Below are 56,010 nucleotides of genomic sequence, written 5' to 3'. Positions count from 1 at the left end.
GGGCACCGACCGGTCGATGATCCGGGCCAGCTCGGCCACCGGAAGTCGACGCGGCAGCAGCCGCACCTTCGGCGCCGGACGACCCGGCCAGTTCGTCGCCACGTGCCCGGCCAGGGCGATCGACGCCTCGGTCAGGTCCTCGATGTCGCGGCGGCCGTCGATCCGGGAGATGGCGGTGAGGAAGTGCAGCTTGTCCCGGGTCAGACCACGGCCGGGTGCCTTCTCCGGCACGTTCATCGCCGAGCGGCGGTCGATCTCCGACTCGGACGCGTCACCCAGCCGCAGCTCAAGCTTGGTGCCGAGCAGATCCCGCATGTTGATCCGGATCTCCGCCCAGCGCACCGCCGTGAGCACCACGTGCACGCCGAAACCGAGACCCCGGTTGGCGAGCGTCGTGATGGTCTGCTCCAGCTCCTCGTACTCCTGGCGCAGCGTGTTCCAGCCGTCCACCACCAGGAACACGTCACCGAACGGGTCGTCGGCGAACTCGCCGGCGGCCCGCCGACGGCGGTAGCTGGCCACCGAGTCGATGCCGTGCTGGGCGAAGCGCGCCTCCCGGTCGTCCAGCACCGCGACAACCTCGGCCACCGTGCGGCGCACCGCCTCGACGTCCCGCCGGCCGGCCACCCCGGCCATGTGCGGCAGCCGCTCCAGGCTGCGCAACGCGCCACCGCCGAAGTTCAGGCAGAAGAACTGCACCTCACGCGGCGTGTGGGTGAGCGCCAGCGACGCCAGCAGCGTACGGAGCATGGTGCTCTTGCCGCTCATCGAACGGCCCACGATGACCACGTTGCCGCCCGCGCCGGCCAGCTCGACCATCATCGGGTCACGGCGCTGCTCGTACGGGCGGTCGACCACGCCGACCGGCACGGTGAGGCGGCCCCGGCCCGGCCACGACGCGGTGCACAGGCCGTACGTCGGGTCCACGGCCAGCTGGCCGAGCAGTTCACCCAGGCCCGGCGGGTCGGCCAGCGGCGGCAACCAGACCTGGTGCGCCGGACGGCCACGGCCCTTGAGCTGGTCGATCAACACGTCGAGCATCGCCACGGCCTTGCCGTCCGCCGGCTGCTCCGGCTCCGGTGCGGTGTCCACCGGCATCTGCGGGGCCTGCGCCGGAATGAAGTCGAGCCCGTACGGCACGATGCGGCGTTGCACCAGCGCCTGCGACGCCGACGCCTGCTGCCCCGGCGCCCGGTACGCCCCCGACACGTACGCGGCCCGGAACCGCAGCATCGTGCTGGTGTCCGTCTTCAGGTAGCCGTGCCCGGGCGCGTTCGGCAGCTCGTACGCGTCCGGCACGCCGAGCACGATCCGGCTCTCCACCGCCGAGAAGGTCCGCAGACCGATCCGGTACGACAGGTGGGTGTCCAGGCCGCGCAGCTTGCCCTCTTCGAGGCGCTGGCTGGCCAGCAGCAGGTGCACGCCGAGCGAACGGCCCAGCCGGCCGATCATGACGAAGAGGTCGATGAAGTCGGGTTTGGCGGCGAGCAGCTCGCTGAACTCGTCACAGATGATCAGGAGGCTGGGCATCGGCGCCAGCGGTTCGCCGGCCGAGCGGGCCTTCTCGTACTCGAAGCGGGAGACGTAGTTGCCGGCGGCCCGCAGCAGCTCCTGCCGGCGCACCATCTCGCCGGCGAGCGCGTCCCGCATGCGGTCCACCAGCGGCAGCTCGTCGGCCAGGTTGGTGATCACCGCGCTGGTGTGCGGCAGCGCCTCCAACGAGGCGAACGTCGCGCCACCCTTGAAGTCCACCAGGACGAAGTTCAGTTCCTCCGACGAGTGGGTGACCGCCAGCGCGGCCACCACCGTACGGAGCAGCTCGCTCTTGCCGGAACCGGTCGCGCCGATCACCAGACCGTGCGGGCCCATGCCCTCGTGCGCGGACTCCTTGAAATCCAGCTCGACCACGTTGCCGTCCGGGCCGACGCCGAGCGGGATGCGCAGCCGGTCCCGGTGCCCGCGTGGCCGCCAGGTCTGCCGGACGTCGACCGTGGCGGCGTCACCCACGCCGAGCAGGTCGGGCAGCTCCATGCTGCGGGCCAGCGGCTCCTCGTTGCTGGTCTGCTGCTGGGAGAGCCGGTAAGGGGCGATCTGCCGGGCCAGCCCCTCGGCGGCCTCGGCGGTGAGCCGGTCCGGGCGGCCCAGCGGCGACGACGAGCTGCCCCGGACCAACTCCAGGGTGCTTCCGTCGCCCACGTCGAGGCACAGCAGCCAGCGGCCGGCGTCGCGCGGGACGGTGCCGGACAGGTCGATCATCGTGGCGCCCAGCAGACCCGGGCCCAGCAGCTGGCCGGTCGGCGACACCTCACCGCCGTCGATCACCACGACCAGGTGCGGCGCGGTGGTCAGCGGCTTGGTCTCGGGCGCGAAGCGGGGTCGCCCGGCCAGCTCACCGGCGAGGGACTCCTCCGCCTCGGCGAGGCTCGCGAACACCAGTCGACGCGCGCCCGCCGCGTCGGTACGTCCACTGTGGTGCGCGTGCGGCAGCCACTTCACCCAGTTCCAGGCCGACTGCCGGTCCGGTGCGGCCACCACCGCGATCACCAGGTCGTCCGGGGCGTGGAAGGTCGCCAGCTGACCCAGCGCGGCCCGGGCCAGGTCGAGCACCGGCTCCCGGTCGCCACGTAGCACCACCCGGCTGAACGCGCGCACCGACAGCGCGGTCGGCAGGTCGGGCACGCTCGAGTGGGCGCGGACGAACCGGCGCAGCGCGATCGCGCTCATCGGCTCCAGGTCCTCGACCGGCTTGGTCTCCGGCGGAACGATCTCCACCGCCAGTCGCTGCGGGCCGAGCGCGATCCGGGTTTCGCCGAAGTCGTCCTCGGTGATCCGCCGCTCCCACAGCCGCCGGGACGCGGCGATCGACCAGAGCGCGTCCGGCTCCGGATGCCGCCACGCCATCGCCGCACGCTGCTGCTCGGCCGCGCGCCGGGTGCGCTTGCGCATCTGGGCCAGGTAGCGCATGTAGTCGCGGCGGTCGGCGTTCAGCTCGGCCTTGTCCTTGCCGCCGTTGTTGGCCAGCGAACCGATCGCCATCCCGAGCATGGAGACGCCGAACAGACCACCGGCGACGTACGTCATCATGCCGCCGCCCTTGCCGGCGTAGAGGAATGCCATCGCGCCGACCCCGCAGAACATCGGCAGGATCATGAGCAGCTGCCCCATCCCGCGGGGCGTCGGCTCCGGCAGCTCCGGAGGGGACTCCAGCAGCACCTCACCGCGCGGCAAGGCTGGCCCCGGCTGACGCGGGAGCCGGCGGAACACCACCGTGCTCACGGCTGTCTCCTCCCCAGAAGCGGCCTTGACGACATGCCGTCGCGGACCGAAGTCTGCGGGCGGGCATCGTACGTGCACGCCATCGTAGGTAATCTCCCGTGGGCGCGGTGGACCCGCATCGCGGCACCGCGGCCAGCCGATCGTAGACGGACACCTGGAGGCCACTGTGGCGACGAAGACGGCGACCGGTGGTCTGAGCCGGATCACCATCGTGGCTCCGCGTACCCGAATGGATCTGGCCCTGCCGTCGGACGTGCCGTTGGCGGACCTGCTCCCCACCCTGCTGCGCTACGCCGGAGAGGATCTCGCCGACGAGGGGGTGCGGCACGGCGGTTGGGCACTGTCCCGGTTGGGCGGTGCGCCGCTGGACGGGGGGCGTACGGCGGTGCAGCTCGGCGTCCGCGACGGTGAGGTGCTCTACTTCAATCCCCGCTCGGCGGCGGCCCCGGAGATCGTCTTCGACGACGTGGTGGACGCGGTGGCCACCGCCACCAACCAGCGACCCGGTGCCTGGCAGGTCGGCGCGAGCCGGTCCTTCGCGGTGCTGTTCGCCGCGGCGGCGCTGGGTGCCGGCGCGCTGGCCGCGCTCTTCGCCGGCCCACCGCACCTGCCCGGCGCGGTGGCGGCTCTGCTGGTGGCGGTGGCGCTGCTGGTCGGCGCGGCGGTGCTGTCCCGGGCCGCCGGTGACAGCCGGACCGGCGCGGTGCTGGCCATGGTCGGCCTGGTGCACGCGGGCACCGGGGGTCTGCTGCTGCTGGCCGGCGACCGGCCGTTGACCGACCTGGCGAGCCCGCACGTCCTGCTCGCGGCGACCGCCGTGGTGGTCGGCGGGGCGGTGGCGGTGCTGGCGGTCGGTGACCGGTACCCGCTGTTCTTCGCCTCGATCGGCGTGGGCGCGGCCACCGGCCTGGGCGCACTCCTCTGCCTGGCCTTTGGCATCGACGCCGCGGCCGCGGCGGCGGTGGTCGCGGCGGTCGCGTTCGGCGCGGTGCCGGCGTTGCCGATGGTGGCCTACCGGCTGGCCCGACTGCCGGTGCCGTCGATCCCGACCGGCCCGGAGGACCTGAAGACCGACAACGAGTCGGTCGACGGCCGGCAGGTGCTCCAGCAGAGTGAGCGCGCCGACGAGTTCCTGACCGGTCTGCTGTGGACCGTGTCGATGCTGGTCCTCGGCGCGGAGCTGGTGCTCGCCCTGGACGGCCGGCTGCCGGCGGTACTGCTGTGCCTGGTGCTGGGGCTGCTCTCGCTGCTGCGTGCCCGTCCGCTGCTGGGCCGGGCGCAGCGCGTCCCGGTGCTGCTCGCCGGCACGGTGGGGCTGGGCCTCGCCGCCGCGGCGGCCTTCGCCGACGGGTCGCTGCCGGTCCGGCTCGGCCTGGTCCTCGGTGGGCTGCTGCTGGCCGCCGTGATCAGCCTGGTCTACGGGCTGACCGTCGCCGGCAAGCGCATCTCACCGGTCTGGGGCCGGCTGCTCGACATCGTCGAGATCCTGCTGATCATCTCGCTGGTGCCGCTCGCCGTCTGGGTCTGCGGGCTGTACGGCTGGATCGTCAACCTGCGGCCCTGACCGCCGAAGCACGGACCAGCCGGTCAGCGCGCCGGCGGGCGGGTGGAGACGCCCAGCATCGATCCGACCGGCGCGCTCGCGTACACACCGGGGCCGTGCTGCCCGTCCACCGGCCGGGCCGACGCACCGGCCCGGCCGGCCACCTCCCGGACCACCTTGACCAGCGCCTCCACGTGGTTGTCCATGGCCGCGACCCGCAGCAGCGGCGCCGCCATCCGCCCGTCCGCGGACACCGACACGGCCACCGTGTGCGACGGCGCAGAGGTGGCGGTGACCGCGTCCACGAGCGGACCGAGCGGTGCGTCCGGACGGCCGCGCAGGGCCATGCAGCGGTGCGTCCAGCCGCCGCCGCGCAGCCCCTGCCAGGTCTCCGTCGGTGGCTCCGGCACGAGGTCCAGCCCGGCGGCCGAGACCACCGCCGAGCGCAGCTCGTCGCGACCCAGCGGACGGTGGGACAGCCCGGCCGCGGTCAGCGCCTTGCCGAGCCGGCCGATGCCGGCGGCCAACGTCCGGTGTACGCCAGCCAGTCCGCCTCCCCGGCTCACCGCCTCCACACGGGCGTCGCGCACGGTGAGCCGCAGCGCCACCCAGACCGTCCGGTGCGCCGCCGGCGCCGCGCCGGGCGCCGGATACCAGACCAGGGTGTGTGCGACGACCTGGGTGCCGGACACCGGCGCGGCGAAGTCCGCGAGCACCGCCAGCGCTCGGTCCACGGTGGACGCCTCGACCGAGCCGACCGCCGTGCCGGTGCCGGACTGCAACGCGATCGCCGCGAACCAGCCGTTGTCGTCCTGCCCGATCCCGAGCCGGGTGCCCCGGTCGGTCAGCTCGATGACGCTCAACTCGGGGGCGAGCGCGGCGAGGCGTGGGTCCGCGGCGCTGCCGTCGGCCAGCGCCGCCGTCGCGCGTTCGCGGCGTCGCCGCAGTCGACGGCGCAGCAGCAGGTCCTCAAACCACCAGCGGCCGGCCCGGCGGGCGAACGCGGCCAGGACGACCAGTGCCGCCACGGTGCCCACCGCGGCGAGCAGCCAACTCGGACCGGTGGTCGAGGCCCAGACCGCGACCGCGCACAGCTCCAGCAGAACGAGCTGCCCCACGAGCACCGGGCCGACCCGGCCGCGACCGGGACGGTCGGCCGGTGGCGTCGCTCGTGCCGGGACGTCGGACGGGCTCGTGGCTGCTCGGGCGGGTCGCGCCTGAACCTGCGTCATGGCTGACTGTCCCTCCTGCACGGTACGGCTCTGCGCCGGGTCGGTCCGGTGCCGGCCACGGGCGGTGGTCCCGAAGACCCGCCGTCGGCCCCTTATCGTAGGGAAGCCCGCGACGGCACCCCGAGGAGATCGTCGCGGATCCATCCCGCCGGAGGTAAGTCATGCGGACCCGCCGCGATCAGGTGCAGGCGTACCGCTTCGTCACCCGCCGCATCGTCTCCGCACTGCTGTCGGGCGATCCGGAGACCACCAACCTGCCGATGAGACGGCTCGGCATGGCGGTCTTCGGCAGTGTCATCGCCGCCGCGATCGTGCTCGGCGGGGTGGGCGCCTACGGTCAGTTGACCGGTAACACCGCGCCGTTGGAAGACAAGACGCTGGTCATCGAACGGGAGACCGGCGCGACGTACGTGTTCGTGGGCGGGCAGCTGTATCCGGCCCTCAACTACACGTCGGCGCGGCTCATCCTGAACGTGCCGGACCCGACGGTGCGGACGATGTCCCAGGCGTCGCTGCGGGACCGCCCTCGCGGTCGTACGCTCGGCATCGTCGGCGCCCCGGACGCGTTGCCGGACCGCACGTCGCTGACCGGGCTGCCCTGGTCGGTCTGCGACGTGCCGGACCCGGCCGATCCGCAGCGCTCCACCACCCGGGTCGTGATCGACCGGGCGTTGCCCGGTGGGGCGCCGCTGGGCGACCGGGCGGTGCTGGTCACCGTGGACGGTGAGCGGTACCTGCTCACCGGTGACAACCGGCTCCAGGTGCTCGGTGGCGAGCAGACGATCGCGGCGCTGAAGATGCCCAACGCCACCCAGCTGCGGGTCGGGCAGCAACTGCTCAACGCGGTCCCGGCCGGGCCGGCACTGCGCAGGCCGACACTGTCCGGCGACGGTGAGCGGAGCGGGCTGATCGTGGGCGACCGGCCGGCCACCATCGGCCAGGTGTTCCAGGCGGCCGGCCGGTACTACGTGCTGGCTCGCGAAGGGCTCGTCTCGGTCACCGAGATCACCGCCCTGTTGATGATCAGCGGTGGCGGTCAGATTACCGACATCACCCCGAACCAGGCCGGGCAGCTGCTGGTCGACCAGCGGGTGGAGGAGGAGGGGCTGCCGGAGACGCTGCCGAGCCTGTACCCGGCCCGGTCCGGGCAGACCACGCTGTGCGCGACGTACCGGGCGGGCACCGGTGGCGGTCCGCCGACCACCACCCTGGAGGTCTTCGACCGGGCACCGGCGGAGCTGACCGCGACCGATCCGGGGCCGGTGCCGGTGCGCCAGACCGCCCGGGACGCGGTGCGTACCGCCGAGGCGGTGCTGCTGCCCGGTGGGAAGGGTGTGCTCGCGCAGGCCGCGCCCGGGGCCGGGACCAGCGGTTCCGGCGCCGCCGGGTCGACGATCTATCTGATCGGTCCGCAGGGCGTCCGGTACCCGCTCGCGTCGGTCGAGACGCTGGCCGTGCTCGGCTACGCCGGGGCCACACCCCTCGCGGTGCCCGGGACTCTGCTCGCGCTGATCCCGACCGGGCCCACTCTGGACCCGGAGGACGCGGCGGCCTTCTTCGCGCCGGAGGGTGCCGCGCCGACCGCGACCGCCCCGACCGCGACGACCGGTGCCACGCCCCCGGCCGGAGGAGCAGGCGGTGCGGTCCCGGCGGTATCGACAGGCACCGACGGCTGAACGGCTCACACGGGTCGCCCGCGATCGCGGTGGTGAACTAACCTGGATGCGCTGACGGTTGTCAACCAGATCGACGGGGAGGGTTGCCATGACCGGGCGCACGGAAGTCGACCTGCTATCCCTTGAGGACTTCCACAAGAACCTGTCGGCCCGGCTGAGCCAGGCCGAGTCGGTGTTGCGCAAGCTCAACACCGAGATGCAGTGCACCCCGCCGGCGTTGGGGTCGTTCACCGACGCCACCGACAACGCGCGCCGTTACAACACGGTCCACCAGTCCTACGTCGAGCAGGCCGAGCGGCTCCGACAGGCCGTGCTGGCGGCCCAGCAGGCCACCAACACGATCCTGGCCAACTACCGGACGGCGGAGGCGCGCAACAGGGCCAACGCCACCGACATCACCGCCGCGTTGACCGGGGTCCAGCAGGCGTTGGAGCCAAAGGGGGACGGGCGTGTCTGAGTACACCCAGCGCTACCAGGGCCACAGCCACCAGGAGTTGTACGACGCCGTGATGGCCGGCAAGCCGGAGCAGATCGAGGGCGTGGCCGCCCAGTGGGCTTCGCTCAAGGGCATCCTGGACGGCCTCGGCCGGGAGCTGAGCGGTGACCTGGACAAGCTCGGCAACACCTGGACGGGTTCGGCGGGCCGCGAGTTCCAGCGACGGCTGGGGCTGATCGTCGTGCACTCCGACGCGCTCGGCGAGGGGATGGCCGGCGTCAAGCAGGGGCTCACGATGATGGCCGGCCAGTTGCGCACCGCGCACAAGCAGGCGGAAAACCCGGAAGAGACCGACGACAACGACCAGATGATCAACGGCGCCCTCTCCGGCAGCGCCTTCGGCCTGCCCGGCGCCGTGATCGGCGGCATGCTCGGTCACCAGCAGGACAAGGAAGAGCAGCAGAAGGCCCACCAGCGGATGGTGACCCTGGTGGCCGAGCTGGCCGCCGGTTACGACCTGTCCGCGTACGACCGGGTGGTCGATCCGCCTCCGCCTCCGCCGGACACGCCGGAGACGACCACCAACGACCGGACGACGCCGCGCGGCGGCCCGCACACCGCACCGCCCACCGCCGCGCCCACCATCAGTGGCCACACCGCGCACACCGGTGACGCGACCATCGGAACGCCCGACCGGGCCGGTGAGCCGCCGGTGGTCGGCGTCGGTGACGACTCGGTGCCCGACCAGGACACCGGCGCCACGCCGGGCGTGCTCATCGTCTCGGACGACACCGTGGGCGGCGGCACCAGCCTCGCCGGCGCGGATCCGCTGGTCGGCGGTGCCCTGCTGGCCGGCGGTGCCGCCGGCTTGGCCGGTCTGTCCGGGCCCGCCACCATGCCCGCCAGTGCCGGCGGCCCGGGTCTGCTCTTCGGTGCGCAGGGCGGGGCTCCGGCCGGCGGGGTGCTGCGCACCTCGTCACTCGCCAGCTCGGGCAGCACGCCCACCACGTCGGCCCGGCCGGCCAGCGCGCCAGCCCCGGCCGACAACCGCTCCGGCAGCGGCATCGGGCGCAGCATGGACGGCCGGCGCGCGGAGGCCGGGAACGCCCGCCCGGGCTCCGGCCGCGCGGCGACCCGTCCCGGGCTGCTCGGCGGCCGTGGCCACTCCGACGATGACGAGTCCGACGAGCGGCTGACCTGGCTGACCGAGGACGAGATGGTGTGGCGGGAGGGTGAGTCCGGCCCACCCCCGGTGCTCGGCACCGACAGGTAAGGCACACACCCCGGCAGCACGTTCCGGTGGCCCCGTCCCCTGGACGGGGCCACCGCCGTTTTCGGGTGCCGGCGGCGATCGTCCACAGTGCCGCGGTGGTGGTGGTCACGCCGCAAAGCGCTCTCATCGAGCTGCGCCACGCCGGGGCGGGCGATAGGTTGGTCGGGTGTCGTCCGCAGCGTCCGTCCGCCCCGCCCGGTGGGCCGTGCTGCGGTCCCTGCGGGAGCTGACCCGGCTGGCGGTCACCGCGCTGGTGCTCGCGGTCGGCCTCGGCGGCGCCCTCGCCGCGACGGCACCCCCCGCCCCGGCGCAGCCGCGGCCGAGCGCCGTGACCAGCCAGGTGGACACCCTCCGACCGGACGTCGCTGGCACGGTCGAGCAGGCGAGCCGCCCGGTCACCTCCCCGCCGACCGGCACGGTCGACCGCCGTGCGGCGACCGCTCCGGTCACCGTGGGCCCCGAGCACGCACCGGCCGTCGATCCCGGCCGAGGTGTCCCGTCCCGACGCGGTCCGCCGACCCACTGACCTCGGCCGACCATCGGCCCGCGGCCGCTCCTGCGGCCCGGCCCAGGTCACCCGTCGGGGCCTCCCGGCCCCCCACACCCGCCGGACGGCACCGAACGGTGACCAACCCGCCGGGCTCCGGACAGCGGTGACCCGACCCCGAGGCGTGGCCGACCGGCCATCCGGCCCCGATCCGGCCCCTGTCGTCGAGATCGCCTCCCTGCCATCCGTGGATACCCGCCATTCGACCGCGAGGTGCTGATCATGCAGACCGTCCTCTCCGCTCTTCTGCCCGACGTTCCCCGGGCCGCCGCCATCTGGCTGAGCCTGCTCGGGGTCGTCGTGGTCGCGGTCGCCGCCCTGCTGCTGCGGCCCGGCCGACTCCGCATCGACCCGGGGGCCCGGATCCGCCGTGCGGCCATGCCCAGCCACCTCGAACAGGTTCACCAGGAGCGCGAGCAGAGCCGCTACGCGCAGGAGGTCACGGTGGCCGCCGAGCGGGCCACCACCACCGCCCAGCGCCGCCGGGCGGAGTGGGTGGCCGCGCAGGATGAGGTCGAGGCCGCCTGGCAGGCCTGCGAGGCCGCCGAGGCGGCCGTCCGGCGTCTCGGCACGGCGGCGGCGATGCCGCTGCCGCACACCGCCCGCACCCCCGCCGAGTACGCGGACCGCGAGCGCTACCTGCACCGGGCCGCGCTGGACGCGTACTGGCGGCGGGAGCTGTCGGTGGAACAGCTCAGTGACGTGTTCGCGCACCGTGCCGGCTGGGATCCGCGGCTGCACCCGGTGGAGCAGGAGCTGGTGTTGCAGCGGGCGATCCGTGACAACCTGGCCGCTCGACACGCCGCTGCCCGCGAGCGGGAACAGGCCGCGTGGCGGGCGGCGGAACTGGCGGTCGCGGCGGCTCGTAGCCTTCGCGAGGAGGCCCACGAGGCGAGCGGTCGACGGGTGGCGGAGTCGGCCTCGGTGCTGCCGCTGAGCGAGGTCGGCCGGTCGGTCGAGCAGACCCGGGAGAACCAGGTGGTCGCTCGGGGTCGCGCGGCGGTGCCGGCGTACTGATCCGCCGTCGACGGCCGTAGTGGGTTAGCGTGACGGCATGTCCCGAGAGGCGTGGGTCCTCGTGGTGATCGCCGGCATCCTGGCGATCGCCACACTGGTCGGTGCGGTGCTGCTCGCGGTACGGGTGGTACGGACCCGGCGGCTGCTGACCGGGCTCGGCGCGGGTGGCAAGGTCGCCTTCTACGGGGCACTGATCTACACGATCTTCCCGATCGACGTGCTGCCCGACCCGATCTATCTGGACGACATGGGCGTCCTGGCCGGCGCGCTGATCTATCTCACCCGACTGGTGCACCAGCGACGGGCGGCGGGGCGCCAACTGCCGGGGCAGCCGGACTCTCCGTCGGACCCGGATCGGGCGCGCCGCCGCGTGCCATGATCGAGGTCGGTTCGGTGGACGGGGGACGGGCATGGCGGGCGATCATCGGCTGGACGTACGCGACCCTCGCGTGGCGGCCTTCTGCGCGGAACGGCATCTCGCGACGCTGACCACCCTGCGCGCCGACGGCACTCCGCACGTGGTGCCGGTCGGGGTCACTCTCGACCCGGAGGCCGGGCTGGCTCGGGTGATCACCTCGGGCACCTCCCGCAAGGCCCGGCAGGTGGCCGCCGCCGGTGCGGCCGGCACCCCGGTGGCCGTCTGTCACGTCGATGGGCGCCGCTGGTTGACCATCGAGGGCCGGGCGGTGCTCCGCTCGGATCAGCCCGCCGTGGCGGAGGCGGAGCGCCGCTACGCGGAGCGGTACCGGACGCCGCGCCCCAACCCGGGGCGGGTGGTCATCGAGATCACCGTGACCGGGCTGCTCGGCAGTCTCTGACGCCGCCCTGGGCCGACCGCACCCCGCTGTCCGACAATCGGCCGCTTGTCCGTTTCCGTGCGCACTGACTCGCGTGCCGGTGGTCACGTTTCGGCGCTCGTCTCCTCCGGGCACCCGCGGTCCTGCGGAATCCCCCACCGCCAGCAGCCGTTACACCTGGTCGCGACGCCCGTAGCGGCAGCCCAGATCGGCTGCGGGCGTCACCGGCCGATGAGCCGAGCGCCATTCCCGGTGCGCTGCCTCCGCCAGTCGGAGGCGCCAACCCCCGAACGGAGACTCGACCATGAATCCGATCATGCAGAAGAGCGGTCTGTCCGTCGTCGGCCTGCTGGTCGCCGGCGGATGCGCCCTCGGCCCCGCCGTCGCCGCGCAGGCCGCCCCCGCGCAGGCCACCCCGGCCTCGTCGAGCCAGACCGCCAAGGGCGGCGAGCGGATCCTCGGCATCGACTACCAGGCCCAGCCGAACTTCTACTACTGCGGTCCGGCAGCCACTCGGATCGCGTTGTCCGCCCAGGGCAAGGCGGTCTCCCAGGACGAGGTGGCCAAGCTGCTCGGCACCACCGAGGCCGGCACCCCCTCAGCCCTGGACACCACGCGGGTGCTCAACGAGCTGACCGGCGGCAGGTACCGCACCACCGAGATCCGGGACGCGGTGGCCCGCCCCGACCAGGTCGAGAAGCTGCGCCAGGACGTCCTGGCCGCGGTCGACGCCGGCCGGCCGGTGGTGGCCAACATCAAGGGCACGACCGTCGACACCGACGGCAACCCGCACTCGTACGAGGGCGGCCACTATCTGACGCTCGTGGGCTACCGCGACGGCGGTGACACGATCCGGGTCGCCGACCCGGCCGACCCGGCGCTGGGCGAATACTGGATGAGCCTGCCGAAGGTCGCCAACTGGATCGCCGAGCGCGGCTACTCCTCCTGATCCTGACGGCTCACCGGGCCGGCCTCTCCCTGCGGGGGAGGCCGGCCCGGCCGTCGTCGCGCTGCCGGGCGGCGAGGTGCGCACGCCGGCGGGCGCGGGCGGCCCGGGTGGGCCGGGCACGGTGCAGGTGTCGCCGCAGCGGCGGATGGACGGCGGCCTCGCCGGCACCTGCCGCTTTTCGCACGATCCGGTTGGCATCGTCCGGTTCACAGCCGGCGGCCCGCAGCAGGTCGCTGGAGGCGGTACGCAAGCCGGTGACGAGCGCGTCGCCGAAGGACTTCACCCCGGTCGCGGCGGCCCGCCCGGCCAGGTCGGCGCATTCCTCGACCAACTTCCGGGTGCACAGCGGGTAGTCGCCCATCCGGCACTCCCTCCGCATCTCCGCCACCGCCTGACCCAACCGGGCGATCGCGTCTGGCAGCTCCGGCGGGATCGGCTCGTCGTACTGCAGGGCGGTCGTCGACCAGCGGGCCATGGTACGGCTGTCCAGCAGCAGCCGTTCCAGATTCGACGCACTGCGGGCGTACTCGTGGAACTGCTGGCGGCGGTGCCAGCGCGCTGGCGCGATCGTCACCACCTCCTCGGCCCCGCTCAGCGAGTCGTGCAGTCGCCCCAGGTCCTCCTCGGTGCCGCGCAGCCGTTCCAGGACCCGCATCGACCGGTCGCCGTCGCGCTGCCGCAGCGCCTGCGCCAGCTCCTCAAGTTGCTCGCTGAGGACCGCGAAGATCGGCGTCGCCGCCCGGTCCAGCACCCGCATGGGGTTGATCGGCAGCAGCAGCGCGACCACCAGGAGGCCGACCGCCCCACCGACGAGCGCGTCGAAGATCCGGGGCAACTCCAGACCCTGCCCCGTCGGGGCCAGCGTGGCGATCAGGACTGCGGTACCGCCGGCCTGACCGACCAGTGGGCCGCCCTTCCCGGCCACCAGCAGGGCGGTGGCGATGGCCAGGGCGACGACCACTCCGGTCTGCCACGGCCCCGAACCGAGGACGAAGCGCAGCGTGTCGCCGATGACGATGCCCAGTCCGACGCCGCCCAGCAGTTCGAAGGTGCGCCGGGCCCGTTGCCCGATGGCGGTGGCGATCGTGGCGACGGCGGCGGCGGGAGCGAAGACGTGCGATCCCGGGCCGAGCAGGTTCTTCGCGATCAGCGCGGCGATCGCGGCGGCCAACCCGGCCTGGAGCGAGATGACCAGGGTGACCTCCCACTGCCGGGCCCGGACCCGACGAGCCTGCCCGCTGCGGTGGCGCACCCGTTCGGCCACCTGACCGCTCCGCTCGGCGGCCTCGTCGAGGCGCGACCGCACAGGGCCGGCTGGTCGGCGGTCGTCGGTCATGGCGGCGGTTACCCCGGCGGCGGCCCGGCAATCGTGCCCGTACGCCCCGCCGACCCCATCGGCACCACCGGCAACCGGGCGTCGGCGTCAGCCGCCGTTGTCCCCGCTGACCTGGTCGATCAGGCCGGCGAGCAGGGCGGTGCGGGGTACGACGGAGTCCAGGTCCAGCCACTCCGACGGGCTGTGGTCCGCGCCGCCGACCGGACCGAGCCCGTCCAGCACCGCCGCACCCGCCTCGGCCAGCAGGTTCGCATCGGCACAACCACCCGTGGCGGTGTGGGACACCGGTACGCCCAGCCCCGCCCCCACCTTCGCCGCCAACTCGGTGAGCCGGCGGTCGGCCGGGCGCGGCTCCCAGGGCGGGGTGGGCGCGTGCACGGACACCTCGGCCCGGACCCCCGACACGGTCGGCAGAGCCACCAGCCGCCGGATCTCGGCCAGCGCGGCCTCGTACTCGCCGGTGCGCCAGGCGCGAAGGTCGACCAGCATCCGGGCGCGGTCGGCGACCACGTTCGGCCGATCCCCGGCGTGCAGGTGCCCGACGTTGACGGTCACTCCGGGCCAGCGGCCGTTGAGGGCGTCCAGTGCGACCGTCAGTCGGGCCGCGGCGAGCAGCGCGTTGGCGCCGCGACCAGCGGGACGCTCAGCGCCACCGCCGTGCACACGCCGAGCCCGAGTGCCAGCAGGCGGTTCAAGGGCATGACTGCTCCTCACTGGAAACCGTGAGGGCGGGCCGAGACGAAGCGTACGGCAGCCGTACCTGCGCGGACAACGCCCGGCGGCGGATCCATCGGCGACCGTAGGTTTGGGCGACCGGTGCCGGGTACCAGGGGCCACACACCCACCGATCCGCAACCGGTAAGGGGCCGAACATGAGCAGTCCAGAGACCACCGACGACGAGGACGTCGTCGACATCCTCGTCGCTGACCACCGTGCAGTCGAGGTCCTCTTCCTCGAACTGGAGACCCGGCAGGGCACCCCGGAGTACCGCCGCCAACTCGTCGACGTGGTGATCGCCGAACTGGTCCGTCACGCGGAGGCCGAGGAGGCGTACGTCTACCCGACCGCCCGCCAGGTACTGCCCGACGGGGACCAGATCGCCGAGCACGAGATCGTCGAGCACGCCGACGCCGAGAGGACCATGAAGGAGCTGGAGTCGATCGACCCGTCCGACCCCCGCTTCGACGAGTTGCTCGCCCACCTGACCAGCACCATCCGGCACCACGTGCGGGACGAGGAGAACGAGTTGTTCCCCCGGCTGCGTGCCGCCACGGCCGGGGAGGAACTGGTCGAGCTGGCCGCGAAGGTGACCGCGTTCAAGCAGATCGCACCGACCCGACCACACCCGGGCGCACCGGACCACCCGCCGGCGAACAAGCTGCTCGCCCCGGGCACCGGGATGATCGACCGGCTGCGCGACGCACTGAGCGACCGGCCGACCACGATGGGCGAGCTGCGCAAGCAGCAGCAGCAGCAGCAGCAGCAGCAGCGCTGACCATCGTCCGGTCCGGACCGCACTCCCGGGCCGCCGAACCCTCGGCGGCCCGGGACGTCGGTTACGTCAGCGGACCTGATCGCCCTCACCGGTGCGCGCCTGGACCTGGTCGACGCCCTTGTCGATCTGGTCGTCGTACTTGCCGCCGGTGCGCTTGTCGGCCATGTCGCCGGCCTTGTCCAGCCCCTGGTCGACCTGCTTGTCGTGCTTGTCCGCGACGTCCTTGGCCTTGTCCATGAAGTCACCCACGATGTGCCCCCTCCGGTCGATCGCTTCCCGGTCGCGTACTGGGCCGTCAGCGTTCCCTGGGCCTGGCGGCGTAAACACCGACGGTCCGGGCGTGGACCGTGAACACCCGACCGGAGCGCCCGCAGCGGCGTACGATCCGCGCGGGCGGCGCGAACCGGCCCATCCGGACTGTCCTGAATACACACGCCACGCCGCCGACCAGCCCCAGCGGGTGTCGGCGCACGGCCGGCCGGGTACCGACCTCGCCGAGATCGAGGAGGGCCGACATGGCGGCAGACGAACCCGGTGCGGACACCGCGCCGACCACCGGCAGCACACCGACACGAGGCAGCACGGTGACGACGGGCAGCACGACGACGACGGACGGCAGCCCGGTGACGGACGGCACCGGCCCGCGCCAGGCGTGGACGGCGCTGCCCTGGCTGGTCCGCACGGCGGTGCTGTGGAGCGCCTGCCTGGTGGTGATCGTCGCCGGGCTCTACCTGCTGGGCAAGATCGCCGTACTGCTGGCGCCACTGGCGATCGCGCTGGCCGCCACCATCTTCCTCACCGCGCTGCTCGACCCGGTGCTGCTCCTGTTGCGCCGACTGCGCCTGCCGGCGGCGCTGGCCGCGCTGCTGACCGTGCTGCTGCTGCTCGGCATCCTGGTCGGGCTCGGCGCGCTGGTGTGGAACCTGACCGCCAGCCAGTTCGACCAGCTCAGCCAGGAGCTGACCCAGGGGCTGGATCGCAGTCGGGACTTCGTCACGTCCACGCTGCCGGTCAGCGACGCCCAACTGGACAAGCTGGTCGAGCAGGCCCGCCAGGGGCTCAGTGGCAGCTCACCGGACCCGGTGGCAGGCGCCCGGACCGCCAGTGAGGTGGTCGGCTCCGCGCTGCTCGCCCTTGTGCTGCTGTTCTTCCTGCTCAAGGACGGCCGATCGATGTGGCACTGGATGCTGTCCCGGGTGGCCGATCCGACCCGGCCGGTGATGACCGAGGCCGGCCGGGCCGGCTGGCAGACGCTGGGCGCGTACAGCCGGGGAACGATGCTCATCGCGGCCATCGACGCGATCGGCATCGGTCTGGCCCTGGTGCTGCTCCGGGTGCCGCTCGCCCTGCCGCTGGCGCTGATCACCTTCCTCGGCGGCTTCGTGCCGATCATCGGGGCGACCGTGGCAGGTGCGGTGGCGGTGCTGGTGGCGCTGGCCGCCAACGGTCCGACCACCGCGCTGCTCACCCTCGCCGCGGTCATCGCCGTGCAGCAGATCGAGGGCAACCTGCTGGAGCCGTTGGTCATGAAGCGGCAGGTCCGGCTGCATCCTGCGGTGATCCTGGTGGCGGTCACCGCCGGCACGCTGATCGCGGGCATCGCCGGCGCGTTCGTCAGCGTCCCGATCACCGCCGTCGTCTGGCGCGTCATCGACACCGTCCAACGACGCCGGTCCGCCGCGAGCGGTCTGATCACCGGCTGAGGTGGGTGGTGAACCAGGCGCCGGCGAACTCGGCGACCCGGTCGAGGGTGCCGGGCTCCTCGAAGAGGTGGGTGGCACCGGGGACGACCCGCAGCTCACCGACGTCGCCCAGCTCGGCCGACGCTTGCTCGTTCAGCGCGAGCACCTCCTCGTCCAGGCCGCCGACCAGCAGCAGCGTCGGCGTACGCACCTGGGTCAGCGCGGCGCCGGCGAGGTCCGGCCGGCCGCCCCGGCTGACCACGGCACCCACCCGGTCGGCGCGGGACGACGCCGCGACCAGGGCGGCGGCGGCACCCGTGCTGGCACCGAACAGGCCGATGGGTACGTCACCAGCGGGCCGCTCGACCGCCAGCCAGTCGACGATGCCGGCGAGCCGGTTCGCCAACAGTCCGATGTCGAAGCGCAGCTCGGCGGTGCGCGCGTCCACCTCGTCCTCCGCCGGGCTCAGCAGATCCACCAGCACCGTGCCGAGCCCACGGTCGTTCAGCGTCCCGGCCACCTCCACGTTGCGCGGGCTGTGCCGGGAACTACCGCTGCCGTGCGCGAACAGCACCACGCCGACCGGTTGGGCGGGCATCGTCAGGTCGGCGGGGAGTTGAACGTCCCCCACCGGAATCGTCACCGTGCTGCGCCGCACGTCCATGCCCCCACCTCCGCGTGGTCGCCTGCGGTCCGGGTACCCGGCCCGCCGCACGGCACGCACGCGGCCGGCGGCACCGTACGGCCGCGTTTGTGCGCCGGGGCGTCGGGTACGCGACGAGCGACCGCAGACCGTGTCGGCGCAACCGCGCCCCGACGGATCGCGAGGATCGCCATGGCCAAGCAGCAGATATCCCGGCAGCAGCAGATGACCGAACGGGACCGGCGGGAACAGGACGCCGAGCGCAATCAAGACTTCGGGGACCAGGCCGCCTCGGCCCGCCTGCCCGACGACCCGAAGGCGATGGCGCCCCGGGACGCGATCGGGCGCCCGTCCACCGGCGAGCCCATCTGACCCAGCGGTGCGACGGCCGGGGCGGGATCCTTCCCGCCCCGGCCGTTACTGCTGGTGCTCGGGCAGCCGCAGCAGCGGCGACCGGCCCGGCGGTTGCTCCGGCCGCGGTCCGGACGGCTCGGCGGGCGGCACCGGCACGGTCACCGGCTCGTCGCAGGTGACCCGCAGATCCTGGTCGTGGTGACGCAGCTCGATCACGTCGTCCGGCCCACCGTGCCGCAGCGAGTACGTCGTCTGGTGTGGCCGGACGTCCACCCGCAGCGCCAGGCCACGCCACTGGAGCGAGAACTCCAGCCGACTCAGGCGACTGGACAGCCGGGGCGCGAACGACAGCCGGCCGTCGTGGTCGCGCAGGCCACCGAGGCCGCCGACCAGGGCGATCCATGCGCCGGCCAGCGAGGCCATGTGCACGCCGTCGCGGGTGTTCTCGTTGAGGTCGTGCAGGTCCATCAGCGCGGCCTCGCGCAGATAGATGTGCGCCAGTTCGGGATGGCCCACCTCGGCGGCGAGCACGGACTGAGTGCAGGCCGACAGCGACGAGTCCCGCACGGTGCGCCGCTCGTAGTAGAGGAAGTTGCGGACCTTCTCCTCGGGGGTGAACGCGTCCCCCCGCCAGTGCATGGCCAGCACCAGGTCGGCCTGCTTGACCACCTGCTTGCGGTACAGGTCGAAGTACGGGTAGTGCAGCAGCAGCGGGTACTTCTCCGCCGATGTGTGCGCGAAGTCCCACTCCTCGAGCCGGGTGAACCCCTCCACCTGCTGGTGGACGCCGATCTCGTCGTCGTAGGGGACGTGCATGGAGCTGGCCGCGTCCCGCCAGCTCGCCGCCTCCTCGTCGGTGACCCCGAGGTGGGCGGCGTCGTCCCGGTAGCGCATGACCACGTCGGCGGCGGAGAGCAGGTTCCGCTGCGCCATCAGGTTGGTGTAGACGTTGTCGTTCTTCACGGCGGTGTACTCGTCCGGGCCGGTCACCCCGTCGATGTGGAACTGCCCGTGCCGGTCGTGGTGCCCGAGCGAACGCCACAACCGGGCGGTCTCGACCAGCAGCTCCAGCCCGATCTCCCGCTCCAGTGCGGTGTCCCCGGTGACCAGGACGTACCGGCGCAGCGCGTCGGCGATGTCGGCGGCGATGTGGAAGGCCGCCGTGCCGGCCGGCCAGTAGCCGGAGGACTCCGGACCCCCGATGGTCCGCCAGGGGAAGGCGGCGCCTTTCAGGTTCAGCGTCTCGGCCCGCTCCCGGGCGCTGTCCAGCGTGCTGTGCCGCCAGTGCAACGCGTTGCGCACCGCGCTCGGCTGGGTGTACGTGAGCACCGGCAGGACGAACATCTCGGTGTCCCAGAAGGCGTGCCCGTCGTACCCGGGGCCGGTGAGCCCCTTCGCCGAGATGGGCCGCCGCTCGGCGCGGGAGCCGGCCTGGAGCACGTGGAAGAGACCGAACCGGACGGCCTGCTGCACCTCCGGATCACCCTCGACCCGTACGTCGGCCGCGTCCCAGAACTCGTCGAGGTAGCCGCGCTGCTCCCGGCAGAGCCCCTCCCAACCGTCCAGCTTGGCCGCGGCCAGCGCCGCGCCGACCTGGTCGCGCAGGGCGGGCAGCGACCGTCGGCTCGACCAGCCGTACGTCAGGTACTTGACCACCCGCAGCTTCTCGCCGGGTTTGAGGACGCAGCCGACCGTGGTGCGGACCCAGTCCTGGTACCCCTCGGACTCGATGGTGGTGTGCTCGGGGCCGTGCACCTCGTGTTCCATCGCGGCGGCGACCCGCAGCCCGGACACCTTGGTGCGGTGGATCAGCTGCCCGCCGTCCGGGGTGGTCAGCTCCTCCTCGGCCTGCAACGGGGATTCCAGGACGGCCGCGACCCGGGGGTCCTTGCTCTGCGCCGGCAGCGACTCGTTGGCCACCAACTCGGATTGCACGATCAGCCGCAGCGGGCCGTCGACCGCCTCCACCTCGTAACTGATGGCGGCGACCGAGCGCTGCGTGAACGACACCAGCCGGGTGCTGCGGACCTTGACCTCCCGGCCGGCCGGTGACCGCCAGTGCAGCTCGCGGTGCAGGGTGCCGGCCCGCATGTCGAGGATCCGCTCGTGGGCGATCAGCTCGCCGTAGCGCACGTCGAGGGGTTCGTCGTCGACGAGCAGCCTGATCAGCTTGCCGTTGGTGACGTTGACGATGGTCTGCCCGGACTCGGGGAAGCCGTAGCCGGCCTCCGCGTACGGCAGGGGGCGCAGCTCGTAGAACGAGTTGAGGTAGGTGCCGGGCAGGCCGTGCGGCTCGCCCTCGTCGAGGTTGCCGCGCAGCCCCACGTGCCCGTTGGAGAGCGCGAAGACCGACTCGGACTGGGCCAGCACGTCCATGTCTAGCCGGGTCTCCCGGACGTGCCACGGTTCGACGGGGTAGGCCCGTTCCCGGATCACGCGGTGCCCCGCTGTCCGGCCGGGCGTGGCGCCGGTGGGTCGGCGGCGTCGAGCAGGTCGGCGAGGTCCGTGACCACGATGTCGGCACCGTGGGCGAGCAGTTCGTCGGCCTGGCCGACCCGGTCGACGCCCACCACGTAACCGAAGCCGCCGGCCCGGCCGGCGGCCACGCCGGACAGCGCGTCCTCGAAGACGGCGGCCCGCGTCGGGTCGACACCGAGCAGCCTGGCCCCGGCCAGGAAGCTGTCGGGTTGCGGTTTGCCGCGCAGCCCCTGGGCCCGGGCCACCAGCCCGTCGACCCGCGCTTCGAGCAGTGGCTCCAGCCCGGCGGCGGCGACCACCTCACGCCCGTTGGCGCTCGCGGTCACCACGGCTCGGCGCAGCCCGGCGGCGGCCGCCGCCTGCAGGTAGCGCACCGAACCCGGGTAGACGTCCACACCGGAGCTGCGCAGCCGGTCCAGCAGCAGGACGTTCTTGCGGTTGCCCACACCGTTGACCGTGTCGGCGGTCGGCGGGTCGTCGGGACTGCCCTCGGGCAGCACGATCCCGCGGGAGGCGAGGAACGCTCGGACGCCGTCGGCCCGGGGCCGGCCGTCGACGTAGCGGTTGTAGTCCGGGCCGGGGTCGAACGGCTGGAAGGGCTCGCCGGTGGCGGAGGCGCGCTGCCGCAGGAACTCGTCGAAGGTCTGCGTCCAAGCGGCGTTGTGCACCAGGGCGGTCTGCGTCAGCACACCGTCCAGATCGAAGAGACAGGCGGTCACATGAGCAGGTAGGCCCAGCACGGTACGAATCTAACCACCCGGCCGGTCCCGCAAACCCGTTTCCGCCGCCCTCGACGCGGCTCAGTTGGGCCGCAGCGTCCAGATCACGGTCATCTCCGAGGTGGGCCTGCCATCCTCGGTGGCGATCACCACCGGCACCGCGAACTCGGGACGCCGCCCGGCGTCCAGCTCGGCGATCACCTCGGCCGGCGGCCGGGAGAGCCGGGCCGTGGCCAGCACCGGCCCCAGGGCCAACTTGCGGTACGCGATCTCGGCGCGCACGGCGAGCGGGGTGACCCGGTCGAGGAGATGGCCGAAGGCGGCCAGGACGACCGCGCCGGTGGCCGTCTCACCGAGGGTGAACATCGCACCGGCGTGCGGACCGCCGACGTGGTTGTGGGTGGCCGGCGTGTCGGGCAACCGGACGACCGCCCGCACCCCGCCGTCGGCCTCCGGGGCGACCTCGACGAACTCGAAGCCGAGCGTACGAGCGAACGGCACGGCTTCGAGCATCCCGGCCGCCACCTGGCGTGAGTCGACTGACATGCCCCGACGCTACTCGCCGGTAACATCCCCGGCAAGCCCCGCCCCCAGGTCAGGGGCGGGGCGGGGAGGCTCAGAGGTTGGCGATCGTCCGCAGGATCTCTGCGTAGAAGTTGCCGTCGATGCTGCGGAAGAGGGCGAAATCCTGGCCCGGGTCGCCGAAGAACGGCCGCAGCGTCCACGCCAACTGGGTGCCGACGAAGCCGAAGAGCAGGATCCAGATGTAGAGCAGGGTCATGCTGGCCGGTCGTTGCGTCGGCTCGCCGCGCCGCACCGGCGGGCTGCCCCATGGGCGCTGCGCCGGCGGGAAGCCGGGCGCCACCATGCCGGACGGGAACGAGGCGCCCGCCGGCTGCCCGACCCACTGCGCGGGAACCTGCGCCGGCGCGGCGGTGGTGGCGCCGTTCGAGGTCGACCCGGCCGCTGCCGCGCCGGCCGGCACGGCGACCGGTTCGGCACTCGCGCCGGTCGCCGGCGCCTCGGCCGGCACCGAGCCCGCGGGCACGGCAGCCGGTGCGGCGACCTGCGCCGGTGCCGACACGGTGGCCTGTGGGTTGACCTGCGCGGTGGCGGCCTCCGGGGCGAGCAGGCCGTGGTCGTTGAGCACCTGCATCCCGCCGGTCAGGAAGCGCAGCCCGACCAGCGCCGACAGGGTCAGGATCGCCACGTTGAGGAGCTTGAAGAACCCGTAGTCGGGGGCGGTGATCAGGAAGAAGAGGCTGATCGGGGCGAACGCCACCGCGAGCATCGAGGTGACCGTGATGGCCACCATCACCAGCGCCAGCGACTGGCGTACCGAGAGCCGAGCTCCGAAGACCAGGTTGAACAGGTAGAGCGTGGGCAGGCAGATGGCCAACGTGACCAGGAACAGCAGTGGCAGCTTGAGCGCGGAGGTCAGCGCCATCAACGGGCTGTGGAACGCGCCCAGCACCGCCCCGTAGCAGCCGAGCGCGATGGCGGAGCTGGCCAGCATCCGCCCGGTCAACGCGTTCAGGTCACCTTCGGCGACGATCTGCTGCCAGATGCCCTGGCGGTCACGCAGGATGCGCTCGATGACGAGCGGGCTGGGACGGTCACCCGACACGGGTGCACCCCTCTCGGTGGAGTCTCACAGTGGACTGGGTGCGCAGACGGTAGGACACCGGTCGATGCCGCCGCCACCCCGTCGCGGCGAATCGTCAGCGCCAGCCGACGTCGATCCGCGCTCCGCGCTCGTCGAAGAAGTGCAGCGCGTCCATCCGCACCGAGACCGCGAGCTGGTGACCGGCGGTGACCGCCGGGTACGGCGCCAACCGCACCGCCAGCTCCGCGGGGCGCCGGTGGTGCCGGCCCGGGTCGGGCAGAACGCTCGTCCGGTTGCCGCCGGTCGGCGCCTCGACCGGCTCGACCGGCTTACCGGTGAGCCGCTGCATCACCGAGCCGAACCGGCGCAGGCCCCGCTGACCCACCGGCGGCGGGTCCAACGGAGCACCCATCTCGTCGACCATGATCGCCGTGGCCCCGATGTCGAGGAACGCGAGCGACTCGTGCCCGTGGTGCTCCAGGTAGCGGATCCGGCCGTGCAGCACGTCGCCGGCGCTGTCCGGGGAGACCGGGGTGAGCGCCTCGGCGCGCATGCCGACGACGATCCGCTCGCCGTGGTAGTGCGCCACCGCCCGGCTCCGGATGTCGTTCCAGGGCAGGTAGAGGGACTGCTCGCCGAGGTTGAGCGTGACGTACCGGTCGAGGTGGACGTAGACCGACGCCTCCAGCAGGTTCATCCGCGGGCTGCCCAGGAACGCGGCCACGTAGAGCGTCGCCGGCCGCCCGTACACCTGGGTTGGTGTGCCCACGTCCTGGAGCACGCCGCGGCGCATGATGGCGACCCGGTCGGCCATGGTGAGCGCCTCGGCCTGGTCGTGGGTGACGTAGACGGTGGTGACGCCGAGTTCCCGGGTGAGGCCGGAGATCTCCGCGCGCAGCTCGGCGCGCAGGCCGCTGTCCAGGTTGGACAGCGGTTCGTCCATCAGGAACAGGCCGGGCCGGCGGACGATGGCCCGACCCATCGCGACCCGCTGCCGCTGCCCACCGGAGAGCTGCCCCGGCTTGCGGGCCAGCACGTCGCCGATGCCCAGCGCGCTGGCGACATCGGTGACCCGCTCACCGCGTGGCACCGGCTCGACGCCGGACAGCCGCAGGGGGAACGCGATGTTGTCGCCGACGGTCATGTGCGGGTAGAGCGCGAAGTCCTGGAAGACCATGGCGATCTTCCGGTCCCGTGGGGGCAGGTCGTTGGCGAGTTCCCCGTCGAGCAGGACCGCACCCTGGGTCGGATCCTCCAGGCCGGCGATCATCCGCAGCACCGTGGACTTCCCACAGCCGGACGGGCCGAGCAGCACCATGAACTCGCCGTCGTTGACATCCAGGTTGATGCTGTCGACGGCCAGCGTGCCGTCCTTGAAGATCTTGCTTACGTCCTTGAGCGCGACGGTGCTCACCGTCACCTCCCCCAGCTTGTCGGCCGAACCCCACAAGACTGTGGCCAGGATCATCGAATCAGCACATCGGGTAAACGTCTCATGTTCCCCCTGTGACGCTGCCATTACGCGACAGGACGCGGCACGTCGCGATCAGCAGAGCACCTCCACTCGGCCGGCTCACCCAGGAACACCCGGCGCACCACCCGCTCCGCCGCACGCCCATCGTCCAGAGTGCAGAATCGGCCCCGGAAGTGCGCACGGGCCTTGGCCGCCGCATCCGAGCGCACCGCGTCGGTACGGAACAGGTCGAGCAGATCGGCGAACGTGGTGACCACCGCGCCCGGCGGTTCCGCCGTCACGTCGAAGTAGACACCGCGGGCCAGCCGGTACGCCTCCCAGTCCGGGGTGTAGAGCACGATCGGCCGATCCAGCACCGCATAGTCGAACATCGCCGAGGAGTAGTCGGTGATCAGCACGTCGGCGACCAGGTAGAGATCCTCCACCCGCTGGTGGCCGCTGACGTCGCGGACCCGTTCGCGGTCCACCGGCCGGCCGGGACGGCGATCCCGGTCGTGGAAGTAGTGGCTGCGCATCAGCAGGCGGCCCGCCTCCCCCAGCGCCTCGACGAGCCGGTCCGGATCGAACGGCGGCCGATAGCCGGGCAGGTGCTCGCGGTGCGTCGGGGCGTACAGCACCACCTGCTCGTCGGGGGCGAAGCCGAACTCGGCGCGCAGCCGGCGCACCTCGTCCGCCCCGGCGGTGACCAGCCGGTCGTTGCGCGGGTAGCCCACCTCCAGAGTGGTGTAGGTGGCCGGGTACGCCCGGTCCCACATCTGGGTGGAGAAGCTGTTCGAGCTGACGCTGTAGTCCCACCGGTCCACCCGGCGCAACAGCCCGGCGAAATCCATCCGGCCCGCACCGATCGGGTAGCGCTGCTGGTCGAGCCCCATCACCTTCACCGGCGTGCCGTGGTGGGTCTGCACGTGCACCTGCTCCGGCCGCTTGCGGACGAAGTCCGGGTAGTTCACGTTGTTGATCAGCCAGCGGGCGCGGGCCAACGCCCGGTAGTAGGCCGGGGTGCCGGCGACCACGTACTCCACCCCCGCCGGCACCTCGTCCACCCGGTCGCGGCGCACGATCCACACACCCCGGACGCCGGGGGCCAGCCGGCGGGCCACCTCGTAGATCGCCGCCGGATTGCAGGAGTACCCCCGAAACCAGTAGGCCGCGTACACCGCGAGCGTCGGGTCCACCGGCCGGCGCAGCTCCGCCCGGTAGTACTCGCGCAGCAGGCCGTCGCGGGTCAGTCGGGCACCGCGCCGGGCCACCGGACCGACCCGCCGTCGCGCGGTGCGGGCCTGCCGGCGGGCCGTGTCGCGGGCCCGGCTGGCGGCCCGCAACGCGCTGAACGTCCGCCACCGGCCGGTGGCGACGAGCCGGTGCTTGACCCCCTCCACCCCGTCCGGCACCGGGTAGCCGCCGGCCGGCAGCCAGCGCGCGTAGTCGGCGGTGATCTGCGCGAAGAACGCCGGCCGCAGCTCCGGCGCGATGCGCTGGCCGTTGCCGAGCACGGTCAGGTAGTGCCAGATCATCCGCTCGAAGACCGCCGGCCGCAGGGCGTCCGTCGCCGGCCCCCACTCATCCATCAGGTGGAACACCCGATGCCACTGCGGAAACACCTCGAAGTGCCGGTCGCCGCGGGTCCGGGTGATCGCGCCGGCGCGGCGCTGCCGGTAGTTGACACAGACCTGATCGAGTACGCCGATCCGTCGCGCCGCCATCAGCACCGGGTAGCTGAAGGAGACGTCCTCGTACCAGCCCGGCGCGAAGCGCAACCCCAGCTCGACGAGGAACTGTCGGCGGACCAGCCGATTCCAGGCCGTGTGCAGCAGCCGCATCGCCTCGGGCCGCTCCCGCAGCCCGAAGGTGGCCGCGCCGGGCGACTCCGGGAACACCTCGGCCATCGCGCTGCGGGTGACGGTGTCGTTCCAGTGCGTCCGGACGTGATCGACCAGCAGAACGTCCGGGCTGGTGGCGCGCAGCCGCTCGGCGACCGCCGGCAGACACTCCGGCGCCAGCCAGTCGTCGCCGTCGAGGAACCAGACGTACTCGCCGACGGCCCGATCCAGCCCGACGTTGCGGGCCGGACCGAGGCCGACGTTCTCCGGCAGCCGGACCGAGCGGACCCGCCGGTCACGGGCCGCGTACTCGTCGATGATCTCGCCGCTCGCGTCCGGCGAGCAGTCGTCGACGGCGATCACCTCAACGTCGGTCATCGGCTGACCGAGGATGGAGTCCAGGCACTCACGCAGGTACCCCTGCACCCGGAAGGCCGGCACCACGAAGCTGATCAGGGTCATCCGGCCGTCCCTCCGTCAGCGCGGCACGGCACCTCCCGCGCCCACCGGCGCGGCCGACGCCCGCGCGCCACGGGCCGGCCGGACGAACCAGGCCAGGACGACGCTCGCCACGAAAACCACGAGAAGGTACGCACCGAGTGTAGCCATGCCGATACGCACGATGCCGGCAATCGCCACGAGGGTCAGCACTACCGAACGCCCGTCCCAACCCAGGGTGGCCGCGTGCAGCGGCGGTGCCGTCTGCCGCTTCTCCAGCCGGGCCGTCAGGTCGTAGTGGTGCACGGTGAGCACGAAGACGTACGCGAAGATCAGCCAACCCGGCGCACCACCGACCACCCCGACCGCGATCGCGAACAGGTACTCGGCGGCCCGCAGTGCGGCCGGCACGAGCCAGTCCAGCGGACCGTTGTGCGCGGCCCCGGCACCCAGGCCGCCGGCCAGGAGCACCAGCAGCGCCACCGGCACCGCCCACCGCAGCCCGTCGGGCGTGTCGCCCCACAGCGCCGTGACCAGCAGCACCGCCGGGCCGGGCGCGGCGATCACCGCCAGGGTGAGCGGCCCCATCGGGCGGACCACCGGCAGCCGGCGGGCCACCGGGCCGTCGTCGCGGTGCAGGGTGGCGTCGACCGTGTCCAGCACCGGCACCCACATCCAGCGGGCCCGCAACGTCCGCAGCGCCCCGGTGTACGCGAACGCCAGCGCACCCCAGACCAGCACCGCGATCAGGCTGACCAGCGGGTTGAACAGCGCCACGGTGAGCGCGATCAACGCCCACCGCTCACCGATCGGGAAGACCACGGTCCGCTTCAGCCAGTACGACAGCGAGCCGGTGTCCGCCTGCACCCGGGTCGACGCGGCGTTCAGCCGGTCACCGATCCCGCCGCTGGCACCCGCCGCCGCCCGTGGCCGGCGGGCCGCCTCGTCGTGCAGCACCCCGTACCAGGTGTCGGTCATGTGCCGCACGGTCTGCAACGTCATCGCGGCGATGGCGAGGGCCCAGCCGTTGCCCAGGCCGGCGTGGCTCACCCCGAAGCCCAGGCCGGCGTAGACCAGGTACTCCTTCGCCCGGTCGGCCATCGTGTCCAGCCAGCCACCCCAGGCGCTGAAGTGCCGGGTGTAGCGGGCCAGCTGGCCGTCCACGCAGTCGAGCACGAAGCCGAGGTAGAGCAGCACCGCGCCACCGACCAGCGCCAGCCGCCCACCGACCCCGAACAGCACCGCGGCGGCCAGCGCGAACAGCACCGAGATCACCGTCACCCCGGTCGGGGTGAGCCGAAGTCGGGCCGCCCACCGCACCACGTGCGGCGACCAGGTGCTGACGAAGTACGTGGTGAAGAAGTCGTCCTTCTCCTTCACCGCCAGCCGCAGCTCGGCCCGGTCCTCGTCGACCGAGGTCACCGCCGCCTCGGCGGCGACCAGTCCCGCGGCGTCCTCCACCCGGTGCGCCACGAGCAGGCGTACCCGCTGGGCGAAGATCAGGGTGCCGAGCGCCGCGAGGCCCGCGAAGAGCCGGTCCACGGCGGAGGAGGGATCGTCGTGGCCGGCGCCCCCGCCCGCCGGCAGCGGCGACACGTCGCCGGCCGGGCCGAGCGGTGCGGTGACGGGCCGCGCGCCGACGGCTGCGGCCCGGGCGGCGGCGGCGAGGTTCGGCAGGTCGTCCACGCCGACCCGCAGCGCGCCTCCGAACACGCCGGTGGCGTCGCCGTCGAGGTCGGTCAGCGGGCCGGCGTCGACCACCTGGCCGCGCTCCTCACGCACGGCCGTCCGGCCGGGCACCGGCGGGTCGGTCAGCACCAGCGCCACGGTCGGCCCCACCGGGCTGGTGGCGAGGTGCCGCAGGACGGCGGTGTGCGCCACCAGGTCGGTGCCGGTGACCAGCAGCGGACCGTCGGCGGCGTCGGCCAGCGCGGCCAGCTCGTCCAAAGTGGCGGCGAAGCGCACCTCGGCCGCCCCGGCCCGGCGTAGCTGGTCGGCGAGCCGGTCGGCCAACAGCTCACCGGTCGCGGTGCTGAGGCCCGCCGCGGGCGTCCCGGCGGCGAGCACGATCGCGAGCGTCACCGCGGAACCGCGGCGTGGTACGCGTCGAGCGCCTCGGCGATGGTGCCGTCGAGCGTCAACCGGCCCGCGTCGAGGTACAACCCCCGACGGCAGAACCGGGTCAGGTCCTTTTCGTTGTGTGACACCAGCACCAGCGTGCGCCCCTCCCCGAGCAGACGATCAATCGTCGCGTAACACTTCTTGCGGAACTCCGCGTCGCCGACCGCGGTCACCTCGTCCATCAGCAGGATCGGGTGCGGCAGGTGCGAGATGATCGCGAAGCCGAGCCGCACCTTCATCCCCGACGAGTAGTGCCGCACCGACGTGTCGATGGCCCGTTCCACCTGCTCACCGGCGAACTCGACGATCTCGTCGAAGTGCCGCTTCAGGTAGCGCGTGGACAGCCCGTGCAGCCCGCCGACCAGGTGCAGGTTCTCCCGCCCGGTCAGGTCGTTGGAGAAGCCGGCGGACAACTCCAGCAGCGGCGCCACGGCGCCGTGCACCCGGATGGCGCCTTCGTCCGGGATGAGCACCCCGGCGATGAGCCGCAGCAGGGTGCTCTTGCCGGTGCCGTTGCGGCCGATCACCCCGATGGTCTCGCCCGGCTCGACGGTGAACGACACGTCGCGCAGCGGCCAGAACTGGCCGGGCAGGGCACCGCGCCCACCCCGGTGGATGAACAGCTCCCGCAGTCGGAGTTGTCGGCGACGGTTACGGACGAACCGGATGCCCAGGCCGTCGGCCTCGATGATCGGCGCCGCCATCAGAGTTCCTTGAGCACGGCGGGCTCCAACCGGCGAAACGACCACCAGCCGGCGGCCAGCACCAGCAGGCTGCCGGCGACCGTCGTGGCGAGCAGCCGGGCGTCCGGAAACTCGTCCGGATACCAGATCGCATGGTGCAGCTGGAAGATCCCGACCAGCGGGTTCAGCTCGTAGACCAGCTTCAGCCAGCCGGGCAGGCCGGACTCCCGCACCAGGCTGAGCGGATAGATGATCGGTGTGGCGTAGAAGAGCACCCGGATGATCAGCCGCATGAACCGCTCCACGTCGCGCATCAGCACGTTCCACGCGGACAGCAGCAGGGCCAGCCCGACCAGCAGCACCGCCTGGACGGCCACCGCCAGCGGCAGGGCGAGCAGCGACCAGCCGGGATGGATCCGACCGTGCGCCGCGTAGATCACCGCGATGGCGATCAGGATCGGCAGGCCCGCCGCGTACTCGGCGAACCGGCCGGTGACCCGGCCGATCGGGAAGACCTGACGCGGCACGTTCATCGTGGTGATCAGCCGGGATTGGCCGGTCAGCGCGTTGGTCGCCTCACTCAGCGCCGAACTGGTCCACATCCAGGCGAAGATGCCGGTGATCAGGAACAGCGGGTACGACCCGGCCGCCTCGCCGAGGTGCCGGCCGGTGTCGGTGGAGTAGAGCACGCCGAAGACGAACCAGTAGATGGCGCCCATGCCGAGCGGCTCGATCAGCGACCAGAAGTAGCCGAGCACCGACTGCTGGTACTTCACCGCCAGGTCCCGCCGGACCAGGATGCGCAGCGAGTTGCGGTGCGACCACAACGCCGCGACGCCAGAGGTCACCGCGAGCCTCCCGCCTCCCGAAACGGACGACAGGTTAGCAGTCGGTGAACGAATGCCCCGAATCGACCGGACTCAGCACTCGATCACATTGACGGCCAGACCGCCACGCGCCGTCTCCTTGTACTTGACCTTCATGTCGGCGCCCGTCTCCCGCATGGTCTTGATGACCTTGTCGAGCGACACCGCGTGCACACCGTCGCCGCGCAGCGCCAGCCGAGTGGCTGTGATCGCCTTGATGCTAGCCACCGCGTTCCGCTCGATGCAGGGGATCTGCACCAGGCCACCCACCGGGTCACAGGTCAACCCGAGGTTGTGCTCCATCCCGATCTCGGCCGCGTTCTCCACCTGCTCCGGGGTGCCACCGAGCGCCTCGGCCAGCCCCGCCGCCGCCATCGAGCACGCCGAGCCGACCTCACCCTGACAGCCGACCTCCGCGCCGGAGATCGACGCGTTCTCCTTGAACAGCACACCGATCGCCCCGGCCGCCAGCAGGAACCGCACCACGCCGTCGTCATCGGCCTTGTCGATGAAGCGGCTGTAGTAGTGCAGCACCGCCGGAATGATCCCCGCCGCGCCGTTGGTCGGCGCGGTGACCACCCGGCCGCCCGCGGCGTTCTCCTCGTTCACCGCGAGCGCGAACAGCGTCACCCAGTCCATGGCGTGCAGCGGATCGGCGGTCCCGGCGTCCGCCTCCAGGCCGCGCCGCAGCTCCGCCGCGCGCCGCCGGACCTTCAACCCACCAGGGAGTACGCCGTCCCGCTCGCAGCCACGCTCCACGCACTCCCGCATCACCCGCCAGATCTCCAGCAGGCCCGCCCGGATCTCCGCCTCGCTGCGCCAGGAACGCTCGTTGGCCAGCATCACTTCGCTGATCGACAGCCCGGTGGCGGTGGTCTGCTCCAACAGCTGCGCGCCGGTCAGGAACGGATACCGCACCCGGGTGCTGTCCGGCTTGATCCGGTCCGCGCCCGCCGCCGCCTCGTCCACCACGAAACCGCCGCCCACCGAATAGTAGGTGCGGCTGCGCAGCTCGACACCACCGTCGTCGTACGCCACGAACGTCATCCCGTTCGGGTGGTACGGCAGCGACCGGCGGCGGTGCAGCGTCAGGTCCCGGGCCGGATCAAAGTCGATCTCGTGTGCGTTCAGCAGACTGATCCGCCGCTCGGCGCGAATCCGCTCGACCCGAGGACCCACCGTGTCGGTGTCGACCGTCTCCGGTGCCTCGCCGGCCAGCCCCAGCAGCACCGCCCGATCGCTGCCGTGGCCGTGCCCGGTGGCGCCCAGCGAACCGAACAGCTCAGCCTGCACCCGCGCGGTGCCGGTGAGCAGCCCGTCGGCCTTGAGCCCCGCCACGAACGTACGGGCGGCCCGCATCGGCCCCACCGTGTGCGAACTGGACGGCCCGATGCCGACGCTGAAGAGGTCGAAAACACTGATCATGGCTGCGCTGCGCTTCCTTGCCGTCGTCCCGCCGTTGGGATCCGGCCCGGTCGTGGCCACCGATCAGGCGGCCCCGCTCATGACCGCCCGGGCGGGCGGCCGCTCGGCCACCCGGGGTGAGGGTGCCCGACCAGCGAGCCTACCCGCCCAGCTCACCCCGCCCACCCGGCAGCTCACCGCCCCACGCGCCCGCCACCACCCCGCCATCACAAGATCACACTCGATCCACGTTCCAGTTGCCTCCACCCACCTCCGAGGCCACTACATCCAGGATCGAGCACGATCTCCACGGCGGCGGGCGGCGGCGCGCGCCGGGCGGGCGTCCCGGGAGGCGTCAGCGAGGGGCAGCCCGGGTAAAGCACCTACGGGTCCACGGACCGCCGATCCTCCTCGGGACCGAGGGCGGAGTGGCTGCCCCTTTCTACCGTGGATTGCAGACGCGGCGCACCGCCGCAGAGTGGGAGTACGACGATGAGTCGCAAACTGGTCCGGCCCCGCCAGGGGCGCATGCTCGCCGGTGTCTGCGCCGGCCTCGGTCAGCGGTTCGGCATGTCCGCCGGGATGGTCCGGCTGCTGTTCCTGCTGTCGCTGCTGCTGCCCGGCACCCAGGTGATCGTCTACCTGATCCTCTGGATCCTGATGCCGAACGAGGACCGCTACCTCGCCTCCACCGGACACTGACCCACCACGCAAGCGCAACGCCCGCTCCGACGGTGGACGTCGGGGCGGGCGTTTCCGCGTACTCGGTCAGGGGGCCGTGTAGGTGACCGTGATCTGCTGGTAGCCGAGGGAGCGCAGCAGCCCCTCCAGCATCTTGCGGGTGTTCTCCTCGGCGCGGGCGGAGAGCCCGCTGTCCCGCGCGGCGGCGGTGATCCGTTCCTCGGCGAGCTGGTAGACCTGCTGCTGCCGGTTGGGGTCGTTGCCGACCAGGTCACCGAGCCGGTTGAGCAGGCCGCGCTGCTCGGCGAAGACGTAGCTCTTCTCCAGGTCGAGGTTGGTCTCGCCGAGCTGTGGCGCGGGCAGTTTGATCTCGACCGACTTGCCGTCCGCGGACTGGACGACGGCACCCTCACCGATCTTGGTGAAGTCGACGTACGCCTCGACGCTGCCGGCCCCGACGAACAGGGTGCGCTCGTTGAGCAGGAAGTCCGGAACGTTGCGCCGGTCGTTCTGCGTGTCGACCACGACCTGGAAGTTGCCCTCGGCGGCCACGTAGCGGCTGAGGTCCTGGATCGACTTCAGCAGCGGTGGCTGACTGCGGTCGGTCTGCTCCTTGGCGAACGGGTTGCGGAAGTCCGGTAGGAAGCCGGTCGCCTGAATGCCGAGCAGCACGACCACGGCCAGCGCGGCGGCGCCGAGCAGCACCAGCAGGCCGCGGGCCGCCCCACCGCCTCCGGAGCCGCCCGGTGTGTCGGTGGTTGGGTCGGGTGTCGCGGTTGACCGCTCCTTGAGATCGTCGCCGGTCGGGTAACCGGGGAACTCCTTCGTGGGCTCGTTGATGCCAGCGTCGCGGGCCATCACGCTCACCGTCCTCGTCAGACACGTCGTCTGTCAATGACGGTACGGCCCCCGTACGACAGCCGCGCGTCGAGCGGCCGGAAAGCACAAAACGGCAGGTCAGGCGAAGGCGGAGAGCCCGGTGAGTCGCTGCCCGACGACCAGCTGGTGGATTTCCGAGGTGCCCTCGTAGGTCAGCACGCTCTCCAGGTTGTTCGCGTGCCGCATCACCGGGTACTCACCGGAGACGCCGTTGGCGCCGAGGATGGTGCGGCACTGCCGGGCGATGGCCAGGGCCTCCCGCACGTTGTTCAGCTTGCCCACGCTGACCTGCTCGGGCCGGAGTCGGCCGGCGTCGGCGAGCCGGCCCAGGTGCAGCGCGAGCAGTTGCCCCTTGACCAGCTCGACGGCCATGTCGGCGAGCTTGGCCTGGGTGAGTTGGAACCCGGCGAGCGGGCGACCGAACTGGGTGCGGGTCGTGGCGTACGCCAGGGTGGTTTCCAGGCAGTCGCGGGCGGCGCCGACGGAGCCCCAGACGATGCCGTACCGGGCCTCGGTCAGGCAGCTCAGCGGGGCCTTGAGCCCGACGGCCTCGGGCAGTTGGGCGTCCGCCGGGAGCCGGACGTCGTCGAGCACGATCTCGCCGGTCACGGACGCGCGCAGCGACATCTTGCGGCGGATCTCGCGGGCCGTGACGCCGGGCGTCTGGATGGGTACGACGAAACCCCGCACGCCCTCGTCGGTGCGCGCCCAGATCACCGCGACATCGGCGATCGGCGCGTTGGTGATCCACATCTTGCCGCCGTTGAGCAGCCAGTCGTCGCCGTCGCGGCGTGCGCGGGTGGCCATCGAGGCGGGGTCGGAGCCGTGGTCCGGCTCGGTCAGGCCGAAACAGCCGATCGCCTCGCCGGTCGCCATCGACGGCAGCCAGCGCTGCTTCTGCTCCTCGCTGCCGTAGCGCCAGATGGCGTACATGGCCAGCGAGCCCTGCACGGAGACCAGCGAGCGGACGCCGGAGTCGCCGGCCTCCAGCTCCTGGCAGGCGAGCCCGTACGCGACGGCGGAGGCGCCGGCGCAGCCGTAGCCGGTGAGGTGCATGCCGAGCAGGCCGAGTTTGCCGAACTCGCGGGCCAGTTCGCGGGCCGGCACCTGGCCCTGCTCGTACCAGTCGGCGACGTGTGGGCGCACCCGGTCGTCGACGAGTTGGCGGACGACGTCGCGGATCTGCCGCTCTTCCTCGCTGAGCGACGGATCCAGGTCGAGCAGATCCAGGGCAGTCATCCCGTCACCTTAACGAAGCTTCAGGCAGCGCCGCTCACTCGATCGGCTCGGAGAGCACCAGCACCCGGGCGTGGATCTGGTTGCGCTGCTGCAGGGCGGCGCGCAACGCCCGGTGCAGCCCGTCCTCCAGGTAGAGCCCGCCGCTCCACTGCACGACGTGCGGGAAGAGGTCGCCGTAGAACGTGGAGTCCTCGGCGAGGAGCTTGTCGAGCGCCAACTCGCGCTTGGTGGTGATCAACTGGTCCAGACGCAGCGGGCGCGGAGGGATCTCCGCCCACTGCTTGAGCGTCAGATTGTGCTCCGGATAGGGACGCCCGTCCCGGACCGCTCTGAAGATCACGACGGCACGCTCCCCTCCCCGTGGCCGGGCCGACCGACGGCGCCGAGCCGGGCCGCGGCGGGCACCGCGCGGCGCGGCACCGATGACCGTGCCAGCCTAGCCGGCCGGTACACGTTGCGTTCTGCTCCCTGATGTCAGTTTCGCTACCGGTCGTCCGATCCTCAACTCCGACGAACGGGACGACCCGCTCAGCTCCACCGCCCGCGCCGTACGACCTCGTCCATTCCGCGACGCCCGCGGCGCAGAGACGGTGACCTATGGTCGGGTGCGCGGTAACCGATTGTGACGGCACCGATGGGTTGGTACTCCGCCGGAACGCCGAACGCGTCCCGGTAGGCCGCCAGCCGCTGCGCCGGGATGCCGAAGAAGCACGCTCCCAGGCCCTCGTCCACCGCGGTGAGCAACATCAGCAGCGCGGCGAAGCCGGTGTCGACATGCCAGTACGGCACCGGCCAGCGGTCGGTGGACCGGTCGGTCCAGCCCTTGTCCGGTTCCGCGTACCGCTGGAGGTAGGCCGACTCGTTGGCGTGCGGCACCACGATCAGCGGCGCCCGCCGCATCCCGGCCAGCCACCGCTCCCGGCCGCCTCCGTCCGGCGTGGTCGCGGCCCAGAACCGTTCCCGGTCGGCCGCCTCCTCCAGCACCAGGAAGCCCCAGCCCTGCGCGAACCCGGCCGACGGCGCGCGTACGGCATGGTCGAGGAGCCGGTCCACCACGTCGGGCGGGACGGGACGGTCCGGGTCGTAGTTGCGCACCATCCGCCGTCGGCGGACGACCTCGGCGAACTCCATCAGGCTCCGGGGCGGATGCCCCAGGCGCCCCGCCAGGTCGTGCCGGGCTTGAGCGTGAGCAGATCCTTGCCCGACCGGAACGCGTCCGGCGGGCAGGTCATCGGCTCGATCGCCACCGAGCGCCGGTGCCGCTCGCCGGTGAGGGCGTCACCGGTGAAGACCTGCCACCAGCCGAACTCGGCGTCCGCCCAGATGCGCACGCCGGCCGATCCGTCCGGCGCGGCCAGGCTCACCGAGGAACCGCCGTCGGCGTCGCGGATCACGTCGCCGAAGCAGAGGTCGAGCGTGGCGGCACCGATCCGGCGCGGGCTGGTCCAGTCGTACTCGGTGCCGGCGACCGGGGTCGCCCCCACCGGCAGCAGCCGACCGTCCACCAGCACACGGGTACGGGTGGGCAGTCGCATCACCAGGTCGTCCACGGCGACGCCCGGCAGCTGCAGGTACGGGTGCACGGAGAACCCGAACGGCGCCAGTTCGCCGCTGATGTTGGTCACCTCGTGCTCGGCGCGCAACCCGTCCGCGTCGACGCTCCACCGGCTGCGCAGCCGCAGCGGCCACTCGTAGCCGGGCTGCGGCGGCAGGTCGTAGCCGAGGGTCACCGCGTCCGCCGACTGCTCCAGCAGCTGCCACGGCACCCAGTTGACCAGCCCGTGGATGGCGACGTGCCGTTCCGGCTCGGTCAGCGGGAGCTGGTGCGTCCGCCCGCCGAACGGGTAGCGGCCGTCGCGGATCCGGTTCGGCCAGGGTGCCAGCACCTGCCCGGCACAGCCGGGGCAGACCTCGTCGGCCCGGTACCCGTCGAGCAGGTCGACGCCGTCGTGCCGGTACGTCCGCAGCCCGCCGCCCACCTCCACGATGACGGCCTCGTGGCCGGCGGCGGAGATGGTCCATTGGGCGCCGGAGAACGGGCGCTGGTCGGGGCTTTCCATGCCGGCGACCCTAACCGGTCACGTGCGGTCGTCGCTCGACGCGGTCGCGGCCCGGTAGCGCAGCAGCGCCGGGAACGCGACCGCGAGCACCACCACGAGCACCGCCGAGGCGAGACCACCGGCGACCCAGGCCACGCCACCGCCGAACCCGGCGGCCATGGTGCCCGCCCGCAGGTCGCCCAGGCGCGGGCCACCCGCCACCACCACCGTGTTGACGCCCTGCAGCCGGCCGCGCATCCGGTCCGGCGCGTACACCAGCAGCATGGACTGGCGCAGCACGGCGCTGACCAGGTCGGCGGCGCCGGCGACGGCGAGCAGCAGGACCATCAGCCAGAGCTGGTGGGCCAGCCCGGCGGCGGCGATCGCCAGACCCCAGGCCACCACTGCGACCACCAGGCCGAGGCCCTGCCGGCGCAGCCGACCGATCCAGCCGGAGGTCAGCCCGCCGATCATCGAGCCGATCGCGATGGCGCTGTAGAGCAGGCCGACCGCACCACCGCCGCCGAACCGCTCGTGGGCGATCTCCGGGAAGAGCGCCCTCGGCATGGCCAGGATCATCGCGATCAGGTCGACCCCGAAGGAGAGCAGCAGCACCGGCGTGGTGGCCAGGTACCGGAATCCGTCGATCACGCTGGCCAGGCCGGCGCGGTGGGCCTGACCGTCGGCGGTCGGCTCGGGCGGCAGCGCGGGCAGCCGCAGCGCGGCCCAGAGCATCGCGGTGAACAGCACCGCGTCCACCCCGTACGCGATCGGCAGCACCACCGTGGTGTCCGGCGAGGCGGAGAGGATCAGGCCGGCGGCGAGCGGGCCGGCGACCGAGGCCGCGGTGAACGTCGTGTAGTTCAGGGTGCTGGCGGCCGGGACCAGATCCTCCGGGACCAGTCGGGGCAGCATGGCGCTGCGGGCCGGCGAGGTGATCGCGAACGCCACCGACTGCACCGCCATCAACGCCAGCAGCAGCACCGGGCTGCCCACGTTGAGCAGCGCCTGGACCAGCAGCCCGAGGGTGGACGCCCAGAGCAGCACGGACCCGCCGAGCAGCACCGCACGGCGGTCGCGGGCGTCGGCGACCGCGCCACCCCAGAGCCCGAAGATCAGCAGGGGTAGGAACGCCGCGACGCCCAGCAGACCCACCCAGAACGAGTCCCGGGTCAGGGCGTACATCTCCACCGGGACCGCGACGGCGGTGAACTGGAAGCCGAACATCGCCACGGTGTTGCCGAGCCACAACCGCCGGTACGCCGGGACGCGCAGCGGACGGACGTCGATCGCCCAGCGGCGCGCTCCGCGCGGCCGGGCCTCCTGCACACCGGTCACGGGGCCAGCCGCTCGACGGTCCAGTCGCCCTCGTCGACGTGGCGGAAGCGGAGCCGGTCGTGCAGCCGGCTCGCCCGGCCCTGCCAGAACTCCACCGCGTCGGGCCGGACCCGCAGCCCGCCCCAGTGCGGCGGGGACGGGATGACGGCCTCGTCGGCGTACCGCTCGGCGGCCTCCCGGTAGCGCTGCTCCAGCGCGGCCCGGTCCGGCACGACCTGCGACTGGGGGCTGGCCCAGGCGCCGAGCTGGGAGCCGCGCGGACGGCTCGCGAAGTACGCGTCGGTCTCCGCGCGGTCGACCGGGGCGATCCGCCCGGTGACCACCACCTGCCGCTGCATCGGAAACCACGGGAAGATCAGGCTGGCGTACGGGTTGGCGCTCGCCTCGACACCCTTGCGGGAGAGGTGGTTGGTGAAGAACACGAAACCGTCCGGGTCGTACCCCTTCAGCAACACCGTCCGCCCACTCGGCCGGCCGGCCGCGTCGGCGGTGCCCACCACCATCGCGTTGGGTTCGGGTAGCCCGAAGGCCACCGCGTCGGCGAACCAGCGGTCGAACTGGGTGTGCCAGTCGGCGGCCAGGTCAGCTTCGGTCAGGCCCAGGTCCGCTGCGTACTCGTTACGCATGGCGGCCGGGGCGGGTGTGTCGCCCGTCACGTCCCCACTCCTTCTCGGCGGCCTCGCCGGCACCCTCCCGCGCTGACCAGCCCGCACCGCCCCAGTCTCACCGAGCCGCGCGGAGAATGCGCGTCCTGAGATGTCGTGTGCAGCACAGTCGCAGCGGGTCGCGTATCCGGTTACTGAGCGGGCAAGATGTTCCGAACACATCCCTGAGGGTCGCCTGAGGCGCTCGGCCGATCGGGCCGGATGAGCCGGACCGGGCGCACCGACCAGATCCAGGAGAATGACATGGCCGACTTCAAACCCGGACTGGAGGGCGTAGTCGCCTTCGAGACCGAGATCGCCGAACCTGACCGTGAGGGTGGCGCGCTGCGCTATCGCGGGGTCGACATCGAGGATCTGATCGGCCAGGTCTCGTTCGGCAACGTCTGGGCGCTGCTGGTCGACGGCCGGTTCGGGCCCGGCCTTCCGCCGGCGGAGCCCTTCCCGGTGCCGGTGCACTCCGGCGACATCCGGGTCGACGTGCAGTCGGCCGTCGCCATGCTGGCGCCGTACTGGGGTCTCAACCAGCTGCTGGACATCTCCGACGAGCAGGCCCGCGAGGACCTGGCCCGGGTGTCGGTGACCGCGCTCTCCTTCGTCGCCCAGTCCGCCCGCGGTCTCGGTCTGCCGGCGGTGCCGCAGAAGGAGATCGACAAGGCGCAGACGATCGTCGAGCGGTTCATGAAGCGCTGGCGGGGTGAGCCCGACCCGCGGCACGTCAAGGCCGTCGACGCGTACTTCATCTCGGCCGCCGAGCACGGCCTGAACGCCTCCACGTTCACCGCCCGCATCGTCGCCTCCACCGGGGCGGACGCGGCGGCCTGCATCTCGTCGGGCATCGGCGCCCTCTCCGGCCCGCTGCACGGCGGTGCCCCGTCCCGCGTGCTCAGCATGCTGGAGGCGGTGGAGCGCAGCGGCGACGCGGAGGGCTACGTCAAGGGTGTCCTGGACCGCGGCGAGCGTCTGATGGGCTTCGGTCACCGGGTCTACCGTGCCGAGGACCCGCGCGCCCGCGTGCTCCGGCGCACCGCCAAGGAGCTGGGCGCGCCGCGCTTCGAGATCGCCGAGGCGCTGGAGAAGGCGGCGCTGGCCGAGTTGCAGGCCCGCCGCCCGGACCGGGTGCTGGCCACCAACGTCGAGTTCTGGTCGGCCGTCGTGCTCGATTTCGCCGAGGTGCCGGCGCACATGTTCACCTCGATGTTCACCTGCGCCCGGATGGGCGGCTGGAGCGCGCACATCCTGGAGCAGAAGCGCCTGCAGCGGCTGGTCCGTCCGTCCGCCCGCTACGTCGGCCCGGAGACCCGCAAGCCGTCCGACGTCGAGGGCTGGGCCGCCATCCCGCACGGCGTCTGATCTGTCGGACCGGGTCCCTCCGGCACGCCTGGCGTGCCGGAGGGACCCGGTCGCGGATAACGCCGGTGGATGTGGCGAAGGACTCAGGTCCGCCCTCGGGGGCCCGGCTTACACCGATGGGTCCGGGTGCGAGGATGAGGGTCGGCAGTGTCGCCGGGCCCGCCCTCGCCCTTGCGGAAGGATCTTCAAGACCGTGGCTGACGCACCGACCATCCGGATTCCCGATGAGATCAAGCCCGCCGACGGACGTTTCGGCTGCGGCCCGTCCAAGGTCCGTCCCGCGGCGGTGTCCGCTCTCGCCGAGGTGGCCACGAGTTACCTGGGCACCTCGCACCGGCAGAAGACGGTCCGCGACCAGGTGGCCCGGCTGCGCTCCGGCATCGCCGAGTTCTTCTCGCTGCCCGAGGGCTACGAGGTCGTGATCGGCAACGGCGGCACCACCGCGTTCTGGGAGGTCGCCACCTTCGGTCTGATCCGCGACCGCGCCCAGTTCGCCAGCTTCGGCGAGTTCGGCGCCAAGTTCGCCACGTCGGTCTCCGACGCGCCGTTCCTGGGCGAGCCGACCGTCCGCAAGGCCGCCGCGGGCAGCGCGCCGACCCTGGTCGCCGAGTCCGGCGTGGACGCGTACGCGACCCCGCAGAACGAGACCTCGACCGGCGTCGCGGTGCCGATCAGCCGGGTGGCCGGCGCGGACGAGGGTGCGCTGCTGCTCGTCGACGCCACCTCGGGGGCAGGCGGCCTGGAGGTGAACGTCGGCGAGACCGACGTCTACTACTTCGCCCCGCAGAAGTGCTTCGGCTCCGACGGCGGGCTCTGGCTGGCGCTGATGTCGCCGGCCGCCCTGGACCGGGCCGCCGAGATCAAGGCGTCCGGCCGGTACATCCCGGCCTTCCTCGACCTGGTCACCGCGATCGACAACTCGCGCCTGGAGCAGACGTACAACACCCCGGCGCTGGCGACCATCTTCCTGGCCGCCGAGCAGACCGACTGGATGAACGCGCAGGGCGGTCTGGCCTGGGCGGCCAAGCGCACCGCGGAGAGCGCCGCGACGGTGTACGGCTGGGCGGAGCGGTCCACGGTGGCCACCCCGTTCGTCACCGACCCGGCACTGCGGTCCAACGTGGTCGCCACCATCGACTTCGCCGACGGGGTGGACGCCACCGCTATCGCGAAGGCGCTGCGCGCCAATGGGATCGTGGACACCGAGCCGTACCGCAAGCTCGGTCGCAACCAGCTGCGGGTGGCGCTGTTCCCGGCCGTCGAGCCGGCCGATGTCGAGGCGTTGACCGCGTCCATCGACTACGTGGTCGAGCGCCTCTGAGGTTCGTCACGGTGGGTGTCCGTCGGGGCCTCGACGGACACCCACCGTGATCATCGTTGCAGCTCAGTCGCGACATGCGGGGTGTCGCTTCCCCCACCCCGAGACAGATGCGCGTACGGTGGTCCGAGACGCCTGGGTGGCCGACTCGTGGCGTGCGGCCAACGAAGCGGGACGGAGGCAACGCTATGCGCCCAGTACGCTTCGTCGCCCTCTCCGAGGACGGCCATGCCCTGGTTCTCGCCGACGAGGTCGGGCGGCTGCTCGCCCTGCCTATCGACGACCGGATCGCCGGCGCGTTGCACCCCGAGCCCGGCGCGCCGCCGCTCCCGGTGGCACCGCCGTCGGCCGCTGACCCGATCCCGTCGCTGTCCCCTCGCGACATTCAGGCCCGGATCCGCTCCGGCGAGTCCGCCGAGGACGTCGCCCGGATCGCCGGCGTGCCCGTCGATCGGGTGCTGCGCTACGCGGGCCCGGTGCTCCAGGAGCGGGCGATGCTCGCCCAGCACGCCCGCCGCACCCGCCTCAAGGGCGCGGAGAAGCCCACCCCGCTCGCCGAGGTGGTCAACGGTCGGCTGAGCCAGCACGGCATCGACACCGAGAAGATCTCCTGGGACGCGTACCGGCGGGACGACGGCACCTGGCGGATCATCGCGACCTGGCCGTCCGGCAAGGCCACCGCGCAGGCGATCTGGGATCTCGACAAGACCCGGCAGGCGGTCACCCCGCACGACGACATGGCACAGTACCTGTGCGCCGAGCGGCCCACGCCGATTCTCGGCCAGGAGCCGGCGCCGGAGCGGGGTGGGCACGCCCTGCCCGGTCCGTCGCGCGGCGAGCCGAGCCGTGGCGGGCACGGGCTTCCGGCGGCGTCGGAGCACCCGCGACCCGGTCGCGACCCGATCCGCGCCGGCCGGGACGCGCTGCTCGCCTCCCTGGACCGCCCGCTCGGCGCCTCGTCGGGTCGCGGTCTGGAGCCGCGTACGCCGGCTGCCCTTGCCGGGTCGGACGCTCCCCGGCAGCGGCCGGTCGGCGGGGGCGCCGCGGCGCTGCTCGGCGGCGGCCAGGGTTCGGCCTTCGACGACGACTCGGACGCGCCCAAGGAGGTGCCGGCCGTGCCGTCGCTGGCGGTGCTGCGGCCCCGCCGCACCGGCACTGCGGCAGCAGCCGCCGGTGAATCCACCGATGCCAACGGCAAGCCGCGCAAGCGGCTGCCGAGCTGGGACGACGTGCTCTTCGGCAGTGGCCCCGCCGCGCGTGAGTCCTCCTGACGCTTCGCGTTGACGGGTGGCGGTTCGCCACCCGTCGGCGCGAGGCACGGCCAGCCCCTCCCCGCGATCTTGCACTTTCTGCCCCGGCACAACACATATTCGGGGCAGATCGACGACCCAATGTGCACGATCGCGGGCGACGGCAGCGGATGCTGGCCGAGGTCAGTCGCGGGCCTTGAGGACGGCGACCTCGCGGACGGCCTTGGCGACGGCCTCGAAGTCCTTCTTGAGGATCGCGCCGTGGTTGCTGGCGACCTTCGCGGCGATCTGGATGTGCGGGTTGCGGGCGGTCACCGCGTCGAGGCTGGCGCGGATCGTCTCCTGCTCGTCACCACGACTGCCGAGGGACGTTCCGGAGGCGACGACGTACCGCACCGGGACGGTGATGCTGTCCAGCACCGGGCCCAGCTCGCGTTCACGGGAGAGTTCGCCGAGTTCGATGTTGCTGTCCGCCATCTGTTCGGCGTTCATCCGTGGGGTCAGGCCGGTGGGGCGCAGCAGCGGCATGAACAGGTTCATCCGGCGGAACATCTTCCGGATCCGCTGCGCCATGGCCTCGTCGAGCCAGTCGTGCGGGAACGCGCCGTCGACCAGGACCGTGCCGATCGTCCGTTCCGGGTTGCGGTTGGCCCAGTGCGCCGCGACGACGGCGCCGTAGGACCAGCCCACCAGGACCGCCCGGTCCACGCCTCGGGCCGCGAGGACGGCGTGCACGTCCCGGACGGCGGCCTCGAAGGAGTAGTCCGCTGAGCGCTTCGATTTCCGGCCGCGCGCCCGCTCGTCGTAGGTGATGTGCCGCCACCCCGCTCCCAGTTCGGCGATGACCCGCCGCCAGTACCCCTGGGTGGCGAACTGGCCGTTGAGGTAGACCACCGGGGTGCCGGGGCCGCCGGTGTCGGTGACGGCCAGGGCCGTGTCGTCGACCGGCACCAGGCCGGTCCACGTCGTGCTGGTCGAGGACGCGCTGCTCTTGGTCATGTCCATCCGTCCTGTTCAGAGGCTGCGGGCGGTGATGTCGCCCTGGAGGGTGGTGGCGTGGAGGTCGAGTTCGACGGTGCCGTCGTTCTTGAGGCTGTTGCTGACCCGGCCGTGGCCGGTGTCGGCGTGTAGGGCGGCCGAGACGCCGACGGCGGCGGCGACCGTGATGTCACCGGACTGGGTGCGGAGCACGACCGTGCCGCGCCCGGCTTCGGCGATCCGGATGTCGCCCCGCGCGGTGCTGATCTCGGCGGGTCCGATGAGCCGGCCGATCTCGACGTCGCCGTCGATCGCGGTGAGGCGGACGCTCGCGGCCTCGTCGATCTTGATCTGCCGGTACGCGCCGTCGAAGGCGACGTCGCCGAGGCGTCCGACGCCGCGGAGTTCGGCGCTGGCCGTCCTGGCCTCCACGCGGGAGCCGGCGGGCAGCCGGACGGTGACCTCCAGGGATCCGGAGGGGCCGAGGAGCCGGTTCTCGGTGCCGGCGGTCGTGACCCGCAGGACGCCGTCGGCGTAAGTGACGGCGGTGCGCTCGGCGGCCTTCGTGTCGCGGCTCCGGCCGGGGTCGGTGGGCCGGACCTCGACGGTGGTGTCGGTGCGCTCCGCGGCGATGAACCGGATGCTCCCGGCGGGGATGTTCAGGACGGTCGAGATCGGGGCGGGGGTGTCGAACGTCTGCATCATGCTCTCCCATGTTCGTCGTTCAATCTTTCCAACACCGGAAACGCTACGTTGCGTTCAGACATCAGGCAATGCATTTGTTGCACTGGCTTCGCCTATTTGCAGCTCAGAGCGGTCAAATCATTGCAATGGCTTCACGCATAACGCAACAGCGAGTGCGGGGCGCGTTGCAATAGATTGCCGGTGAACGCTATGGTGACGGCTCGGGGCAACGCCGTGCAGGACCACGAGGAGAACGCGATGCCGGGAGGCAGGCTCACCCAGCAGGAACGCCAGCAGATCGCGTCAGGGCTGGCCGACAACCTCCCCTACGCGGAGATCGCCCGACGCCTCGACCGCCCCACCTCGACGATCACGCGTGAGGTGATGCGAAACGGTGGTCCCACCGCCTACCGTGCCGACCTGGCACACCGCGCCACTGAGGTGCGGGCACACCGGCGCAGCCCGTCCTCGTCCCGAACGGCCGAGTCGGCCCTCCAGCCGCACGGGCGCGACGCCCGGGCCGTGGCCGAGTACGAGGAGACGTTCACCACCGTCCTCATGAGCTCGGGTCTGAACAGGATGGGGGCCCGGGTGCTGACCTGCCTGTTCACCAGCGACTCGGGCAGCCTCACCGCCTCCGACCTCGCCCGGCGCCTTCAGGTCAGCCCGGCGTCCATCTCCAAGGCGATCGCCTTCCTGGAGAGCCAGAGCCTCGTCCGCCGCCAGCGTGACGAGCGCCGCCGCGACCACTACCTCGTCGACGACGAACTCTTCTACCAGGCGACGATCGCCAGCGCCCGCGCCAACGACCAACTCGTCGCCACCGCACGCCAGGGCGTCGCCCTTCTCGGCTCGCACACCCCCGCCGCCGCCCGGCTGGAAAACATCGCCCGCTTCCTCGACTTCATGAGCGAGAGCATCACCCGCGCCGCCGAACAGGCCCGCGAGGTCCTGCACACCAGGCCTGCCGCCGCCACCCCGGCAGCGCCGGATCAGAGCGGCCAGGCGGCGAGCCGGTCGTAGTGGGGTGGGGCACCGAGGTGGCTGCGCACCAGCAGCAGCTCAGCCACCGGCCAGGGTGGACCCCGGTAACCGTCCAGGCTGGCCCGGTCGGCCTCGACGTCCGCCGGGGGCATCCGGGCGCCGGGTCGGGCGACGGTCAGGTGCGGACGGAACGGCTTCTCGTCGTACGGCAGTCCGGCGCGCCGCAGCCGGGACCGGATCAGCCGGGCCAGGACGTGCAGCAACTCCACGTCGCCCCGCAGGTCCACCCAGAGGACGGTGGACCTGTCCCGGCCGAACCGGCCGCCGCCGCCGAGGCTCAACCGGGGTACGGCGTTCCGGCCGTCGCGGAACCCTTCGGCGGCCAACCCGAGCGCACTCTCCACCTCGACCAGCCGGTCGGCCTCGACCTCGCCGAGGAAGGCCAGGGTGAGATGCAGGTGGGCCGGGTCGGCGAGCCGGACGTTGGTGCCGGCGGCCGCCGCCGCGCCCACGCGCAGCCGGGCGACCTGTGCGCCGAGATGGTTGACCGCCTCGACCGGCGGGTCGACCGCGACGAAGAGTCGCACACCGTCGGCCCGCTCAGTGGTGGCGTTGCCGGTGCCCGGCGCGGGCCGCCGGCAGGGTCAGCCCGGCGGCGTGCAGCACGCCCTCGACCCGCACCCGCTCGATCTCCTGGTCGACGCCCTCCAACTCGGCGAGGTGTTCGGGGATGCCGAGAGCACGGCAGGCCAGTCGGAGCCGGTCGTCGTACGCCTGGAGCACCGCGCCGTGCCAGACCATCGACCGGCCGGCGCCGCCGATCCGTTGGCCCCCGAGGCGGCGCAGATCGGCGGCCAGCTGTTCCAGAGGCCGCCGATCGGCCCGGTCGAACTCGCTGAGGTCGATGTCCCGGGTCAACGCGTCGGCCTCGATGGCCCGGTCGAGGCGGGCGATGGTGCGTCTCTCCTGACGGCGCTCACGCCACTCGGACCAGCCACACACCACCCGGTCGAGGATCTCGTCGTAGCAGAAGAGCAGGGCGAACGCCGCCGGGAGGCTGGCCACGGCGAGGAACGCCAGGGCCAGCATCAGCGCGCGTCCGACTCCCACGTATCGACGCTAAGCCCCGGCGTGCCACCTCGCCAGTGATTTGGCCGCATCCGCGCCATCCGCCGATCAGGGCGCGACCCTCAGCAGTCGGCGGAGGTCACGTAGAAGCGGGGCATCGGCAGCACCCGGAAGCGCAGCCGGGCGCCCGAGCGGCGCAGCTGCCAGGTGAGGGCGATCAGCGCGGTGGCCAACGAGATCAGACCACCCATCCAGATGCTGGCGCCGGCCCCGAAGTGCTCGGCGACCCAGCCGATCAGCGGCGCGCCGACCGGGTTGGTGCCCAGAAACACCAGCACCCACAGGGACATCACCCGCCCCCGGAAGGCCGCGTCCACCCCCAACTGGACCCGCTGGTTGGACGCCTGGGCGAAGAAGACCATGAAGAAGCCGGTCGGCACCAGCAGCACCACGACCAGCCAGTACGTGGACGCGAAGCCGACCAGGGTGCCGAAGCTGGCACAGGCGATCGCGGCGCCGAGCACCAGCCACACCGACGGGCGGCTACGGCGGCCGGTGCCGCTGAGCGCGCCGCCCAGCGCGCCGACGGCCAGAGCGGTGCTGAACAGGCCGAAGGAGGCGGCACCGGTGTTGAAGACCGTCTTCGCCAGCGCGGCGAGGGTGAGCTGGAAGTTGAACAGCGACATGCCGATCACCGACATGACCGCCATCGGCAGCAGCAGGTCCGGTCGACGCCACACGTACCGCAGACCGTCGATGACCCGCGCGGACGCCCGCTCGTCGCGCGGCAGCAGGGCCTCGCGGTGCAGCTCGGCCGTCCGCATCCGGACGACGTTGACCAGGGGCGCGATCGAACTGAGGGCGGTGAAGAGGAAGACCGGACCCACGTCGAAGGCGGCGATGGCCAGGCCGGCGACGGCCGGGCCGACGATCCGCGCCGAGTTGAACACGGCGGCGTTCAGCGACAGCGCGTTGGGCAGCAGGGGCGTGCCGACGAGTTCGGAGACGAACGCCTGGCGCACCGGGGTCTCCACGGCGTTGGCCGTGCCGAGCAGCGCGGCGAACGCGAAGACGTGCCAGAGCTGCACCAGGTCGGTGAGGACCAGCAGGGACATGCCGAGCGCCAGCACGCTCCAGAAGGTGTTGGCGGCGAACAGCAGCACCCGCTTGTCGTACCGGTCGGCCAGCCGGCCGGAGAGCAGCGTGAGCAGCAGCACCGGGGTGAACTGGCAGGCGGTGACCACGCCGAGGGCGGTCGCCGAGTTGTCGGAGAGCTCGAGGACGAGCCAGTCCTGGGCGATGAACATCATCCAGACACCGATCAACTTGATCAGCTGCCCGGATGCGAAGAGCCGGTAGTTGCGGACCTGTAGGGACTGGAACATCGTGCTCAGCTTGGCCTGCACTCTTGGTGCGCCTCCTCCGGGACGTACGCGTCATCGACAGGTGACGGCACGGCCCGGTGGCGTGGGCGCGGTGCTCAGGCGCGAGCGAGCTGCTGGAGAATCTCGGCGGCCCTGTGCAGGGTCTCCCGTTCGTCCTCGTCGAGCGCGGCCAGCCGGTGGGCCAGCCATTCGTCGCGGGCCCGCTCGAACTGGTCGAGCACGGCCTGCCCTCCTTCGGTAGCCGCGAGGATGACCTGCCGGCCGTCGGTCGGGTGGGGGGTCCGCTGCACGAGGCCGCGGTCCTCCAACTTCGCGACGATCTTGGTCATCGTCGGTGGCTGCACCCGCTCCACGTCGGCCAGTTCCCGAGGCGTCATGGCACCCGCCAGCCGCAGGCTGGTGAGCGCGGAGACCTGGGTGACCGTGAGGTCGCCGACCGGTCGGGCCTGGCGGACCCGCCGGTTGAGTCGGGTGATCGCATCTCGCAACTGGGGAGCCAGTTGCGCCGGTGGCACGCGTTCCGCCGTCACCGTCCGCTCCGTCACGTTAGTTAGCCTAACTAATGAGCCTGGCTAACGACATCCGTTATGACCAGGCTCACGAGGATGTTTGCGCTGTTCCGGGCGGGGAATCCGGTCTGGTTCCCCGCCCGGAGGGGGTCACAGCACCAGGGACTCGATGGGCCCGCGCAGGAAGTACAGCACGAACAGCGCGGCCACCCCGTACAGCAGCGGGTGGATCTCCCGGGCCTTACCCTTGGCCAGCTTCACCACCACGAAGGTGATCAGACCGGCGCCGATCCCGTTGGAGATCGAGTAGGTGAACGGCATCAACACGATGGTGAGGAACGCCGGAATGGCGATCTCGTAGTCGGACCAGTCGATCGTCCGCACCGCGGTCATCATCAGGAATCCGACCACCACCAGCGCCGTCGACGCCGCCTCGAACGGCACGATCACCACCAGCGGCGCCAGGAACATCGCCAGCAGGAAGAGCACGCCGGTGACCAGGCTGGCCACGCCGGTCCGGGCACCCTCCCCGACACCGGCGGCACTCTCGATGTACGACGTGTTGCTGGAGGTGCTGGCCGCACCGCCGGCCGCCGCCGCGATCGAGTCGACCAGCAGGATCTCCTTGGCCCTCGGCGGCGTGCCCTGCTCGTCGAGCAGGCCACCCTCCTGGCCGACCGCCACCATCGTGCCCATGGTGTCGAAGAAGTCCGTGATCAACAGGGTGAAGACGAACATCAGCACGACCACCCAGCCGGCGCGCCCCCACGAGTCGAGCACGTTGAACTTGCCGAGCAGCGACAGGTCCGGCAGGTCCACCACCGTCTTCGGCAACTCCGGAACGTTCAGCGACCAGCCCTTCGGGTTGGGCTTGCCGTCGACGAACGACGGACCGATGTTGCCGGCCGCCTCCACGATCACCGCGAGCACCGTCGAGGCGAGGATGCCGATCAGAATCGCGCCCTTCACCCGGCGCACCACCAGCACCAGCGTGAGCAGCAGGCCCACCACGAAGACCAGCATCGGCCAGCTCACCAGCTTGCCGCCGATGCCCAGGCCGACCGGAACCGTGGTGTTGGCGGCGTCCGGGATGCGCCGGACGAAGCCGGCGTCCACCAGGCCGATGATGGTCAGGAACAGGCCGATGCCCACGCCGATGGCGGTCTTCAGCTGGGTCGGCACCGAGCGGAACACCGCGGTCCGCAGGCCGGTCAGCACCAGCACCGCGATGATCACACCTTCGATCACCACCAGGCCCATCGCGTCGGCCCAGGTCATCTCCGGCGCGATCTCGTACGCCACCAGGGCGTTGACGCCCAGACCGGCGGCCAGCGCCAGCGGAAACCGGCCGACCACCCCCATCAGGATCGTCATCAGGCCGGCGACCAGCGCGGTCGCGGCGGCCAGCGCGGGAATCGGGAGAGTCTTGCCGTCCCCGTCGACGGCACCGCCCAGGATCAGCGGGTTGAGCACCACGATGTACGCCATCGTGAAGAAGGTCGCCAGGCCACCGCGTACCTCGCGGCTCATCGTCGAGCCGCGCGCGGAAATCTCAAAGAACCGGTCGAAGCTGTTACGCGGGTGAGCGGGGTTGGGAGGTGTGCCGTTCTCGGGCGGCGCTACTGCCATCGGGTCCTCGCAGGTGATCTTCCGGTTGTCGCGCGCATCGTCCCAGATCAGCGGCGGGCAGGGGAAGTGGATCGCGTACGCTTGCCGAATGCCGAACGAGCAACAGCCGCGGCCCGCGCCCCTGGACCCGCCGATGGTGCCGTTCGCGGTCGCCGGGCTGATCGCGTGGGCGGTCGCCGGGCTCGTCCTGTTGCTCTTCTTCCGGGGCTGGCTGACCGACCACGGTCACGAGAACTGGCTCTGGACCTGCCTGGCCGGGTTCCTCTGGGGCTTCCCCGGCCTCGCCGTCATGCTGCGGCACGACGCCAACCGGCGCCGTCGCCGCGCGAGCTGACCCCGCCGGCGCCGACGCGAACCGTCAGGGGTGCCCGTACGGCTCCGCCGGCTCGGCGGCCTCCACCGACCCCGGTGCCCGACTGACCGACATGGCCTCCACGGCGCTGTCGTCGTACACCGTCGGTAGTTCCTCCACGGCGGTCTCGACCGCCTCGATCAGCGTCTCGGAGTGAGCGCCGCAGCCATGGTCGGCGCTCACCACCCGGCCGTCGTCGGGCGCGTAGAAGTTGCCGCACGCACCGAAAGCCGCGCGCATCGCACCCGCCAGGGGCAGGTAGAAGCCGCAGGTGCCGCAGCGGGCGGCGGCCGGCGCGGCCGTCGAGATCGCGGCGGACGGGCCGTGCTCACCGTCGTACCAGCGCTGCGCGGCGTCGATACGACCCTCCCGGGAGAGCACCCGGGCGCGGCCCAGGCCCAGCTCCCAGGCGGTCTCCTCGACCGCGGGATCGTCGGAGAGCAGGTAGCCGGGGGCCAGCCGGTCGTCGTCCGGCGGAGTCGGCAGCAGGTCACCCGGCCCGAGGTCGCCCGGCTTGAGACGCTCCTGCCAGGGCAACCAGCCGGGCGCGAGCAGCGCGTCCGAGCCGGGCAGCAGCACCGTCTCGCAGATCGTCACCGTCTTGCTGCGCGGCACCCGGGTGACGGTGACCGCCCACCGCCAGCCGCGGTAACCGGCGAGCCGGCATTCGAAGTAGTGGGTGACCAGCCGGTCGCCCTCGGCAACGACCTGCAGGTGATCGCCGACGTCGTCGGCCTCCACCTCGGTGATGCCAGCACGAGCCACCTCGACGGCGGCGGCGCAGACCTGGTCGAGACGGGCGGCGCGGGTGGAGGCGGGCCTGGTCACCCGACCATTGTTCCCCATGCGCCCCGCAGGGGTGACAGGGACTCCCGGGGAACCTTTCCCCGCAGTGGTGCGGCGCACCTGGATCAGATGGGCGAGGATGGTGCACATGCCGTCGTACTCCCGCTCCGGGCGTTCCGTCCTCGGGCGGACCGTCGGCACCGGCATCCGGACGATCCGCCTGCTGGTGCGCGGTTCGGTGGGCAGCGGACGCTGGGTGACCCGCCGGGCCGGACGGGCCCGGGCGCGGGGGGCCGGCGGCGAGGTCGGCATGGTCCGCCTGTTCGATCTGCACGCGCTGTCCTGCGCCGGTGACACGCTGATCGCCATCGGCCTGGCCGGGACGATCTTCTTCAACGTGCCGCTGGGCGAGGCCCGCAGCAAGGTCGCCCTCTACCTGCTGGTGACCATGGTGCCGTTCGCGATGCTCGCCCCCGTGGTGGGCCCGCTGCTGGACCACTTCCGGCACGGCCGGCGCTACGCCCTGGCCGCCACGATGCTCGGCCGCGCGTTCCTGGCCTGGCTGATCTCCGACTACATCCACGGCTTCGGGCTCTACCCGGCCGCGTTCGGTGTGCTCGCGCTGTCCCGGGCGTACGGCGTGGCCCGCTCGGCCGCCGTGCCCCGGCTGCTGCCCGAGGGGCTGGGCCTCTCGCAGGTGGGCGCCCGGGCCAGCGTCTACGGCACGGTCGCGGGCGCCCTGGTGGCGCCGATCGGGCTGGCCGCGTTCTGGTTCGGGCCGCAGTGGCCCCTGCGGGTCGCGTCGCTGATCTTCCTGGTCGGCATGGTGATCTCGCTTCGCCTGCCGCCGAGGGCCGACTCCGAGCCGCCCGAACGTGTCCCCCGTCCGCTGCGCGCGCTGGGCCGCCGCGGGGGTGACCGGCCGCTGGGCCGGGGCCGACCCGCCGGGCGGTTGGTGATCGCCACCCTGATCGGTGCGGCGACGCTGCGCGCGGCGTACGGCTTCCTGCTGCTCTTCCTCGCCTTCGCGATCAAGAAGGGTGACCTGACCACCGACGTGTTCGGCCGGGAGTTGGGTGCCGAGTGGGCGTTGGGACTGGTCGGCGGTGCGCTGGCGGTCGGCAGTTTCCTGGCCACCGCCGTCGGCACCCGGCTGCGCATCCATCGGCCGGCCACCATCCAGTCCAGCAGCATGGTCATCGTGGCCGGGGTGGCGGTGCTCGCCGTGATCCAGTTCTCGCTGCCGATGGTCGCCCTGCTCTGTCTGGTCACCGCGCTGGTGAGCGGGGTGGCGAAGCTCGCGGTGGACGCCTCGATCCAGGAGCGCATCCCGGAGCGGCTGCGGGCCAGCTCGTTCGCCCACTCGGAGACGGTGCTGATGCTGGCGTTCGTCGCCGGCGGCGGGCTCGGACTGGTCCCGTTCGACGGGCGGGTGGGTATCGCGGTCGCCGCCGGAGTGGCCGTACTGGCCGCCACCCGGGGCGTGCTGGTCGCCGCCCGGCTGCGCGGCGAGAAGCTGGCCGGCCGGCCGCTCGGCGACGACGAGTTGACCGACGACGAGCCGGCGGACGAGCCCGCCGACCCGACGCCCACCTCGCCGGCACCCAACCAGGCCAGCTCGCCGCAGTACGACGAGCCGGGGCTGGCACCGCCGGGCTACCACATCTACCGACCGTCCTCGGCGGTCGGCGGCCCGGGTGGCGGCGCCGACGAGGAGTCCCGCCGGGAGTCCCCGGGCCCCCTCTCGTGACCAGGCTGCTCTCGTGACCGGGCTACTCGTCGTGACCGCGGTGCCCACCGAGGCGGACGCCGTGCGGGCCGGGCTGGCCGACACGAGCGTGACCGTCGCCCCGGTGGGGGTGGGCCCGGCGGTGGCCGGTGCCGCGACGGCCCGGCTGTTGGCGCTGGCCGAGGCGGCCGGGCACCCGTACCGCGCGGTGGTCAGCGCCGGCGTGGCCGGCGGCTTCGCCGGGCGGGCCGCGGTTGGCGACACGGTGCTGGGCACCGCGAGCATCGCCGCCGACCTGGGCGCCGGGTCGCCCGACGGTTTCATCCCGATCGAGGACCTGGGCATGCCGCCCGCGCTGCTCGGCGGCGGCAGCGCGGTGCCCGCCGACCCGCGGTTGCTCGCGGTGTTGCGGGCGGCCCTGCCGAACGCCACGGTCGGCGCGGTGCTCACGGTCAGCACGGTCACCGGCACCGCCGCCAGCACCGAGGAGCTGCGTCGGCGACATCCGGAGGCGGTCGCCGAGGCCATGGAGGGGTACGGGGTGGCGGTCGCGGCCGCGCAGGCCGGGGTCCCCTTCGCGGAGCTGCGTACCATCTCCAACCCGATCGGCCCGCGCGACCGCGACGCCTGGCGGCTGCGCGAGGCCCTCAGCGCCCTGACCTTGGCGGCCCCGGCGCTGCACTGACAGGCCCGACGTCAAGCGTGAGCGCCGACGGCCGACTTGCCTGTAGCTCGAACCCGCAGGCGAGCAGGAACAAGATGTTGCCGGCCTCGGCAACCGCGTGGGCGGTCCGGATGCCGGCCACCGCCATCTCCCTGGCCAGCAACCCGATCAACTGTCGCCCGATGCCCAGGGTGCGCAGGCCGGGAGCAACGAGAACACCCTCCAACACCAGCTCACGCTGGTCGCCCCAATCCTCGCCGAGGAGGAGGTCAACGCTCCGCTCGTGGGCCCTCAGCTCGCCGACCGGCCCGGTCCCGGGGACCTCGGCGAGAAAGCGCCACGACGTGGTCGGCAGCCCTTCGGAGGCACGCCGGAACCGCACCTGGGCGCGTGTGCGATCCCGCAACCGCCGGTCGTCCCGCCGGGCGCGATCCAGGTCGTAGGTCAGCTCCGGCACGCGCACCGGCCACAACCGCTGCGGAAGCGTGTACGAGTGCACCCACCAGGCGCCCGGCCAGTCCTTCAGGCTCAGGACTCGGCGGACGTCGAGATGCGCCGGGTACCGCCGGCCGGCCTCGTCCCGCGGCTCGTCCTCTGGCGCGGCCTCTCGCTCGCTGACCGCCTTGCCGGAGGGGTCGCCGGGCCGTGTGACGGCGAGCTCGCCGCCGGCCGCGAGAACCAGCCGCTCCACCGTCCGGAAGGCCGTCTGGGCACCCTGCCCCGCCTCGATCCGCGCCACCGTGCTCTTCGGAACCCCGGCCTGCTCGGCCAACTCGCGCTGGCTCAGATCGGCACGTCGACGAAGATCCCGCAAGGTCGCCCCCACGTCGATCGCACCCTTGTCGGCAGCCACCGCACCATGGTTTTCCGCTCGGGTCGCGCCGTCAATAGCACCCCGTCCACCTGTGGACAACCCTGTGGATCGTGTCGCCGCCGCTGTGTACATCTCTTGCTGAATGCCTGTAGAGCTGCCCCGTGGGTGGGGCAAGCCGGGTACACGCCGCGGGCAAGCCGGGTACACGCCGCGGGCAAGCCGGGTACACGCCGCGGGCAAGCCGGGTACACGCCGCGGGCCCGGCCCGGCCGGGCCGGGCCGGGCACGGCCGGGCCGGGCACGGCTGGACCGCAGCTCACCCTGACGCGAACGCTCGCTCCACCGCGCCGGGCGGCGGGACCGGCTGGCCATCCCCGCCAACACCGCGCCCCACTCACGGGGCAGCTCTACAGGGAGCACAGCAACCATCGCCACCTCACACCGGCCGGCACCCGATGGCCGGACCCGCGCCGACCATCTCCGCCGCCACCGCGCCCCACCCACGGGGCAGCTCTACAGGAAACACAGCAACCATCGCCACCCCACACCGGCCGCCACCCCGACGATGGCTGACTGGCACCTCACAGACCCGGCACCACGAAGTGGGCGCAAGCGGGGACAGGGCTAACGTGAGGGGCGTGGCGCTCTCTCTGGCGATCTCGCCCTGCCCCAACGACACGTTCGTCTTTCACGCCCTCGTGCACGGCCGGGTGCCGGGCGCGCCGCCGTTCGAGGTGACGTACGCCGACGTGGACGTCACCAACACGGCCGCCGAGCGGGGCGCGTTCGACCTGGTGAAGGTGAGCTTCGCGGCGCTGCCGTGGCTGCTCGACGACTACCACCTGCTGCCCTGCGGCGGTGCGCTCGGTCGCGGCTGTGGGCCGCTGGTGCTCACCAGGGGCGACCGCACCGACCTGACCGGCGCGACGGTGGCGGTGCCGGGTGACCGGACCACCGCGTACCTGCTGTTCCGGCTCTGGTCGGCCGGGCAACCGCCGGCACGGGTCGAGGTGGTCCCATTCCACGAGATCATGCCGGGCGTCGCGGCCGGCCGCTACGACGCCGGGCTGGTCATCCACGAGGCCCGGTTCACCTACCACCGGCACGGCCTGACCGCGCTGGTCGACCTCGGCGAATGGTGGGAGGCCGACACCGGCCTCCCCATCCCCCTCGGCGCGATCCTGGCCCGGCGCGGCGCGGTCGACCCGGAGGCCGCCGCCGGCTGGGTCCGCGAGTCGGTCCGGCAGGCCTGGGCGGACCCGGCGGCGAGCCGGGAGTACGTCCTCGCGCACGCCCAGGAGATGGAACTCGACGTGGTGGACCGGCACATCGGCCTCTACGTCAACGAGTTCACCGCGGACCTGGGCGAAGCCGGCTTCGCCGCGTTGACGGCACTGCTCGACCGCGCCGCCACCGCCGGGCTGGTGCCTCAGACCTCCAGCTCGCGCGCCACCGCGTGGACCAGCTGAGCGATCTTCTGCGCGGTCTTCTTGTCCGGGTACCGGCCCCGGCGCAGATCCGGCTGGACCTTCGCCTCCAACACCTTGATCATGTCCTCGACGAGGCCGTGCAGCTCCTCGGCCGGCCGGCGACGCAGCTCCGCCATCGACGGCGGCGCATCCAGCAGCTTGACGCCCATGGCCTGCGCGCCCCGGCGGCTGTCCACCACGCTGAAGTCGACCCGCTGACCACCCTTGAGGTCGGTGACGCCCGCCGGCAACGCGCCCTTCGGCAGGAACACGTCACCGCCCTCGTCACTGGTGACGAAGCCGTATCCCTTGGCCGTGTCGTACCACTTCACTC

55 protein-coding genes and 1 pseudogene (3 of these 56 cut by a window edge) are annotated in these 56,010 nt (G+C 72.5%); 22 read left to right on the top strand and 34 right to left on the bottom strand.

Going from position 1 to position 56,010, the window contains the following annotated elements; translation table 11 throughout:
• Window positions 1-3,276, bottom strand: partial view of a type VII secretion protein EccCa gene (gene eccCa / locus AB0H52_RS10595; protein ID WP_357946545.1) — the 5' portion only. Its footprint begins 690 nt before the window's first position; only the first 3,276 of its 3,966 coding nucleotides appear in the window; its start codon is at window positions 3,274-3,276; the stop codon falls past the left edge of the window.
• A 166-nt stretch (window positions 3,277-3,442) separates the two neighbouring features.
• Here eccCa and eccD point away from each other — a divergent pair, with 166 nt between their 5' ends.
• The gene (gene eccD, locus AB0H52_RS10590; RefSeq protein WP_151488005.1) at window positions 3,443-4,840 is read left to right on the top strand and encodes a type VII secretion integral membrane protein EccD; all 1,398 of its coding nucleotides are present in this window, start codon (window positions 3,443-3,445) and stop codon (window positions 4,838-4,840) included.
• Window positions 4,841-4,863: 23 nt separating this feature from the next.
• Here the strand turns inward: eccD and AB0H52_RS10585 are convergent, their stop codons facing one another.
• Entirely contained in the window at window positions 4,864-6,051 is a 1,188-nt protein-coding gene (locus tag AB0H52_RS10585) for a type VII secretion protein EccE (RefSeq protein ID WP_151488004.1), read from the bottom strand.
• A gap of 161 nt (window positions 6,052-6,212) precedes the next feature.
• Here AB0H52_RS10585 and eccB point away from each other — a divergent pair, with 161 nt between their 5' ends.
• The 8 genes from eccB (at window position 6,213) to AB0H52_RS10545 (ending at window position 12,746) form a co-directional block, all read left to right on the top strand.
• Complete coding sequence (gene eccB, locus AB0H52_RS10580) at window positions 6,213-7,727, top strand: type VII secretion protein EccB (RefSeq protein ID WP_151488003.1); 1,515 nt, start codon at window positions 6,213-6,215, stop codon at window positions 7,725-7,727.
• Between the two features lie 88 nt (window positions 7,728-7,815).
• The gene (locus AB0H52_RS10575; RefSeq protein ID WP_151488002.1) at window positions 7,816-8,184 is read left to right on the top strand and encodes a hypothetical protein; all 369 of its coding nucleotides are present in this window, start codon (window positions 7,816-7,818) and stop codon (window positions 8,182-8,184) included.
• Entirely contained in the window at window positions 8,177-9,436 is a 1,260-nt protein-coding gene (locus tag AB0H52_RS10570; protein ID WP_151488001.1) for a WXG100 family type VII secretion target, read from the top strand. The genes AB0H52_RS10575 and AB0H52_RS10570 overlap by 8 nt, the downstream gene beginning before the upstream one ends.
• A gap of 166 nt (window positions 9,437-9,602) precedes the next feature.
• On the top strand, window positions 9,603-9,962 hold the full coding sequence (locus tag AB0H52_RS10565; protein ID WP_151488000.1) for a hypothetical protein: 360 nt from the start codon (window positions 9,603-9,605) through the stop codon (window positions 9,960-9,962).
• 243 nt (window positions 9,963-10,205) lie between these two features.
• Window positions 10,206-11,000: a hypothetical protein gene (locus AB0H52_RS10560; protein ID WP_151487999.1), complete on the top strand. Its 795-nt coding sequence runs from the start codon at window positions 10,206-10,208 to the stop codon at window positions 10,998-11,000.
• A 37-nt stretch (window positions 11,001-11,037) separates the two neighbouring features.
• Window positions 11,038-11,379: a YkvA family protein gene (locus AB0H52_RS10555; RefSeq protein ID WP_151487998.1), complete on the top strand. Its 342-nt coding sequence runs from the start codon at window positions 11,038-11,040 to the stop codon at window positions 11,377-11,379.
• Between the two features lie 31 nt (window positions 11,380-11,410).
• On the top strand, window positions 11,411-11,818 hold the full coding sequence (locus tag AB0H52_RS10550; protein WP_151487997.1) for a TIGR03618 family F420-dependent PPOX class oxidoreductase: 408 nt from the start codon (window positions 11,411-11,413) through the stop codon (window positions 11,816-11,818).
• A 283-nt stretch (window positions 11,819-12,101) separates the two neighbouring features.
• Window positions 12,102-12,746 carry a C39 family peptidase gene (locus AB0H52_RS10545; RefSeq protein WP_151487996.1) on the top strand — a complete coding sequence of 215 codons (645 nt, stop codon included), beginning with the start codon at window positions 12,102-12,104 and terminating at the stop codon, window positions 12,744-12,746.
• Window positions 12,747-12,756: 10 nt separating this feature from the next.
• Here the strand turns inward: AB0H52_RS10545 and AB0H52_RS10540 are convergent, their stop codons facing one another.
• Window positions 12,757-14,082 carry an FUSC family protein gene (locus AB0H52_RS10540; RefSeq protein ID WP_151487995.1) on the bottom strand — a complete coding sequence of 442 codons (1,326 nt, stop codon included), beginning with the start codon at window positions 14,080-14,082 and terminating at the stop codon, window positions 12,757-12,759.
• Window positions 14,083-14,169: 87 nt separating this feature from the next.
• Window positions 14,170-14,745, bottom strand: a complete 576-nt coding sequence (locus AB0H52_RS10535; protein WP_225854126.1) for a M20/M25/M40 family metallo-hydrolase — start codon at window positions 14,743-14,745, stop codon at window positions 14,170-14,172.
• 209 nt (window positions 14,746-14,954) lie between these two features.
• On the opposite strand from AB0H52_RS10535, the gene AB0H52_RS10530 reads away from it, so the two are divergent.
• On the top strand, window positions 14,955-15,578 hold the full coding sequence (locus AB0H52_RS10530) for a hemerythrin domain-containing protein (RefSeq protein ID WP_357946536.1): 624 nt from the start codon (window positions 14,955-14,957) through the stop codon (window positions 15,576-15,578).
• A 66-nt stretch (window positions 15,579-15,644) separates the two neighbouring features.
• Here the strand turns inward: AB0H52_RS10530 and AB0H52_RS10525 are convergent, their stop codons facing one another.
• Window positions 15,645-15,827 carry an antitoxin gene (locus AB0H52_RS10525; protein WP_151487993.1) on the bottom strand — a complete coding sequence of 61 codons (183 nt, stop codon included), beginning with the start codon at window positions 15,825-15,827 and terminating at the stop codon, window positions 15,645-15,647.
• A 266-nt stretch (window positions 15,828-16,093) separates the two neighbouring features.
• Here AB0H52_RS10525 and AB0H52_RS10520 point away from each other — a divergent pair, with 266 nt between their 5' ends.
• On the top strand, window positions 16,094-17,281 hold the full coding sequence (locus AB0H52_RS10520; protein WP_151487992.1) for an AI-2E family transporter: 1,188 nt from the start codon (window positions 16,094-16,096) through the stop codon (window positions 17,279-17,281).
• Here the strand turns inward: AB0H52_RS10520 and AB0H52_RS10515 are convergent.
• Window positions 17,271-17,924 carry a dienelactone hydrolase family protein gene (locus AB0H52_RS10515; protein ID WP_151487991.1) on the bottom strand — a complete coding sequence of 218 codons (654 nt, stop codon included), beginning with the start codon at window positions 17,922-17,924 and terminating at the stop codon, window positions 17,271-17,273. The two genes, AB0H52_RS10520 and AB0H52_RS10515, sit on opposite strands and share 11 nt — an antisense overlap.
• Window positions 17,925-18,095: 171 nt before the next feature.
• Between AB0H52_RS10515 and AB0H52_RS10510 the strand changes: the two genes are divergently transcribed.
• A complete protein-coding gene (locus AB0H52_RS10510) occupies window positions 18,096-18,275 on the top strand; it encodes a hypothetical protein (protein ID WP_151487990.1) in 180 nt (59 codons plus the stop codon).
• Between the two features lie 45 nt (window positions 18,276-18,320).
• Here the strand turns inward: AB0H52_RS10510 and AB0H52_RS10505 are convergent, their stop codons facing one another.
• The 10 genes from AB0H52_RS10505 to AB0H52_RS10460 form a co-directional block, all read right to left on the bottom strand.
• The gene (locus AB0H52_RS10505; RefSeq protein WP_151487989.1) at window positions 18,321-20,693 is read right to left on the bottom strand and encodes a glycoside hydrolase family 65 protein; all 2,373 of its coding nucleotides are present in this window, start codon (window positions 20,691-20,693) and stop codon (window positions 18,321-18,323) included.
• Window positions 20,690-21,475 (bottom strand): HAD-IA family hydrolase, encoded by a 786-nt coding sequence (locus AB0H52_RS10500; protein WP_151487988.1) that lies wholly within the window; start codon window positions 21,473-21,475, stop codon window positions 20,690-20,692. Before AB0H52_RS10500 ends, AB0H52_RS10505 begins: the two co-directional genes overlap by 4 nt.
• 60 nt (window positions 21,476-21,535) lie before the next feature.
• Window positions 21,536-22,000 (bottom strand): DUF4442 domain-containing protein, encoded by a 465-nt coding sequence (locus tag AB0H52_RS10495; RefSeq protein WP_151487987.1) that lies wholly within the window; start codon window positions 21,998-22,000, stop codon window positions 21,536-21,538.
• Window positions 22,001-22,070: 70 nt separating this feature from the next.
• A complete protein-coding gene (locus tag AB0H52_RS10490) occupies window positions 22,071-23,081 on the bottom strand; it encodes a hypothetical protein (RefSeq protein ID WP_151487986.1) in 1,011 nt (336 codons plus the stop codon).
• A gap of 94 nt (window positions 23,082-23,175) precedes the next feature.
• Complete coding sequence (locus AB0H52_RS10485; RefSeq protein WP_151488022.1) at window positions 23,176-24,474, bottom strand: ABC transporter ATP-binding protein; 1,299 nt, start codon at window positions 24,472-24,474, stop codon at window positions 23,176-23,178.
• A gap of 104 nt (window positions 24,475-24,578) precedes the next feature.
• Window positions 24,579-26,816: a bifunctional glycosyltransferase family 2 protein/CDP-glycerol:glycerophosphate glycerophosphotransferase gene (locus AB0H52_RS10480; protein WP_357946529.1), complete on the bottom strand. Its 2,238-nt coding sequence runs from the start codon at window positions 26,814-26,816 to the stop codon at window positions 24,579-24,581.
• 15 nt (window positions 26,817-26,831) lie between these two features.
• On the bottom strand, window positions 26,832-28,859 hold the full coding sequence (locus tag AB0H52_RS10475; RefSeq protein WP_357946651.1) for a DUF5941 domain-containing protein: 2,028 nt from the start codon (window positions 28,857-28,859) through the stop codon (window positions 26,832-26,834).
• A gap of 11 nt (window positions 28,860-28,870) precedes the next feature.
• On the bottom strand, window positions 28,871-29,617 hold the full coding sequence (locus AB0H52_RS10470) for an ABC transporter ATP-binding protein (RefSeq protein WP_357946526.1): 747 nt from the start codon (window positions 29,615-29,617) through the stop codon (window positions 28,871-28,873).
• On the bottom strand, window positions 29,617-30,444 hold the full coding sequence (locus AB0H52_RS10465; protein WP_357946523.1) for an ABC transporter permease: 828 nt from the start codon (window positions 30,442-30,444) through the stop codon (window positions 29,617-29,619). The genes AB0H52_RS10470 and AB0H52_RS10465 overlap by 1 nt, the downstream gene beginning before the upstream one ends.
• Before the next feature lie 72 nt (window positions 30,445-30,516).
• Window positions 30,517-31,887 (bottom strand): L-serine ammonia-lyase, encoded by a 1,371-nt coding sequence (locus AB0H52_RS10460; protein WP_357946520.1) that lies wholly within the window; start codon window positions 31,885-31,887, stop codon window positions 30,517-30,519.
• 471 nt (window positions 31,888-32,358) lie between these two features.
• On the opposite strand from AB0H52_RS10460, the gene AB0H52_RS10455 reads away from it, so the two are divergent.
• The gene (locus AB0H52_RS10455) at window positions 32,359-32,568 is read left to right on the top strand and encodes a PspC domain-containing protein (protein WP_007454856.1); all 210 of its coding nucleotides are present in this window, start codon (window positions 32,359-32,361) and stop codon (window positions 32,566-32,568) included.
• A gap of 66 nt (window positions 32,569-32,634) precedes the next feature.
• On the opposite strand, the gene AB0H52_RS10450 is transcribed toward AB0H52_RS10455, so the two are convergent.
• The 7 genes from AB0H52_RS10450 to pdxH all read right to left on the bottom strand — a co-directional run bounded on the left by AB0H52_RS10450 (window position 32,635) and on the right by pdxH (window position 38,668).
• Window positions 32,635-33,405 (bottom strand): DUF4230 domain-containing protein, encoded by a 771-nt coding sequence (locus AB0H52_RS10450; protein ID WP_151487980.1) that lies wholly within the window; start codon window positions 33,403-33,405, stop codon window positions 32,635-32,637.
• A gap of 99 nt (window positions 33,406-33,504) precedes the next feature.
• Window positions 33,505-34,665, bottom strand: a complete 1,161-nt coding sequence (locus AB0H52_RS10445; RefSeq protein WP_151487979.1) for an acyl-CoA dehydrogenase family protein — start codon at window positions 34,663-34,665, stop codon at window positions 33,505-33,507.
• Window positions 34,666-34,699: 34 nt separating this feature from the next.
• Window positions 34,700-35,005 carry a type II toxin-antitoxin system VapB family antitoxin gene (locus AB0H52_RS10440; protein ID WP_278124939.1) on the bottom strand — a complete coding sequence of 102 codons (306 nt, stop codon included), beginning with the start codon at window positions 35,003-35,005 and terminating at the stop codon, window positions 34,700-34,702.
• Between the two features lie 188 nt (window positions 35,006-35,193).
• Window positions 35,194-35,796 (bottom strand): nitroreductase family protein, encoded by a 603-nt coding sequence (locus AB0H52_RS10435; RefSeq protein WP_357946515.1) that lies wholly within the window; start codon window positions 35,794-35,796, stop codon window positions 35,194-35,196.
• On the bottom strand, window positions 35,796-36,725 hold the full coding sequence (locus AB0H52_RS10430) for an aldose 1-epimerase family protein (RefSeq protein WP_151487976.1): 930 nt from the start codon (window positions 36,723-36,725) through the stop codon (window positions 35,796-35,798). The genes AB0H52_RS10435 and AB0H52_RS10430 overlap by 1 nt, the downstream gene beginning before the upstream one ends.
• A gap of 18 nt (window positions 36,726-36,743) precedes the next feature.
• Window positions 36,744-38,042, bottom strand: coding sequence for an MFS transporter (locus tag AB0H52_RS10425; protein WP_151487975.1), 1,299 nt, complete (start codon window positions 38,040-38,042; stop codon window positions 36,744-36,746).
• The gene (pdxH, locus tag AB0H52_RS10420; protein WP_151488021.1) at window positions 38,039-38,668 is read right to left on the bottom strand and encodes a pyridoxamine 5'-phosphate oxidase; all 630 of its coding nucleotides are present in this window, start codon (window positions 38,666-38,668) and stop codon (window positions 38,039-38,041) included. Before pdxH ends, AB0H52_RS10425 begins: the two co-directional genes overlap by 4 nt.
• A gap of 282 nt (window positions 38,669-38,950) precedes the next feature.
• Here pdxH and AB0H52_RS10415 point away from each other — a divergent pair, with 282 nt between their 5' ends.
• The 3 genes from AB0H52_RS10415 to sepH all read left to right on the top strand — a co-directional run bounded on the left by AB0H52_RS10415 (window position 38,951) and on the right by sepH (window position 42,646).
• Window positions 38,951-40,057 (top strand): citrate synthase 2, encoded by a 1,107-nt coding sequence (locus tag AB0H52_RS10415; RefSeq protein WP_030329620.1) that lies wholly within the window; start codon window positions 38,951-38,953, stop codon window positions 40,055-40,057.
• 193 nt (window positions 40,058-40,250) lie between these two features.
• The gene (serC, locus tag AB0H52_RS10410; protein WP_151487974.1) at window positions 40,251-41,378 is read left to right on the top strand and encodes a phosphoserine transaminase; all 1,128 of its coding nucleotides are present in this window, start codon (window positions 40,251-40,253) and stop codon (window positions 41,376-41,378) included.
• A gap of 185 nt (window positions 41,379-41,563) precedes the next feature.
• On the top strand, window positions 41,564-42,646 hold the full coding sequence (gene sepH, locus AB0H52_RS10405; RefSeq protein WP_151487973.1) for a septation protein SepH: 1,083 nt from the start codon (window positions 41,564-41,566) through the stop codon (window positions 42,644-42,646).
• Window positions 42,647-42,808: 162 nt separating this feature from the next.
• On the opposite strand, the gene AB0H52_RS10400 is transcribed toward sepH, so the two are convergent.
• Together AB0H52_RS10400 and AB0H52_RS10395 are read right to left on the bottom strand one after the other, a co-directional pair.
• A complete protein-coding gene (locus AB0H52_RS10400) occupies window positions 42,809-43,624 on the bottom strand; it encodes an alpha/beta hydrolase (RefSeq protein ID WP_357946510.1) in 816 nt (271 codons plus the stop codon).
• A gap of 15 nt (window positions 43,625-43,639) precedes the next feature.
• Window positions 43,640-44,305 carry a DUF4097 family beta strand repeat-containing protein gene (locus AB0H52_RS10395; protein WP_151487971.1) on the bottom strand — a complete coding sequence of 222 codons (666 nt, stop codon included), beginning with the start codon at window positions 44,303-44,305 and terminating at the stop codon, window positions 43,640-43,642.
• Window positions 44,306-44,497: 192 nt separating this feature from the next.
• Here AB0H52_RS10395 and AB0H52_RS10390 point away from each other — a divergent pair.
• Both AB0H52_RS10390 and AB0H52_RS10385 read left to right on the top strand, forming a co-directional pair.
• Window positions 44,498-44,743: pseudogene (locus AB0H52_RS10390) on the top strand (helix-turn-helix domain-containing protein); the annotation flags it as partial.
• A gap of 102 nt (window positions 44,744-44,845) precedes the next feature.
• On the top strand, window positions 44,846-45,310 hold the full coding sequence (locus tag AB0H52_RS10385; protein ID WP_225854129.1) for a MarR family transcriptional regulator: 465 nt from the start codon (window positions 44,846-44,848) through the stop codon (window positions 45,308-45,310).
• On the opposite strand, the gene thpR is transcribed toward AB0H52_RS10385, so the two are convergent.
• The 5 genes from thpR to AB0H52_RS10360 form a co-directional block, all read right to left on the bottom strand.
• Window positions 45,280-45,858 (bottom strand): RNA 2',3'-cyclic phosphodiesterase, encoded by a 579-nt coding sequence (thpR, locus tag AB0H52_RS10380; protein WP_357946507.1) that lies wholly within the window; start codon window positions 45,856-45,858, stop codon window positions 45,280-45,282. The two genes, AB0H52_RS10385 and thpR, sit on opposite strands and share 31 nt — an antisense overlap.
• A 13-nt stretch (window positions 45,859-45,871) precedes the next feature.
• Window positions 45,872-46,381 (bottom strand): hypothetical protein, encoded by a 510-nt coding sequence (locus AB0H52_RS10375; RefSeq protein ID WP_151487969.1) that lies wholly within the window; start codon window positions 46,379-46,381, stop codon window positions 45,872-45,874.
• Window positions 46,382-46,461: 80 nt separating this feature from the next.
• Complete coding sequence (locus tag AB0H52_RS10370; protein ID WP_151487968.1) at window positions 46,462-47,745, bottom strand: MFS transporter; 1,284 nt, start codon at window positions 47,743-47,745, stop codon at window positions 46,462-46,464.
• Between the two features lie 74 nt (window positions 47,746-47,819).
• On the bottom strand, window positions 47,820-48,269 hold the full coding sequence (locus AB0H52_RS10365) for a MarR family transcriptional regulator (RefSeq protein WP_192580113.1): 450 nt from the start codon (window positions 48,267-48,269) through the stop codon (window positions 47,820-47,822).
• A 114-nt stretch (window positions 48,270-48,383) separates the two neighbouring features.
• Complete coding sequence (locus AB0H52_RS10360) at window positions 48,384-49,862, bottom strand: NCS2 family permease (RefSeq protein WP_357946502.1); 1,479 nt, start codon at window positions 49,860-49,862, stop codon at window positions 48,384-48,386.
• Window positions 49,863-49,950: 88 nt separating this feature from the next.
• Here AB0H52_RS10360 and AB0H52_RS10355 point away from each other — a divergent pair, with 88 nt between their 5' ends.
• Window positions 49,951-50,196, top strand: coding sequence for a DUF2530 domain-containing protein (locus AB0H52_RS10355; protein WP_151487966.1), 246 nt, complete (start codon window positions 49,951-49,953; stop codon window positions 50,194-50,196).
• 24 nt (window positions 50,197-50,220) lie between these two features.
• Here the strand turns inward: AB0H52_RS10355 and AB0H52_RS10350 are convergent, their stop codons facing one another.
• Window positions 50,221-51,150, bottom strand: coding sequence for a DUF3027 domain-containing protein (locus tag AB0H52_RS10350; protein ID WP_192580114.1), 930 nt, complete (start codon window positions 51,148-51,150; stop codon window positions 50,221-50,223).
• Here AB0H52_RS10350 and AB0H52_RS10345 point away from each other — a divergent pair.
• Window positions 51,149-52,750: an MFS transporter gene (locus tag AB0H52_RS10345; protein ID WP_151487964.1), complete on the top strand. Its 1,602-nt coding sequence runs from the start codon at window positions 51,149-51,151 to the stop codon at window positions 52,748-52,750. The two genes, AB0H52_RS10350 and AB0H52_RS10345, sit on opposite strands and share 2 nt — an antisense overlap.
• Before the next feature lie 13 nt (window positions 52,751-52,763).
• Window positions 52,764-53,414, top strand: coding sequence for a futalosine hydrolase (locus AB0H52_RS10340; RefSeq protein ID WP_357946499.1), 651 nt, complete (start codon window positions 52,764-52,766; stop codon window positions 53,412-53,414).
• Here AB0H52_RS10340 and AB0H52_RS10335 read toward each other — a convergent pair.
• The gene (locus tag AB0H52_RS10335) at window positions 53,377-54,246 is read right to left on the bottom strand and encodes a helix-turn-helix domain-containing protein (protein ID WP_151487962.1); all 870 of its coding nucleotides are present in this window, start codon (window positions 54,244-54,246) and stop codon (window positions 53,377-53,379) included. The genes AB0H52_RS10340 and AB0H52_RS10335 overlap by 38 nt on opposite strands.
• 599 nt (window positions 54,247-54,845) lie before the next feature.
• Here AB0H52_RS10335 and AB0H52_RS10330 point away from each other — a divergent pair.
• Window positions 54,846-55,676: a 1,4-dihydroxy-6-naphthoate synthase gene (locus AB0H52_RS10330; protein ID WP_357946496.1), complete on the top strand. Its 831-nt coding sequence runs from the start codon at window positions 54,846-54,848 to the stop codon at window positions 55,674-55,676.
• On the opposite strand, the gene AB0H52_RS10325 is transcribed toward AB0H52_RS10330, so the two are convergent.
• Window positions 55,637-56,010 carry the 3' portion of a cold shock domain-containing protein gene (locus AB0H52_RS10325; protein ID WP_088986676.1) on the bottom strand. The gene runs 13 nt beyond the window's last position, so only the last 374 of its 387 coding nucleotides appear in the window; its start codon lies off the right edge, out of view; its stop codon occupies window positions 55,637-55,639. The two genes, AB0H52_RS10330 and AB0H52_RS10325, sit on opposite strands and share 40 nt — an antisense overlap.
• A protein-coding gene (locus AB0H52_RS10320) for an HAD family hydrolase (protein ID WP_357946493.1) crosses the window boundary here: on the bottom strand, window positions 55,962-56,010 show its 3' portion. 665 nt of this gene lie beyond the right edge of the window; only the last 49 of its 714 coding nucleotides appear in the window; its start codon lies beyond the right edge, outside the window; its stop codon occupies window positions 55,962-55,964. Before AB0H52_RS10320 ends, AB0H52_RS10325 begins: the two co-directional genes overlap by 62 nt.

Source organism: Micromonospora sp. NPDC050695, from assembly GCF_040654415.1.
Lineage (GTDB): Bacteria > Actinomycetota > Actinomycetes > Mycobacteriales > Micromonosporaceae > Micromonospora.
This window is presented reverse-complemented; position numbering and strand designations above follow the sequence as displayed.

Coding starts and splice junctions, on each gene's coding strand:
- AB0H52_RS10585 (WP_151488004.1), bottom strand. CDS start 6,051: ATGACGCAGGTTCAGGCGCGACCCGCCCGAGCAGCCACGAGCCCGTCC.
- eccB (WP_151488003.1), top strand. CDS start 6,213: ATGCGGACCCGCCGCGATCAGGTGCAGGCGTACCGCTTCGTCACCCGC.
- AB0H52_RS10575 (WP_151488002.1), top strand. CDS start 7,816: ATGACCGGGCGCACGGAAGTCGACCTGCTATCCCTTGAGGACTTCCAC.
- AB0H52_RS10560 (WP_151487999.1), top strand. CDS start 10,206: ATGCAGACCGTCCTCTCCGCTCTTCTGCCCGACGTTCCCCGGGCCGCC.
- AB0H52_RS10555 (WP_151487998.1), top strand. CDS start 11,038: ATGTCCCGAGAGGCGTGGGTCCTCGTGGTGATCGCCGGCATCCTGGCG.
- AB0H52_RS10550 (WP_151487997.1), top strand. CDS start 11,411: ATGGCGGGCGATCATCGGCTGGACGTACGCGACCCTCGCGTGGCGGCC.
- AB0H52_RS10545 (WP_151487996.1), top strand. CDS start 12,102: ATGAATCCGATCATGCAGAAGAGCGGTCTGTCCGTCGTCGGCCTGCTG.
- AB0H52_RS10540 (WP_151487995.1), bottom strand. CDS start 14,082: ATGACCGACGACCGCCGACCAGCCGGCCCTGTGCGGTCGCGCCTCGAC.
- AB0H52_RS10530 (WP_357946536.1), top strand. CDS start 14,955: ATGAGCAGTCCAGAGACCACCGACGACGAGGACGTCGTCGACATCCTC.
- AB0H52_RS10520 (WP_151487992.1), top strand. CDS start 16,094: ATGGCGGCAGACGAACCCGGTGCGGACACCGCGCCGACCACCGGCAGC.
- AB0H52_RS10515 (WP_151487991.1), bottom strand. CDS start 17,924: ATGGACGTGCGGCGCAGCACGGTGACGATTCCGGTGGGGGACGTTCAA.
- AB0H52_RS10510 (WP_151487990.1), top strand. CDS start 18,096: ATGGCCAAGCAGCAGATATCCCGGCAGCAGCAGATGACCGAACGGGAC.
- AB0H52_RS10495 (WP_151487987.1), bottom strand. CDS start 22,000: ATGTCAGTCGACTCACGCCAGGTGGCGGCCGGGATGCTCGAAGCCGTG.
- AB0H52_RS10480 (WP_357946529.1), bottom strand. CDS start 26,816: ATGACCCTGATCAGCTTCGTGGTGCCGGCCTTCCGGGTGCAGGGGTAC.
- AB0H52_RS10470 (WP_357946526.1), bottom strand. CDS start 29,617: ATGGCGGCGCCGATCATCGAGGCCGACGGCCTGGGCATCCGGTTCGTC.
- AB0H52_RS10460 (WP_357946520.1), bottom strand. CDS start 31,887: ATGATCAGTGTTTTCGACCTCTTCAGCGTCGGCATCGGGCCGTCCAGT.
- AB0H52_RS10455 (WP_007454856.1), top strand. CDS start 32,359: ATGAGTCGCAAACTGGTCCGGCCCCGCCAGGGGCGCATGCTCGCCGGT.
- AB0H52_RS10450 (WP_151487980.1), bottom strand. CDS start 33,405: ATGGCCCGCGACGCTGGCATCAACGAGCCCACGAAGGAGTTCCCCGGT.
- AB0H52_RS10445 (WP_151487979.1), bottom strand. CDS start 34,665: ATGACTGCCCTGGATCTGCTCGACCTGGATCCGTCGCTCAGCGAGGAA.
- AB0H52_RS10435 (WP_357946515.1), bottom strand. CDS start 35,796: ATGGAGTTCGCCGAGGTCGTCCGCCGACGGCGGATGGTGCGCAACTAC.
- AB0H52_RS10430 (WP_151487976.1), bottom strand. CDS start 36,725: ATGGAAAGCCCCGACCAGCGCCCGTTCTCCGGCGCCCAATGGACCATC.
- pdxH (WP_151488021.1), bottom strand. CDS start 38,668: ATGCGTAACGAGTACGCAGCGGACCTGGGCCTGACCGAAGCTGACCTG.
- AB0H52_RS10415 (WP_030329620.1), top strand. CDS start 38,951: ATGGCCGACTTCAAACCCGGACTGGAGGGCGTAGTCGCCTTCGAGACC.
- sepH (WP_151487973.1), top strand. CDS start 41,564: ATGCGCCCAGTACGCTTCGTCGCCCTCTCCGAGGACGGCCATGCCCTG.
- AB0H52_RS10400 (WP_357946510.1), bottom strand. CDS start 43,624: ATGACCAAGAGCAGCGCGTCCTCGACCAGCACGACGTGGACCGGCCTG.
- AB0H52_RS10395 (WP_151487971.1), bottom strand. CDS start 44,305: ATGCAGACGTTCGACACCCCCGCCCCGATCTCGACCGTCCTGAACATC.
- AB0H52_RS10385 (WP_225854129.1), top strand. CDS start 44,846: ATGAGCTCGGGTCTGAACAGGATGGGGGCCCGGGTGCTGACCTGCCTG.
- AB0H52_RS10360 (WP_357946502.1), bottom strand. CDS start 49,862: ATGGCAGTAGCGCCGCCCGAGAACGGCACACCTCCCAACCCCGCTCAC.
- AB0H52_RS10355 (WP_151487966.1), top strand. CDS start 49,951: ATGCCGAACGAGCAACAGCCGCGGCCCGCGCCCCTGGACCCGCCGATG.
- AB0H52_RS10345 (WP_151487964.1), top strand. CDS start 51,149: ATGCCGTCGTACTCCCGCTCCGGGCGTTCCGTCCTCGGGCGGACCGTC.
- AB0H52_RS10350 (WP_192580114.1), bottom strand. CDS start 51,150: ATGTGCACCATCCTCGCCCATCTGATCCAGGTGCGCCGCACCACTGCG.